This is a genomic window from Curtobacterium sp. 'Ferrero' (genome assembly GCF_002412165.1).
In the GTDB taxonomy this organism is placed as follows: Bacteria; Actinomycetota; Actinomycetes; order Actinomycetales; family Microbacteriaceae; genus Curtobacterium.
The window spans coordinates 1-57,671 of record NZ_NXIA01000015.1 but is presented as its reverse complement, the minus strand read 5'-3'; the positions used below and the strand labels follow the sequence as shown (position 1 = coordinate 57,671).

The 57,671-nt window shown below is 72.0% G+C and carries 50 protein-coding genes (1 of these 50 running past the window's edge); 41 read left to right on the top strand and 9 right to left on the bottom strand.

What is annotated here, in order from left to right:
• Positions 1-583, bottom strand: the 5' portion of a protein-coding gene (locus Csp2054_RS13215) for an App1 family protein (protein ID WP_096899830.1). It extends 467 nt beyond the left edge of the window; the window shows 583 of its 1,050 coding nt (coding positions 1-583); it begins with the start codon at positions 581-583; its stop codon lies off the left edge, out of view.
• 164 nt (positions 584-747) lie between these two features.
• Between Csp2054_RS13215 and Csp2054_RS13210 the strand changes: the two genes are divergently transcribed.
• The 13 genes from Csp2054_RS13210 (at position 748) to holA (ending at position 17,930) form a co-directional block, all read left to right on the top strand.
• Positions 748-1,395 carry a TetR/AcrR family transcriptional regulator gene (locus tag Csp2054_RS13210; RefSeq protein WP_217990922.1) on the top strand — a complete coding sequence of 216 codons (648 nt, stop codon included), beginning with the start codon at positions 748-750 and terminating at the stop codon, positions 1,393-1,395.
• A 181-nt stretch (positions 1,396-1,576) separates the two neighbouring features.
• On the top strand, positions 1,577-2,536 hold the full coding sequence (locus Csp2054_RS13205) for an ABC transporter ATP-binding protein (protein ID WP_096899826.1): 960 nt from the start codon (positions 1,577-1,579) through the stop codon (positions 2,534-2,536).
• Positions 2,533-3,249 (top strand): ABC transporter permease, encoded by a 717-nt coding sequence (locus Csp2054_RS13200; protein ID WP_096899824.1) that lies wholly within the window; start codon positions 2,533-2,535, stop codon positions 3,247-3,249. Before Csp2054_RS13205 ends, Csp2054_RS13200 begins: the two co-directional genes overlap by 4 nt.
• Complete coding sequence (locus Csp2054_RS13195; protein ID WP_096899876.1) at positions 3,246-3,974, top strand: ABC transporter permease; 729 nt, start codon at positions 3,246-3,248, stop codon at positions 3,972-3,974. The genes Csp2054_RS13200 and Csp2054_RS13195 overlap by 4 nt, the downstream gene beginning before the upstream one ends.
• On the top strand, positions 3,971-4,891 hold the full coding sequence (locus Csp2054_RS13190) for an ABC transporter substrate-binding protein (protein WP_096899822.1): 921 nt from the start codon (positions 3,971-3,973) through the stop codon (positions 4,889-4,891). Before Csp2054_RS13195 ends, Csp2054_RS13190 begins: the two co-directional genes overlap by 4 nt.
• A 307-nt stretch (positions 4,892-5,198) precedes the next feature.
• On the top strand, positions 5,199-6,611 hold the full coding sequence (locus Csp2054_RS13185) for a cytochrome ubiquinol oxidase subunit I (protein WP_096899820.1): 1,413 nt from the start codon (positions 5,199-5,201) through the stop codon (positions 6,609-6,611).
• A gap of 2 nt (positions 6,612-6,613) precedes the next feature.
• On the top strand, positions 6,614-7,618 hold the full coding sequence (cydB, locus tag Csp2054_RS13180) for a cytochrome d ubiquinol oxidase subunit II (RefSeq protein ID WP_096899818.1): 1,005 nt from the start codon (positions 6,614-6,616) through the stop codon (positions 7,616-7,618).
• 9 nt (positions 7,619-7,627) lie between these two features.
• Complete coding sequence (cydD, locus tag Csp2054_RS13175; RefSeq protein WP_096899817.1) at positions 7,628-9,283, top strand: thiol reductant ABC exporter subunit CydD; 1,656 nt, start codon at positions 7,628-7,630, stop codon at positions 9,281-9,283.
• The gene (gene cydC / locus Csp2054_RS13170; protein WP_096899816.1) at positions 9,280-10,968 is read left to right on the top strand and encodes a thiol reductant ABC exporter subunit CydC; all 1,689 of its coding nucleotides are present in this window, start codon (positions 9,280-9,282) and stop codon (positions 10,966-10,968) included. Before cydD ends, cydC begins: the two co-directional genes overlap by 4 nt.
• 60 nt (positions 10,969-11,028) lie before the next feature.
• On the top strand, positions 11,029-13,584 hold the full coding sequence (gene leuS, locus Csp2054_RS13165) for a leucine--tRNA ligase (protein WP_096899814.1): 2,556 nt from the start codon (positions 11,029-11,031) through the stop codon (positions 13,582-13,584).
• 108 nt (positions 13,585-13,692) lie between these two features.
• Complete coding sequence (locus Csp2054_RS13160) at positions 13,693-14,412, top strand: ComEA family DNA-binding protein (protein WP_096899812.1); 720 nt, start codon at positions 13,693-13,695, stop codon at positions 14,410-14,412.
• Positions 14,399-17,047, top strand: coding sequence for a ComEC/Rec2 family competence protein (locus tag Csp2054_RS13155; RefSeq protein WP_096899809.1), 2,649 nt, complete (start codon positions 14,399-14,401; stop codon positions 17,045-17,047). The genes Csp2054_RS13160 and Csp2054_RS13155 overlap by 14 nt, the downstream gene beginning before the upstream one ends.
• A complete protein-coding gene (gene holA, locus Csp2054_RS18590; RefSeq protein WP_255252747.1) occupies positions 16,947-17,930 on the top strand; it encodes a DNA polymerase III subunit delta in 984 nt (327 codons plus the stop codon). The genes Csp2054_RS13155 and holA overlap by 101 nt, the downstream gene beginning before the upstream one ends.
• Before the next feature lie 173 nt (positions 17,931-18,103).
• Here holA and rpsT read toward each other — a convergent pair whose 3' ends face one another.
• The gene (gene rpsT / locus Csp2054_RS13145; RefSeq protein ID WP_058725860.1) at positions 18,104-18,364 is read right to left on the bottom strand and encodes a 30S ribosomal protein S20; all 261 of its coding nucleotides are present in this window, start codon (positions 18,362-18,364) and stop codon (positions 18,104-18,106) included.
• Positions 18,365-18,632: 268 nt separating this feature from the next.
• Between rpsT and Csp2054_RS13140 the strand changes: the two genes are divergently transcribed.
• From Csp2054_RS13140 to Csp2054_RS13130, 3 genes are all read left to right on the top strand, one after another.
• Positions 18,633-19,799 (top strand): pyridoxal phosphate-dependent aminotransferase, encoded by a 1,167-nt coding sequence (locus Csp2054_RS13140; RefSeq protein WP_096899805.1) that lies wholly within the window; start codon positions 18,633-18,635, stop codon positions 19,797-19,799.
• 215 nt (positions 19,800-20,014) lie between these two features.
• Positions 20,015-21,862 (top strand): translation elongation factor 4, encoded by a 1,848-nt coding sequence (gene lepA, locus Csp2054_RS13135; protein ID WP_096899804.1) that lies wholly within the window; start codon positions 20,015-20,017, stop codon positions 21,860-21,862.
• 42 nt (positions 21,863-21,904) lie between these two features.
• Complete coding sequence (locus Csp2054_RS13130) at positions 21,905-22,552, top strand: DUF1990 family protein (protein ID WP_096899803.1); 648 nt, start codon at positions 21,905-21,907, stop codon at positions 22,550-22,552.
• A 49-nt stretch (positions 22,553-22,601) separates the two neighbouring features.
• Here the strand turns inward: Csp2054_RS13130 and Csp2054_RS13125 are convergent, their stop codons facing one another.
• Entirely contained in the window at positions 22,602-23,285 is a 684-nt protein-coding gene (locus Csp2054_RS13125; protein ID WP_096899802.1) for a response regulator, read from the bottom strand.
• Positions 23,282-24,715, bottom strand: a complete 1,434-nt coding sequence (locus Csp2054_RS13120; protein ID WP_096899800.1) for an ATP-binding protein — start codon at positions 24,713-24,715, stop codon at positions 23,282-23,284. The genes Csp2054_RS13125 and Csp2054_RS13120 overlap by 4 nt, the downstream gene beginning before the upstream one ends.
• A 110-nt stretch (positions 24,716-24,825) precedes the next feature.
• Between Csp2054_RS13120 and Csp2054_RS13115 the strand changes: the two genes are divergently transcribed.
• Positions 24,826-26,289: a cation:dicarboxylate symporter family transporter gene (locus Csp2054_RS13115; protein ID WP_096899798.1), complete on the top strand. Its 1,464-nt coding sequence runs from the start codon at positions 24,826-24,828 to the stop codon at positions 26,287-26,289.
• Between the two features lie 180 nt (positions 26,290-26,469).
• Here Csp2054_RS13115 and Csp2054_RS13110 read toward each other — a convergent pair whose 3' ends face one another.
• Entirely contained in the window at positions 26,470-27,171 is a 702-nt protein-coding gene (locus Csp2054_RS13110) for an HAD family hydrolase (RefSeq protein ID WP_176491701.1), read from the bottom strand.
• Between the two features lie 28 nt (positions 27,172-27,199).
• Between Csp2054_RS13110 and hemW the strand changes: the two genes are divergently transcribed.
• The gene (gene hemW / locus Csp2054_RS13105) at positions 27,200-28,435 is read left to right on the top strand and encodes a radical SAM family heme chaperone HemW (RefSeq protein ID WP_096899794.1); all 1,236 of its coding nucleotides are present in this window, start codon (positions 27,200-27,202) and stop codon (positions 28,433-28,435) included.
• Between the two features lie 23 nt (positions 28,436-28,458).
• Here the strand turns inward: hemW and Csp2054_RS13100 are convergent, their stop codons facing one another.
• The gene (locus Csp2054_RS13100; protein WP_255252743.1) at positions 28,459-28,848 is read right to left on the bottom strand and encodes a DUF4870 domain-containing protein; all 390 of its coding nucleotides are present in this window, start codon (positions 28,846-28,848) and stop codon (positions 28,459-28,461) included.
• Positions 28,849-28,956: 108 nt separating this feature from the next.
• Here Csp2054_RS13100 and hrcA point away from each other — a divergent pair, with 108 nt between their 5' ends.
• The 8 genes from hrcA (at position 28,957) to era (ending at position 36,187) form a co-directional block, all read left to right on the top strand.
• Positions 28,957-29,976, top strand: a complete 1,020-nt coding sequence (gene hrcA / locus Csp2054_RS13095) for a heat-inducible transcriptional repressor HrcA (protein ID WP_096899792.1) — start codon at positions 28,957-28,959, stop codon at positions 29,974-29,976.
• A gap of 114 nt (positions 29,977-30,090) precedes the next feature.
• A complete protein-coding gene (gene dnaJ / locus Csp2054_RS13090; protein ID WP_096899790.1) occupies positions 30,091-31,203 on the top strand; it encodes a molecular chaperone DnaJ in 1,113 nt (370 codons plus the stop codon).
• Positions 31,203-31,943: a 16S rRNA (uracil(1498)-N(3))-methyltransferase gene (locus Csp2054_RS13085; protein ID WP_096899788.1), complete on the top strand. Its 741-nt coding sequence runs from the start codon at positions 31,203-31,205 to the stop codon at positions 31,941-31,943. The genes dnaJ and Csp2054_RS13085 overlap by 1 nt, the downstream gene beginning before the upstream one ends.
• Positions 31,944-31,978: 35 nt before the next feature.
• Positions 31,979-32,332 carry a histidine triad nucleotide-binding protein gene (locus tag Csp2054_RS13080; protein WP_096899872.1) on the top strand — a complete coding sequence of 118 codons (354 nt, stop codon included), beginning with the start codon at positions 31,979-31,981 and terminating at the stop codon, positions 32,330-32,332.
• Positions 32,322-33,446, top strand: coding sequence for a PhoH family protein (locus Csp2054_RS13075; RefSeq protein ID WP_096899786.1), 1,125 nt, complete (start codon positions 32,322-32,324; stop codon positions 33,444-33,446). Before Csp2054_RS13080 ends, Csp2054_RS13075 begins: the two co-directional genes overlap by 11 nt.
• Positions 33,443-33,904 (top strand): rRNA maturation RNase YbeY, encoded by a 462-nt coding sequence (gene ybeY / locus Csp2054_RS13070; protein ID WP_096899784.1) that lies wholly within the window; start codon positions 33,443-33,445, stop codon positions 33,902-33,904. Before Csp2054_RS13075 ends, ybeY begins: the two co-directional genes overlap by 4 nt.
• A 4-nt stretch (positions 33,905-33,908) precedes the next feature.
• Positions 33,909-35,231 (top strand): hemolysin family protein, encoded by a 1,323-nt coding sequence (locus tag Csp2054_RS13065; protein ID WP_096899782.1) that lies wholly within the window; start codon positions 33,909-33,911, stop codon positions 35,229-35,231.
• Positions 35,228-36,187: a GTPase Era gene (era, locus tag Csp2054_RS13060; protein WP_096899780.1), complete on the top strand. Its 960-nt coding sequence runs from the start codon at positions 35,228-35,230 to the stop codon at positions 36,185-36,187. Before Csp2054_RS13065 ends, era begins: the two co-directional genes overlap by 4 nt.
• Before the next feature lie 6 nt (positions 36,188-36,193).
• On the opposite strand, the gene Csp2054_RS13055 is transcribed toward era, so the two are convergent.
• Complete coding sequence (locus Csp2054_RS13055; RefSeq protein ID WP_096899777.1) at positions 36,194-38,212, bottom strand: acyltransferase family protein; 2,019 nt, start codon at positions 38,210-38,212, stop codon at positions 36,194-36,196.
• Positions 38,213-38,292: 80 nt separating this feature from the next.
• Here Csp2054_RS13055 and Csp2054_RS13050 point away from each other — a divergent pair, with 80 nt between their 5' ends.
• The 7 genes from Csp2054_RS13050 (at position 38,293) to Csp2054_RS13020 (ending at position 46,646) form a co-directional block, all read left to right on the top strand.
• Positions 38,293-39,528 (top strand): sensor histidine kinase, encoded by a 1,236-nt coding sequence (locus Csp2054_RS13050; protein WP_176491700.1) that lies wholly within the window; start codon positions 38,293-38,295, stop codon positions 39,526-39,528.
• Positions 39,525-40,211: a response regulator gene (locus Csp2054_RS13045; RefSeq protein ID WP_096899772.1), complete on the top strand. Its 687-nt coding sequence runs from the start codon at positions 39,525-39,527 to the stop codon at positions 40,209-40,211. The genes Csp2054_RS13050 and Csp2054_RS13045 overlap by 4 nt, the downstream gene beginning before the upstream one ends.
• A 158-nt stretch (positions 40,212-40,369) precedes the next feature.
• Positions 40,370-41,122, top strand: coding sequence for an ABC transporter ATP-binding protein (locus Csp2054_RS13040; protein WP_096899771.1), 753 nt, complete (start codon positions 40,370-40,372; stop codon positions 41,120-41,122).
• A complete protein-coding gene (locus tag Csp2054_RS13035; protein WP_096899770.1) occupies positions 41,119-42,522 on the top strand; it encodes an ABC transporter permease in 1,404 nt (467 codons plus the stop codon). Before Csp2054_RS13040 ends, Csp2054_RS13035 begins: the two co-directional genes overlap by 4 nt.
• A gap of 234 nt (positions 42,523-42,756) precedes the next feature.
• Positions 42,757-44,532 (top strand): 2-isopropylmalate synthase, encoded by a 1,776-nt coding sequence (gene leuA / locus Csp2054_RS13030; protein WP_096899768.1) that lies wholly within the window; start codon positions 42,757-42,759, stop codon positions 44,530-44,532.
• A 480-nt stretch (positions 44,533-45,012) separates the two neighbouring features.
• Positions 45,013-45,852 carry a DNA repair protein RecO gene (gene recO / locus Csp2054_RS13025; protein ID WP_096899766.1) on the top strand — a complete coding sequence of 280 codons (840 nt, stop codon included), beginning with the start codon at positions 45,013-45,015 and terminating at the stop codon, positions 45,850-45,852.
• Positions 45,849-46,646, top strand: a complete 798-nt coding sequence (locus Csp2054_RS13020; RefSeq protein ID WP_096899765.1) for an isoprenyl transferase — start codon at positions 45,849-45,851, stop codon at positions 46,644-46,646. Before recO ends, Csp2054_RS13020 begins: the two co-directional genes overlap by 4 nt.
• Before the next feature lie 238 nt (positions 46,647-46,884).
• Here the strand turns inward: Csp2054_RS13020 and Csp2054_RS13015 are convergent, their stop codons facing one another.
• Positions 46,885-47,859 carry a LysR family transcriptional regulator gene (locus Csp2054_RS13015; protein WP_096899763.1) on the bottom strand — a complete coding sequence of 325 codons (975 nt, stop codon included), beginning with the start codon at positions 47,857-47,859 and terminating at the stop codon, positions 46,885-46,887.
• Positions 47,860-47,929: 70 nt separating this feature from the next.
• On the opposite strand from Csp2054_RS13015, the gene Csp2054_RS18585 reads away from it, so the two are divergent.
• From Csp2054_RS18585 to Csp2054_RS18185, 5 genes are all read left to right on the top strand, one after another.
• Positions 47,930-48,424 carry a hypothetical protein gene (locus Csp2054_RS18585; protein ID WP_255252742.1) on the top strand — a complete coding sequence of 165 codons (495 nt, stop codon included), beginning with the start codon at positions 47,930-47,932 and terminating at the stop codon, positions 48,422-48,424.
• Positions 48,337-48,978 carry an aminotransferase class V-fold PLP-dependent enzyme gene (locus Csp2054_RS18580; protein WP_255252741.1) on the top strand — a complete coding sequence of 214 codons (642 nt, stop codon included), beginning with the start codon at positions 48,337-48,339 and terminating at the stop codon, positions 48,976-48,978. Before Csp2054_RS18585 ends, Csp2054_RS18580 begins: the two co-directional genes overlap by 88 nt.
• A 113-nt stretch (positions 48,979-49,091) precedes the next feature.
• Entirely contained in the window at positions 49,092-50,477 is a 1,386-nt protein-coding gene (locus Csp2054_RS13005) for a glycine--tRNA ligase (protein ID WP_096899761.1), read from the top strand.
• 145 nt (positions 50,478-50,622) lie between these two features.
• Positions 50,623-51,357: a DsbA family protein gene (locus Csp2054_RS13000; protein ID WP_096899759.1), complete on the top strand. Its 735-nt coding sequence runs from the start codon at positions 50,623-50,625 to the stop codon at positions 51,355-51,357.
• The gene (locus Csp2054_RS18185) at positions 51,354-51,524 is read left to right on the top strand and encodes a hypothetical protein (RefSeq protein WP_176491699.1); all 171 of its coding nucleotides are present in this window, start codon (positions 51,354-51,356) and stop codon (positions 51,522-51,524) included. The genes Csp2054_RS13000 and Csp2054_RS18185 overlap by 4 nt, the downstream gene beginning before the upstream one ends.
• A 145-nt stretch (positions 51,525-51,669) precedes the next feature.
• Here the strand turns inward: Csp2054_RS18185 and Csp2054_RS12995 are convergent, their stop codons facing one another.
• Positions 51,670-52,152 carry an aminoacyl-tRNA deacylase gene (locus tag Csp2054_RS12995; RefSeq protein ID WP_096899758.1) on the bottom strand — a complete coding sequence of 161 codons (483 nt, stop codon included), beginning with the start codon at positions 52,150-52,152 and terminating at the stop codon, positions 51,670-51,672.
• A gap of 47 nt (positions 52,153-52,199) precedes the next feature.
• Here Csp2054_RS12995 and dusB point away from each other — a divergent pair, with 47 nt between their 5' ends.
• The 3 genes from dusB (at position 52,200) to dnaG (ending at position 56,753) form a co-directional block, all read left to right on the top strand.
• Positions 52,200-53,354, top strand: a complete 1,155-nt coding sequence (gene dusB, locus Csp2054_RS12990; RefSeq protein ID WP_096899757.1) for a tRNA dihydrouridine synthase DusB — start codon at positions 52,200-52,202, stop codon at positions 53,352-53,354.
• Positions 53,351-54,640, top strand: coding sequence for a deoxyguanosinetriphosphate triphosphohydrolase (locus Csp2054_RS12985; RefSeq protein WP_096899755.1), 1,290 nt, complete (start codon positions 53,351-53,353; stop codon positions 54,638-54,640). Before dusB ends, Csp2054_RS12985 begins: the two co-directional genes overlap by 4 nt.
• A gap of 178 nt (positions 54,641-54,818) precedes the next feature.
• Positions 54,819-56,753, top strand: a complete 1,935-nt coding sequence (gene dnaG / locus Csp2054_RS12980; protein WP_096899753.1) for a DNA primase — start codon at positions 54,819-54,821, stop codon at positions 56,751-56,753.
• Positions 56,754-57,671 lie beyond the last annotated feature (918 nt).

The window sequence follows — 57,671 nt, the reverse complement described above, 5'->3', positions numbered from 1 at the left end:
GCTCGTAGAGGACGGACATGCCCGGGACGGGACGCCGCGCGTGTTCGGTCAGCACGAACGAGTTCCAGGCGGCGAGCATCGGGCGCGGCAAGCTCGTCACCATCACGGTGTCGTCGATGTCGGAAAGCAGGCCGAAGCGGGTGTCCGGGTGCACGACGAAGACGTCCGCCTCGGCGTCGCGGGTCCCGCCGGCGGAGAGCTTGATCGTCTGCCAGCCCGGCTCGAGGTCGATCGGCACGATGGCGTCGACCACACCGCCGCGGTCGGACTGCACCACGTGGCTCGAGCCGCCGGCCGTGATGGTGACGGTGGCGTGGTCGACCGCGACGCTCGTGAAGCTCTTCCAGCCCCGGACACCGTAGAAGGACGCGTCGGAGGCGAGCCCCCGCCTGGTGAGCAGGACGCGGCACAGCACGCGGACCCATCCGGGTGCGCCGTAGCCGGTGTAGGGGATGACCGTCGGGACCAGGCCGCGGCGTCGGGCACGCTGTTCGCGGAACTCCTGCACGGCGTCCTCGATCCGGGCGGCACGGTGCAGGATCGGCTCGGCCAGCGACGGCTCGTGCGGCGTCGGGTCGGGCATCGCACCATCATTCCACGATGCGGCGCCCGGCACCCGAGAACGGTCAGGGAGGTTGGGAGAGTCGCAGCGATGTTCCAGACGAAGCATGCAAGAGTTGATCGGTCACCACAACGCGTCGCGCCCCACGCGCGAAGACCGCGTCGATGACGCGAGAAGGAGAACACGTGCTCGTCACCGAGGTATCGAACGCACTGCCGGGGGGATCATCACTGCTCAGGAACGAGCCGGTCCAAGCCCGCAGTTCGGCGCGCCTCGCCGGTCTCCTCGACGCCGCCGCGGCGGTCATCGACGAGATCGGGTTCGAGCGCCTGACGACGGCCATGGTCGCCGAGCGGGCGGGGGCGTCCATCGGCACCGTCTACCGGTACTTCCCGGACCGCATCGCCGTGGTCGAGGCCCTGGCGATCCGGTGCACCCAGCGCCTCGCCTCGCGGTTCGTCGAGGCGCTCGACGCCAGCGGCGCGACCGACTGGCGCGCCGGCTGCGACGCGCTGATCGACATGACCGCCGAGATGTACCGCACCGAGCCGGGCTTCCGGGCGATCGGGTTCGGCGACACCGCGGACGGCGGCACGGGGGACGACGAGGACCGCATGGGCGCCCTCGGGGGAGCGGTCGGCCAGGTCATGCGCGAGCGGTTCGGTCTGCCCGAGTCCGAGGCGATCGACCGTGCGTGGACCGTCCTCGCCGAGTCCGGCCACGCCGTGCTCGCGCGGGCACACGCCGACCGGGACGCCCCCGACACCGCGCTCGTCGAGGCCTACCGGCACATGACCCACACCTACCTGGAGTCCGTCCTCGCCGAGGCCTGACGCCGAGCACCGAACCGATGACGCCCGCGCTCCGAACAGGGAGCGCGGGCGTCGTCGTGCGTCCGGTCGTGGTGCGCCGGCGTTGTCCGGGACGCGTCATCCACCGTCACGACCGAACCCGTGTCGGACCTCGCGGGTACTCTCGTGCGGAGTCGGGCTACCTCCGAACAGAAGGGCACCCATGATCGAGTTCCGGTCGGTACGCAAGACGTACCCGGACGGCACCACCGCGGTCGAGGAATTCGACCTCGTCATCCCCTCACGGACCACGACGGTCTTCGTGGGGTCCAGCGGGTGCGGCAAGACCACGCTCCTCCGGATGATCAACCGCATGGTCGACCCCACGTCCGGGACCGTCTCGATCGACGGCGAGGACGTCGCCTCCACCGATCCGGTGCAGCTCCGTCGGCGCATCGGGTACGTCATGCAGAACGCCGGGCTCCTGCCGCACCGTCGCGTCGCCGACAACATCGCGACCGTGCCGCTCCTGACCGGCGCGCCGAAGGCGAAGGCCCGCGAGCGCGCCCTCGAGCTCATGGACACCGTCGGACTCGACCGCTCCCTGGCGAACCGGTACCCGTCGCAGCTCTCGGGCGGCCAGCAGCAGCGCGTCGGGGTGGCGCGCGGCCTCGCGGTCGACCCGAACATCCTGCTGATGGACGAGCCGTTCGGCGCCGTCGACCCGCTCGTCCGGAACGACCTGCAGGACGAGCTCATCCGGCTGCAGCGCGAGCTCGGCAAGACGGTGGTGTTCGTCACGCACGACATCGACGAGGCGTTCAAGCTCGGCGACCAGGTCGTCATCCTCAAGAAGGGCGGCGAGATCGCGCAGCTCGGCACGCCGGCGGAGATCCTCGCCGAGCCGGCCGACGACTTCGTCGCGAACTTCATCGGTGCCGGGCGTGGGCGCCGTGCGCTCCGGGTCGAGCAGACCCCGACGGGCCCGATCGTCGTCGACGGTGACGGACGCGCTGCGGGCGTGCTGACCGGACCGGTCACCGTCGTGGACGCAGCGGCCGCGGTCCCGCAGGGCTCGGCACCGCAGGGCACAGCAGGACAGCACGCAGCAGGACAGGGTTCTGAGGCCGGGGCGCGTGACACCGCCTCGGGTGCTCCGGCGCAGGGTGGGGGCACCCGGTGACGTGGGTGCTGGCGAACCTGGACACGATCTGGGACGCCACGGTCGCGCACCTCGCGATCGCGATCCCGCCGATCATCGTCGCGTTCCTGCTCTCGATCCCGATCGGGTGGCTGGTCGTCCGCCTGCAGCGCCCGGGTGGGTCGCGCATCGCGGCCGGCGTCGGCAGCAGCATCGTGACGGTCGCGGGTCTGCTCTACGCGATCCCGTCGCTGGCGTTGTTCGTGGCACTGCCGGCCATCATCGGCACCGGTCTGCAGGACCCGATCAACCTCATCATCAGCCTGACGCTCTACGGGCTCGCCCTCATGGTGCGCTCGACCGTGGACGGCCTGACCGCGGTCGACCCCGCCACGACGTCGGCGTCCACCGCGATGGGCTACTCGGGCGTCCAACGGTTCTTCCGGGTCGAGCTGCCGCTCGCGGGCCCCGTGCTCCTCGCCGGCGTGCGCGTCGTCGCCGTGTCGACCATCTCGCTGACGACGGTCGGCGCCGTCCTCGGCATCCAGAGCCTCGGGTCCCTCTTCACCGACGGCCTCGGACGGGGCATCTACGAGGAGATCATCTCCGGCATCGTCATGGTCCTCGTCCTCGCGTTCGCTCTCGACGGGCTCCTGGTGCTCCTCGGTCGGCTCGTGATGCCGTGGACCCGCCGGACCCGGGTGTCCCGGCGGTCCGCCCGCCGGGTGCTGCAGCGCGCGGAGGTGGCGTCGTGATCATCGGACAGGCGTTCGGCTGGGTGTTCGACCCGCAGAACTACACCGGGTACAACGCGATCCCCGGACGCATCGTCGAGCACGTGTGGATCACGCTGCTCGCGGTGCTCATCGCGTCTATCATCGCGGTGCCGGTCGGCTACCTCATCGGGCACACGGGCAAGGCGCGCGGCTTCTCGATCGCGTTGTCCGGCGGGGTCCGGGCGCTGCCGACCCTCGGCGTCCTCTCGCTCTTCGGGCTCCTGCTCGGCATCGGCCTGCAGGCGCCGCTGCTCGCGCTCGTGATCCTGGCGATCCCGTCCGTGCTCGCCGGCGCCTACTCCGGCATCGAGTCCGTCGAGCCCGTCACCGTCGACGCGGCCAAGGCCCAGGGCATGACCGGCTGGCAGGTGCTCTGGAAGGTCGAGATCCCACTCGGGCTCCCGCTCCTGGTCGGCGGCATCCGTGCCGCGGTCCTGCAGGTCGTCGCCACCGCCACGCTCGCCGCGTACGTCGGCGCCGGGGGCCTCGGCGGCTACTTCTTCCTCGGCTTGAAGACCCAGGACTACGCCGAGATGCTCGGCGCGTCCATCCTCGTGATCGCCCTCGCGATCGCGTTCGAGATCGTGTTCGCCGCGGTGCAGCGGGCGGTGGTGCCCAAGGGCGTCTCCGACCGGAGCACCCGGCGTCGCCAGGGGTCGCGCGAGCGGTCCCGCAATCCCATCCCGGAAGGAAATCCATCGTGATCACAGCAAAGATCCGTGCCGGCGTCGCAGCAGCGCTGGCACTGGGCGTCGCGGCAGCCCTGACCGGCTGCGCGTCGAGCAACCCGCTCGACAGCGGCTCCAGCGCCTCCAGCGACTCGAAGACGATCGTCATCGGGTCGCAGCAGTACTACTCGAACGAGATCATCGCCGAGCTGTACGCGCAGGTCCTCGAGAAGGACGGCTTCACGGTGAAGCGCAACTTCAACATCGGCCAGCGGGAGATCTACCTGCCGCAGCTGCAGAAGGGCGCGATCGACGTCATGCCGGAGTACAGCGGCAACCTGCTGCAGTACTACGACAAGAACTCGGACGCGAAGACGTCGTCGGAGATCGACTCGGCGCTCGCGAAGGCGCTGCCGTCCGGCCTCCGCGTGCTCGACGAGGCCCCGGCGACCGACCAGGACAGCTACACCGTGACGAAGCAGTTCTCCGAGGAGAACGACGTCACGAGCCTGTCCGACCTGAAGAACGTCGACAAGACCCTGACGGTCGGCGCGAACTCCGAGTTCCAGACACGGCCGTACGGTCCGAAGGGCCTCAAGTCGGTCTACGGCGTGGACGTCGACTTCAAGGCGATCGAGGACTCCGGCGGCGCGCTCACGGTGAAGGCGCTCAAGGACGGCACGATCCAGCTGGCCGACATCTACACCGCCGACCCGAGCATCAAGGCGAACGACCTCGTCTCGCTGAAGGACCCGGAGAACCTGATCCTGCCGCAGAACGTCATCCCGGTCGTGTCGAAGAAGGTCGACGACAAGGCAGCGGCCGACATCGACAAGGTGAGCAAGGTGCTGACCGAGTCGGCGCTCATCGACCTCAACGCCAAGAGCGTCAACGACAAGGAGAAGGCGTCCACCATCGCGAAGGACTTCCTGACCGAGCAGGGGCTCCTCTAAGCACGGACGCGCACCGTGCGCACGAACCGTATCGCGCGCACGCGCCATTGAACGACAGGTGTCGGGCATCCGCCCGGCACCTGTCGTCGTTTCCGGGGGAGGTCGCCGAGCACCTCCGTTCCGCACGTTCGTGCCGTGCACTTCCCCTGCACATTCGTGCAGAGCGGCCTTCTACAACTTGTCGAGCAGGGTTGCCGGACGGTAGCGTAGAGGTGTCCCAACGGTTGTGACAGCAGAAGTTCCCCCTTCCACAGGAAGCAACTGACGTGCACCAACAGCGCGCGGCGACCCGGCTCGGAAACGCCGCATGAACGACATCCTCGATCCCCTGGTCCTGTCGCGGTGGCAGTTCGGTCTGACGACGATCTACCACTTCCTCTTCGTCCCGCTGACCATCGGCATGGCGGTCGTCGTGGCCGTGTTCCAGACCGCCTGGGTCCGGACGGGCCGGGCGCACTACCTGCAGCTCACCCGGTTCTTCGGTCGTATCTTCCTCATCAACTTCGCGATGGGCGTCGTGACCGGCATCGTGCAGGAGTTCCAGTTCGGCATGAACTGGTCGAACTACTCGCGGTTCGTCGGTGACGTGTTCGGCGCTCCGCTGGCGCTCGAGGGCATCCTCGCGTTCTTCTTCGAGGCGGCGTTCATCGGCCTCTGGATCTTCGGGTGGGACCGCCTGCCGAAGAAGGTCCACCTCGCCACGATCTGGTGCGTGAGCATCGGCACGATGCTGTCGGCCTACTTCATCCTCGCGGCCAACGCGTTCATGCAGCACCCGGTCGGGTTCGCCATCGACGAGGCCAAGGGCCGCGCCGAGCTCACCGACATCTGGGCCGTGCTGACGAACAAGGTCGCACTCGCCGCGTTCCCGCACACCCTGTTCGGCGCGTTCATGGTCGCCGCCTCGGTCATCATCGCGGTCGCCGCGTGGCACCTGGCCCGCAACCAGAACCTCGAGACGATGATGCCGGCGCTGAAGTTCGGCATGTGGACGATGCTCGCGTCCGGTGCGCTGACGGTGCTCACCGGCGACCAGCTCGGCCTGACCATGGTCGACACGCAGCCGATGAAGATGGCCGCGGCCGAGGCGCTCTACAACACCTCGACCGGCAAGGACGCCTCGTTCTCGATCTTCACGCTCGGCACGCCGGACGGGGTGCACGAACTGTTCTCGATCCGCATCCCGTACCTGCTGTCGTTCCTGTCGACGCACACCTTCACCGGCACGGTCGAGGGCATCAACGACCTGCAGGCGCAGTACTCGCAGGTGTACGGCGCAGGCGACTACAAGCCGATCATCTGGGTCACGTACTGGGCGTTCCGCTGGATGATCGCCCTCGGCGTCGGGGCGGTGCTCGTGTCCCTCGTCGGGCTCTGGCTCACCCGCAAGGGCCGCTTCCCGCAGCAGCGCTGGGTGTGGCGCGTGGCGACGTGGGCGATGCCGCTGCCGATGGCCGCGATGATCATGGGCTGGATCTTCACCGAGATGGGCCGCCAGCCGTGGCTCGTGTTCGGGCTGCTCAAGACCGCCGACGGTGTCTCGCCCAACGTGACCGGGCTCGAGGTCCTCATCTCGCTCGTCGTCTTCACGCTCGTCTACGGCGCCCTCGCGGTGGTCGAGTTCCGGCTCATCAAGAAGGTCGCGCAGGAGGGACCCGCCGCTCCCGCGGAGGTCGACGAGGCCACCGGCGAGGTCAAGCACGAAGTGACGGTGTACTAGCCATGGACCTCCCCGTTCTCTGGTTCGCGATCGTCGGACTCTTCTTCGTCGGCTACTTCGTCCTCGACGGGTTCGACTTCGGCGTCGGCATGGCGCTCCCGTTCCTCGGCAAGGACGACACCGACCGCCGCGTGCTCATCAACACGATCGGCCCGGTGTGGGACCTCAACGAGACGTGGGTCATCGTCGCCGGTGCCTGCCTGTTCGCGGCGTTCCCCGAGTGGTACGCCACGATGTTCTCGGGGTTCTACCTCGCGCTGCTGCTCATCCTGGTCGCGCTCATCGCGCGCGGGGTCTCGTTCGAGTACCGCCACCAGAACAAGCACGCCGAGTGGAAGCGCCGCTTCGACCTCATGATCATCGTCGGCAGCGCGGTGCCCGCGTTCCTGTGGGGCGTCGCGTTCGGCAACGTCGTCCGGGGCATCCCGATGGACGCAGGCCACAACTTCACCGGCACGGTGTTCGACCTGCTCAACCCGTTCGCCCTGCTGACCGGGCTCGCCACCCTCCTCGTGTTCTTCACCCACGGCGTCGTGTTCGTCGCGCTGAAGACCGACGGCGAGATCCGGGAGCGGGCGAAGCGGCTCGCCACCCGCGCCGGCGTCCTGACGATCGTCGTGGGTGCGGCGTTCCTGGTGGCGATGGCGTTCGTCCGCGCGACCCCGGCGAGCATCGTGCTCTCGGTGGTGGCGGCGGTCAGCCTCGTCCTCGCCGTGCTCTGCACCGCGTGGGGCCGCGAGGGCCGGTCGTTCGCGCTCATGGCGGTCACGATCGCAGCCGTCGTGCTCGCGATGTTCACCGCGATCTTCCCCGACGTGATGCCGGCCACGAACGACCCGGCGAACAGCCTCACCGTGTACAACGCGGCGAGCGGGGAGTACACGCTCACGGTGATGAGCTGGGTCGCACTGATCTTCGTGCCGCTCGTGCTCGCCTACCAGGCCTGGACCTACTGGGTGTTCCGCAAGCGCGTCTCGCGGGCCCACATCGCCCAGGCCGCGCACTAGGAGACCACCGTGAAGCCGCTCGACCCGCGCCTGCTCCGGCTGTCCCGGAGCGCGCGTGGCTTCATCGTCGCCGCCACCGGCACCGGCGTCCTCCGCACGCTCGCGACCATCGCGATCGCGTGGGGGATCGCCGCCGTGGTGACGCTCGGCGTCGACGGTGTCCGCGACGGTGCCGTCCCCGCCGCCGTGGGGCCGGCCCTCGCGCTCCTCGGCGGCGCGTTCGTGCTCCGCGCCGTCGCCGCCTGGGCGACCGACGACCTGGCGGCGCGGGCCGCGGCGACCGTCAAGAGCGAGCTCCGCGCCACCGTGCTTGCCCGGGCGGCGGAGCGTGGCCCCGGGTGGCTCGTGGAACGGTCGAGCGCCGCGTTCGCCACCACGCTCGGTCCCGGTCTCGACGCGCTCGACGCCTACTTCGGCCGGTACCTGCCGCAGCTGGCGCTGACCGCGGTCGCGACGCCGGCGCTCCTCGTGGCGATCGCGCTCGGCGACCTGACGAGCGGCGTCATCATCCTCTGCGCGCTGCCCGTGATCCCGGTGTTCATGGTGCTCATCGGACTGGCGACGCAGACGCTGCAACGCCGGCAGGCGGACGCACTGGCCCGGCTGGGCGGCGCGTTCACCGAGGCGGTGGAGGGCCTCGCGACGCTCAAGGTCTTCGGGCGCGCACGGCGGCAGGTCGGCCGCATCGGCACGATCACCGACGAGTACCGACGCGGCACCCTCGGCGTCCTGCGGCTGTCGTTCGTCAGCGGCTTCGCGCTCGAGCTCGCGGCGAGCTTGTCCGTCGCCCTCGTCGCCGTCTCGATCGGCGTGCGGCTCGTCGACGGCTCGCTCGGCCTCGGCGCGGCCATGTTCGTGCTCGTCCTCGCTCCGGAGGCGTTCGCCCCGATCCGACAGGTCGGCGCCGACTTCCACGCCGCGCAGGACGGTGTCGAGGCCTCCGCCGCGGTCCTCGACGTGCTCGACGACGACGGTCCGTCCGACCGGTCACCGGCCGTGCACGCCACGCCCGCCGCCGACGCCCTCGAACTCCGCGGCGTCACCGTCCGACGTGCCGACACCGTCATCGGACCGGTCGACCTCCGAGCCGGCCCCGGCACCCTGGTGGTCCTCGCGGGACCGAGCGGGTCCGGCAAGTCCTCGACGATCGCGGCGATCCGCGGCGCGGTCCCGCACGACGGCGAGGTGACCGTGCCCGGCCCGTCCGGCACCACGGCCGCGGAACGGACGGCGTGGGCGGACCAGCGTTCCCGACTCGTCCGCGGAACCGTCGCCGAGAACGTCGCGCTCAGCGCGACCCCCGACCTCGCGGACGTGCGCACCGCCCTCGGCGAGGCGGGGCTGGGACTCGACCCGGGCCTCCCGGTCGGGTCCGGCGGCAGCGGCCTGTCCGGCGGCCAGGCGCAACGCGTCGCACTCGCGCGCGCCCTGTACCGTGCGCGGCGCGCGCACACACCGCTCGTGCTGCTCGACGAACCGACCTCCGCGCTCGACGCCGAGGCCGAGGCCCACGTCGTCGCGACCCTCCGTCGCCTCGCCGACGCCGGGCACGTCGTGGTCGTCGCCAGCCACCGACCCGCGGTCGTCGCGGCCGCCGACCTCCGCGTCGACGTCGCCGCGTCGGGTGCGGTCGCCGTCACCGGCCGGGACGGGGTGCGCGCATGAGCCGGGAGGCGCGGCACGCCCCCGTCATGCGGCTCGCCATGCCGAGCGGGGCCGGTTGGGCGAAGGCGGTGGCGGCCGGGACGGCGAGTGCGGTCTGCGCCGTCGCGCTCCTCGCCGCCAGCGGCTACCTGATCACCCGGGCGGCGGAGCACCCGCCGATCCTGTACCTGACGCTCGTGATGGTGGGCGTCCGGGCGTTCGCGCTCGGGCGGGCGGCGCTACGGTACGTCGACCGGCTCGCCGGGCACGACGCGTCGTTCCGGCAGCTCGCGACGGTCCGGACGGAGATGTACCGGCGGCTGTCCTCCGTCGCGCCGGCCGGGCTCGGTGCCACCGGACGCGGGGACCTGCTCACGCGGCTGGTCACCGACACGGACCGGCTGCAGGACCTGCCGATCCGGGTCGTCGGGCCGCTCGTGTCCGCGGGCGTCACCGCACTGCTGTCGGTCGTCGCGGTGGCGATCGTGTCCGTGCCCGCGGCGCTCGTGCTGCTCGCGGCGCTCCTCGTCGCCGCGCTGGTCGGCACGGTCGTGACGCGCGCCGTGGCCGCGCGCTCGGACGCCGAGACCGCCGCCGAGCGCGGCCGGGTCGCCGACCTGGTGCTCGACACCGTCCGGACGCTCGACGTCTTCGCGGCCTACGGCGCCCTCGACGAGCGCCTCGCGCAGATCGCCGTACTCGACCGTCGGGTGACCGCTGCCGTGCGGCGGCGCGGGGCCGTGGAGTCGCTCGTCGGCGCCGTCGTCGGGCTGCTCGGCGGGGGCGCGGTCGTGGGCATCCTCGCGGTCGGGGCACCCGCCGTCGTGACGGGGGCGCTCGACGGGCCGCTCTGGGCCCTGGCGGTCTTCGTGCCGCTCGCCCTGTTCGAGGTCGTCGGCGCCGTCCCCCTCGCGGTCCTGACCCTCCGGCGGGTCCGTGCGGCGGCGGAGCGCGTCGAACGGGTGGTCCCGGTCTCGGTGCCGGCGGGTATCGTGCCCGAGCCCGACAGGCCGGCCGACCCCGCCGCGCTCGTCGTCGACGGGCCGGTGACGGTGTCCCTGCGGGACTGCTCCGTCCGGTGGCCCGGCGCGACCGAGGACGCCGTGGACCGGGTGTCGCTCGACCTGCGCCCCGGCGAGGTCGTCGTCCTGCGCGGACCGAGCGGCTCCGGCAAGACCACCCTCGTCGACGCGCTCGTCCGGTTCGTCGACCACCGCGGGTCGTACACGATCGACGGGGTCGAGGCCCGGTCGATGCACCCCGACGCGGTGCGGGCACGGATCGGGCTCATCGAGCAGGACCCGTTCGTGTTCGACCAGTCGGTGCGGCAGAACCTGCTCTTCGCCCGCGACACCGCGACCGACGACGACCTGCTGGCCGTGCTCGACCGCGTCGGACTCGGCTCGTGGGTCGGAGCGCGCGGCGGACTCGACGCCGGCGTGGGGGAGCGGGGCGCGCTGGTGTCCGGCGGGCAGGCGCACCGGCTCGCGCTCGCCCGGGCGCTGCTGCACGCGTTCCCGGTCCTGGTGCTCGACGAGCCGACCGCCGACATCGACCCGGACCTCGGCGAGACGCTGCTGCGCGACCTCGTCGGCGCCGCACGGCAGGACGGGCGCACCGTCGTGGTGGTGTCGCACGTCCCGGTGCCCGACGACCTCGTCGACCGGACGCTCGTGATGCGGGACGGACGCCTGGCGACCGCCTGACGGACGCGGGCCGCACGGGCGCGCCGGACCGGGCCTCCAGGCCTTGTACCCTTGGGGATCGTGACCACCGAGCAGTACGCCGACGACCCGAACGCCTACGACTTCCGTCGTCTCCAGGAGAAGTGGCAGCCGCGCTGGGAGGAGCTCGGCCTCTTCACGACCGACCTCGACGACTCGCGGCCCCGGAAGTACATCCTCGAGATGTTCCCGTACCCGTCCGGCGACCTGCACATGGGGCACGCCGAGAACTGGGCACTCGGCGACTTCGTGGCGCGCTACTGGCGGCAGCAGGGCTTCAACGTGCTGCACCCGATCGGCTGGGACTCGTTCGGTCTGCCGGCGGAGAACGCGGCCATCAAGCGCGGCGTCGACCCGAAGGAGTGGACGTACGCCAACATCGAGCAGCAGAAGGCCTCGTTCAAGCGGTACGCGCCGTCCTTCGACTGGACGACCGAGATCCACACCTCGGACCCCGAGTACTACAAGTGGAACCAGTGGCTGTTCCTCAAGATGTACGAGAAGGGCCTGGCGTACCGGAAGGACAGCTGGGTCAACTGGGACCCGGTGGACCAGACCGTGCTTGCGAACGAGCAGGTGCTGCCCGACGGCACGTCCGACCGCTCCGGTGCCGTCGTCGTCAAGAAGAAGCTGACGCAGTGGTACTTCAAGATCACGGAGTACGCGGACCGGCTGCTCGACGACCTCAACCAGCTCGAGGGGCGGTGGCCGGCGAAGGTCATCGCGCAGCAGCGCAACTGGATCGGTCGCTCGGTCGGCGCCGACGTCGACTTCGTGATCGAGGGGCGCGACGAGCCCGTCACGGTGTTCACCACGCGTCCGGACACCATCCACGGGGTGACGTTCCTGGTCGTGGCGCCGGACTCGGACCTGGCTGCGTCGCTCGTCGCCGACGGCTCGGTGTCGGCTGACGTCCGTGCCGACTTCGACGCGTACCTGACCGCCACGCAGAAGACCTCCGAGATCGACCGGCAGAACGCCGACCGTCCGAAGACCGGCGTGCCGCTCGGTCGCTCCGCGATCCACCCGCTGACGGGGGAGCGCCTGCCGATCTGGGCCGCCGACTACGTGCTCGCCGACTACGGCCACGGCGCCGTCATGGCGGTCCCCGCGCACGACCAGCGCGACCTCGACTTCGCGCGGGCGTTCGACCTGCCCGTGAAGGTCGTGGTCGACACCAACGCGCCCGTCACGGGTGCGATCCCGGTGATCCCCGAGGGTGCATCGCTCGAGGACCTGCCCGCGCTCGACCCGGTGTCCACCGGGCAGGCGCTGACGGGTCAGGGGCGGATGATCAACTCCGGGCCGCTCGACGGCATGTCGAAGCAGCACGCGATCACCGCTGCCATCGGGCTGCTCGAGGAGCGTGGGACCGGTCGTGCCGCGAAGACCTACCGCCTGCGGGACTGGCTGATCTCGCGGCAGCGCTTCTGGGGCACGCCGATCCCGATCATCCACGGTGCCGACGGCTCGGAGCACCCGGTCCCCGAGGACCAGCTGCCGATCGTCCTGCCCGACACCGAGGGGCTCGACCTCAAGCCGAAGGGCACGTCGCCGCTCGGCGGTGCGACCGACTGGGTGAACGTGCCGAACCCCGTCGACGGCACCCCGGCCACGCGCGACACCGACACGATGGACACCTTCGTCGACTCGTCGTGGTACTTCCTGCGCTTCCTGTCGGCGAACGACGACACCCAGGCGTTCGACCCGGCGATCGCGCGCAAGTGGGCGCCCGTCGACCAGTACATCGGCGGGATCGAGCACGCGATCCTGCACCTGCTGTACGCCCGGTTCGTCACGAAGGTGCTGTTCGACCTCGGCTACCTCGACTTCACCGAGCCGTTCAGCGCGCTGCTGAACCAGGGCATGGTGCTGTCCGGCGGGTCGAAGATGTCGAAGTCGAAGGGCGGCGTCTCCCTCGGCGACGAGCTCGACGCGAACGGTGTCGACGCCATCCGCCTGGTGATGGGCTTCGCGGGTCCGCCGGAGGACGACATCAACTGGGAGGACGTCTCCCCGTCGGCGTCCGCGCGGTTCCTGGCCCGGGCCTACCGGCTCGCGCTCGACGTCACGTCGTCGAAGGACGCCGTGTGGGCCGACGGCGACCGCGCGCTCCGCCAGGTGACGCACCGGTTCCTCGCCGACGCGCCGGGACTGATGGAGTCGTTCAAGTTCAACGTCGTGATCGCGCGGCTCATGGACCTGGTGAACGTCACCCGCAAGGCGATCGACAGCGGGCCCGGCGCGGGCGACCCCGCCGTGCGCGAGGCCGTCGAGACCATCGCGCTCGGCCTCAGCGTCTTCGCGCCGTACACCGGCGAGGAGATGTGGGAGAAGCTCGGCTACGAGGCCACCGTCGCCACGTACGGCTGGCGGAAGGCCGACCCGACGCTGCTCGTGCAGGACACCCTGACGGCGGTCGTGCAGGTGAACGGCAAGGTGCGGGACTCGTTCGAGGTGTCGAAGTCGATCGAGTCCGACGAGCTGGAGTCGCTCGCGCGGTCGTCGGCGAACGTGCAGCGGTACATCGGTGACCGGGAGATCGTGAAGGTGATCGTGCGGGCGCCGAAGCTCGTGAACATCGCGATCAAGGGGTAGTCCCGAGCCGCCGCGGCCGTTCCTGCACAGGGCCGGTCGTGCTGGGTCTGTCCACGGATCGTCGTCGGCGGGCCCGGCTCGACTGCCGGGTTCCGTACGGTTCCCGGCATGTCGACACGCTTCAGCATCTCCCCACGGACGGCGGTCGTCATCGCGGCCGCCGTCGTGGTCGTGGCGTTGGTGGTGGTGCTCCTCGGTGCCCGGTCCGGCGTGCCCGACGGGCCGGGCACGGTGGTCGTCACCGGAGCGCCGACCGCGGACGCCCCCTCCGGTGGCCCGTCCCGCGCGGCGGCGTCGGTGCCGGCTGCGACGTCCGCCACGCCCTCGGGTCCCGCGGCCGTGGTGGTGTACGTGACCGGGGCGGTCCGGCGCGCGGGTGTGCTGTCGTTGCCGGTCGGCAGCCGGGTCGACGCGGCGATCGAGCGGGCCGGGGGAGCGGATCGCGACGCCGACCTGGGTCGGTTGAACCTCGCGAGGGTGCTCGTCGACGGTGAGCGGGTGTGGGTGCCCCGTGTCGGCGAGACCGCGCCGCCCTCCGTGCTCGGTCCGGACACCGGGACGTCCGCCGGCGCGTCCGGCACGGGGTCGTCCGGGGGCGGGGCGTCGGGGACCGGGGGAGACCCCGGTGCGTCGGCGGCCGTGATCGACCTCAACAGCGCCGACGCCACCGCGCTCGACAGCCTGCCCGGGATCGGACCGGCGCTCGCGGAGCGGATCGTCGCGTGGCGGGACGAGCACGGGCCGTTCCGCGCGGTGGAGGACCTGCTCGAGGTCAGCGGCATCGGTGACGCGAAGTTCGCGGAGCTCCGGGACCGTGTCCGCGTCTGACGGAGCGGGCGGAGCGGCCCGGGCGACCCTCGGGGCACGGCTCGCCGACCTGCGCACCGCCGGGCCGGCCGCGATCGGCTGGGTCGTCGTCGCGGTGCTCGTCGGCGTACCGGAGGCGGCGGTCGCCGTCACCGTTGCCGCTGTCGTCGTCGCCGGTCTCGGTGTGCTGCTGCTCACCCGGTCACGGTCCGACGCGGGAACGCTCCGGTGGGGGTCGTCGCGCGCGGGAGTGGTGGCGGCGATCGCATCGGTCTGTGTCATCGCGTCGTTGCTGGTGGCGCTCCTCGGGGTCGCGGTGGTCGTCGGACAGGAGCGCCGGCAGCCAGGGGCGGTCGTCGAGGCGGCCGGGCGGACGGCGTCCGTCGTCGTGACGCTCGACCGCGACCTCGGACCGGGTGACCGGAGCGTCACGGGTCGGCTGACCGAGATCCGTGCCGACCGGGACCTGCGCGTTCCCGTCCGCCTGGTGCCGGACGCCGGTGCCGTGCCCGGACGGATCGCCGCCGGGGCGGTCGTGCGCGCGAGCGCGGTGCTCGAACCGGACGCGGCCGGGTCGCCGTCCGCTGCGGTGCTGTTCGTCCGCGGGCCGTTGGCGGTCGAGCCGCCCGCCGGCTTCGCAGCGGTGACCGACCACGCTCGTCGGGCGTTCGCAGCCGTGACGTCCCGACTGCCGGAGCCGGGCGGAACCCTGCTCCGCGGACTGGCGATCGGTGACCGCAACGGCCTGGACCCGGACACCGAAGCGGCGATGGAGCGGGCTGCGCTGACCCACCTGACCGCGGTGTCCGGAGCGAACTGCGCCGTCGTCATCGGTCTGGTGGTCCTGCTCGGCCGCGCGTGCGGGCTGCCGCGGGTGGCCCGGGTGGTCGTCGCGGTGCCGCTGCTGCTCGCGTTCGTGGCGTTGGTCCGGCCGGACCCGTCGATCGTCCGCGCCTCGGTGATGGCAGTCGTCGTGCTCGTCGTGCACCTCGCGGGACGCCCCGCGCGCGGTGTGCCGCTCATCGCCCTCGCGGTCATCGGGATGCTCGTCGCCGACCCCTGGTACGCCCGCTCGTTCGCGTTCGCGCTGTCCGTCCTCGCGACCACCGGCATCGTGGTCGTCGCCCCGCCGCTCGTCGACCTCCTGGCGCGTCGCCTCTGGACACCGGTCGCGGCAGCGGTCGCCGTCCCGGTCGCTGCTCAGCTCGCGTGCTGGCCCGTGACGATCCCGTTGGCACCGACGGTGCCGACGTACGCGGTGCCGGCGAACCTCGTCACCGAGCCGCTCGCCCCGGTCGTCACCGTGGTCGGGCTCGGCTCGTGCCTGCTCGCGCCGGTGTGGCCGGACGGGGCGTCGGTGCTCGCCGCGGTGGCGTGGGTGCCGGCGACCGCGATCGGCGGCGTCGCGCACGGTGTCGATGCGCTCCCGGCGGCGTCCGCACCCTGGCCCGCCGGAGTCGTCGGTGTGGTCCTCGCGGCGACGGTGTGCGCGGGGGTGGTCGTCGCGGTGTTCGTCCGCGGGCTCCTGCGACTCTGCTCCCTGCTCGCCGCGGCGGTGGTCCTCGTCGTCGGCATCGGGCTCGTGGCGGTCCCGGAGCTCGTCGTGCGGGGGAGCGTCCCCGACGACTGGACGATGGCGGCGTGCGACGTCGGCCAGGGTGACGCCGTCCTGCTGCGCTCGGCGGGGGCGACCGCCCTCGTCGACACCGGCGACGACCCGGTGCTGCTGCGGGCCTGCCTGGTCCTGCTCGAGGTGCGGCAGATCGACCTCCTCGTGCTCACCCACTTCGACCGTGACCACGTCGGCGCCGTCGGCGAGGTCGTCCAGGACGTCGTGCAGGCGATGGTCGGCCCGACCGGGCGGCCAGCGGACGAGCGCACCGTGCGGACGCTGCGGGACGCGGGCGTCGACGTGCGGACACCCACGGCCGGCGCGGGCGGCCGCATCGGCGACCTGGGCTTCGAGGTGCTCTGGCCGGGGCCGGGAGCGGTGCCGGGCAACGCCGCGAGCATCGTGCTCCGCACCACGCCCGGTCCCGGGTGCACGGGGTGCGTCTCCGCGGTGCTGCTCGGCGACCTCGGGGAGGCGGCGCAACGACGACTGCGGACGCACGGCGGTGCCGACGAGCGTGTCGACGTGGTCAAGGTGTCGCACCACGGGTCGGCCGACCAGGACCCGGCCCTCTACCGTGCGCTCGGCGCTCGTGTCGGACTGATCGGGGTCGGAGCGGACAACTCCTACGGCCACCCGACCCGGGCGCTGCTCGACACGCTCCGCGCCGTCGGAACCACGGCGTTCCGGACCGACCTCGACGGCACGATCGTCGTCACGGGCACAGCGGCCGGCCCACGGGTGTGGACCGAGCGCTCGGAGTCGGCGGCGCGTGCGGCGACACCCGAGGCGGCGCGCGAGGCGCCGCGGACGACGGGACCACCAGCCGCGTCGGCCGCGTCGGTGGGCGGCCGTAGGATCGACAGCGCGACCACGTCACCGCCGGTCGCAGCACCGGAAGGACCGCATGCCCGCCAAGAAGCCCGCGCGCGCCACCGCGAAGATCGACCAGGTCCCGTGGTCGGGGATCCGGCCCGCACCGGTCGTGCTCGTCACCGGCCCGGAGCAGTTCCTGGCCGAGCGCGCAGTCGGCGCCCTCCGTGACCTGCTCGTCGGCGAGGACCCGGCGCTCGAGGTGCACGACCTCGAGGCCGACCAGTACGCACCGGGCCTGCTCGCGACCCTGGCGAGTCCGTCATTGTTCGGTGAACCGCGACTCGTGCGGGTGACGAACGTCGAGAAGTGCACGGACGCGTTCATCGCCGAGACGATCGCCTACCTCCAGGCTCCGGCGGACGACGTCACCCTCGTGCTCCGCCACGGGGGCGGCATGCGCGGGAAGAAGCTGCTCGACACCATCCGCAGCGGGGTCGGCGGCGGCGTCGAGGTGCAGTGCGACGAACTGAAGCGGGACACCGACCGCGTCGACTTCGTGAACGCCGAGTTCCGCGCCGCACGCCGCAGGATCGCTCCCTCGGCGGTCCGCACCCTGGTGGCTGCGTTCGCCGACGACCTCGCCGAGCTGGCCGCAGCCTGCCGACAGCTCCTCGCCGACTCGGCGGACGAGATCACCGACAAGGTGGTCGACAAGTACTACGGCGGCCGCGTCGAGACCAACGCCTTCAAGGTGGCCGACATCGCCCTGGCCGGACGGTCCGCTCCGGCGATCGTCGAGCTGCGCCACGCCCTGGCGACCGGCGAGGCACCCGTGCCGATCGTCGCCGCGTTCGCGAGCAAGATCCGGACGATGGCGAAGGTCAGCGCGTTCCGCGGACCCAGCGGTCAGGCCGCCTCCGCCCTCGGCATGGCGCCGTGGCAGGTCCAGCGTGCACAGCGGGACGTCGCCGGATGGAGCGAAGCCGGGCTCGCGAACGCGATCCTCAGCATCGCCGCGGCCGACACCGCGGTGAAGGGCGGTTCTCGTGACGCGCACTACGCGCTCGAGGTGATGGTCCGGACGATCGCGCGGCGGGGCGAGGAGCGCTGACCCGCTGTCGCACGTCTCGGACGACGAAGCACGCGTCGATCGACCGGTGCGTCGTCGAACCGTGGGCGTTTCGACGCCCCGGGCCCGGGCCGGGGCCCGGGCCCGGGCCGGGTCCGCACGAACGACGAAGGCCCCGCACCGGACGGTGCGGGGCCTTCGAGCAAGCGTCCGACTCAGAGAGCCGAGACCTTCTTGGCGATCGCCGACTTGCGGTTCGCCGCCTGGTTCTTGTGGATGACGCCCTTGCTCACGGCCTTGTCGAGCTTCTTCGACGCGAGGGCCAGGGCCGCGACGGCCTTGTCCTTGTCGCCCGAGGCGATCGCCTCGTTGGTGTGGCGGATGTACGTCTTGAGCTCCGAGCGGTACGCCTTGTTCCGCTCAGTGGCCTTGAGGTTGGTCTTGATGCGCTTGATCTGCGACTTGATGTTCGCCATGCGTGGTGCTCCTGTTCGTCTCTACGGGTGGTCGCGACCGCTGGGTAGAGGGGCCCTTGGTCGCATCGCGTTCCACCCGTGGGCGGGGAACGCGGAAGCCAGCCACCAACACTACCAGGAGCCGGGCCAGCGGCCAAAGCAACACGGCCTGGGAACCGGCCGGGACCGCACCGCAACACGGCCTGGGAACCGGCCGGGACCGCACCGCAACACGGCCTGGGAACCGGCCGAAACCGCACCGCAACACGGCATCGCTACGGTGACGACCATGCCATCGCTCGCGCCCCGAATCGAGACCGTCCCCGCCTCCGGCATCCGCAGGGTCTTCGAGCAGGCCGCCCTCCTCCGCGAGGACGGCACCGACGTCACCATGCTCGTCGTCGGCGAACCGGACGTCCCGGTCGCGCCGCACATCGGCGAGGCCGCCCGTCGCGCCTGGACCGAGGACCGCACCGACTACACGCCGAACGGCGGCATCGCGCCGCTCCGGCAGGCGATCCGCGACAAGCTCCTGCGGGAGAACCGCATCGAGGTCGACCTCGAGCAGGTGTGGATGACGATCGGCGCGACCCAGGCGCTCTTCCAGGCGATGACGCTCGTGCTCAGCCCGGGGGACGAGGTCCTCGTGCCCGACCCGGGCTACACGACGTTCACGATGAACGCCCACATCCTCGGCGCGGTCCCGGTGCCGTACCAGCTCAGCCCGCAGCACGGCTTCGAGCCGGACCTCGCCGCGCTCGAGGCGAGCATCACCGACCGCACCCGGGCGATCATCGTGAACTCGCCGTCGAACCCGCTCGGCTCGGTGTTCGGCGAGGAGACCCTCCGTGACCTCCTGGCGATGGCGCAGCGGCACGACCTCTGGGTGATCAGCGACGAGGTCTACGAGTACTTCACCTACGGCACCCGGCACGTGAGCATGGCCGCGCTCGACGACGACGACCGCGTGTTCTCGGTCTTCTCGTTGAGCAAGACGTACGCCATGACCGGCGTCCGCGTCGGCTACCTCGTGACGCCGAGGGGCCTCGGCGCGACGATGCGGACCACGCAGGAGGCGATGATCAGCTGCGTGGCCGAGCCCGACCAGTACGCGGCGCTCGCGGCGATCGTGGGGGACCACTCGGCCGTGCGGGACGCCCGGGAGCACTACCGCACCAACCTCGAGGTCGCGAAGGAGGTGCTCGACGCCTCGGGGATCCGCTACCTCGACCCGCGCGGCGCGTTCTACCTCTGGGTCGACGTGTCGCACGCCACCGACGGGGACGTCGCCGAGTGGGCGCTCGCGCTGCTGCAGCGCGAGCACGTGGCGGTCGCCCCCGGCAGCGCCTTCGGCCGCACGGGCGAGGGCTGGATCCGCGTCTGTCTGGCGGCGACGGCGGACGACCTGCGGCGCGGCCTGGGCGCGCTGCCCGCGCCCGTCAGGGCGACCGTCTGACGGACAGGGCCCACGCCGCCGGTTCCGACCCGACGCGCCAGCGGCGGGTCGGCCGTGCCGGTGGGGCGAGGCGCGGTGCGGGCCCGCCCCGTGCCTCCTGTCCGTCCTGCACAGCGGCCAGGGCGCCGCGGTCCTCCACAGGTCGGCTCGCGGATGCGCGCTGCCCGGACGAGGACGTGGGACAATCGTTCGACCGTCCCGACCCCTGAGGAACCGTGAGCCCACAAGCATCCGCGCCGCTCGAGCCCGCCGCGACCCCGGCCGAGGCGATCCGCAACTTCTGCATCATCGCGCACATCGACCACGGCAAGTCCACGCTGGCCGACCGCATGCTGCAGATCACCGGCATCGTCGAGGAGCGGGCGATGCGCGCGCAGTACCTCGACCGCATGGACATCGAGCGCGAGCGCGGCATCACGATCAAGTCGCAGGCCGTCCGCATGCCGTGGGAGCTCGACGGCAGGACGTTCGCGCTCAACATGATCGACACGCCGGGGCACGTCGACTTCTCGTACGAGGTCTCCCGGTCGCTCGCCGCGTGCGAGGGCGCGATCCTCCTCGTCGACGCCGCGCAGGGGATCGAGGCCCAGACGCTCGCGAACCTGTACCTGGCGCTCGAGAACGACCTCGAGATCATCCCGGTCCTCAACAAGATCGACCTGCCCGCGGCCGAGCCCGAGAAGTACGCGGCCGAGCTCGCGCAGCTCATCGGCGGCTCGCCGGACGACGTCCTCCGCGTCTCCGGCAAGACGGGCGTCGGCGTGCCGGAGCTCCTCGACCGCGTGGTGAACACCGTCCCGGCCCCGGTCGGCAACGTGGACGCCGAGCCCCGCGCGATGATCTTCGACTCGGTGTACGACAGCTACCGCGGCGTCGTGACCTACGTGCGGATGGTGGACGGCACCATCAAGCCGCGCGAGAAGGTCCAGATGATGTCGACGAAGACGACGCACGAGATCCTCGAGATCGGTGTGTCGTCGCCGGAGCCGAAGCCGACGAAGGGCCTCAGCGTCGGCGAGGTCGGCTACCTGATCACCGGTGTGAAGGACGTCCGCCAGTCCAAGGTGGGCGACACGGTCACGAACGCGCAGAAGCCCGCGACCGACGCGCTGCCGGGCTACACCGACCCGAAACCGATGGTCTTCTCGGGTCTGTACCCGATCGACGGCTCCGACTACCCGGACCTCCGCGAAGCGCTCGACAAGCTCAAGCTCTCCGACGCCGCCCTCGTGTACGAGCCCGAGACCTCCGTGGCGCTCGGCTTCGGCTTCCGCTGCGGGTTCCTCGGTCTGCTGCACCTCGAGATCATCACCGAGCGGCTCTCGCGCGAGTTCGGCCTCGACCTCATCACGACCGCGCCGAGCGTGATCTACGACGTCACGACCGAGGACGGTGCCACGGTCGAGGTCACGAACCCGTCCGAGTTCCCGTCCGGCCGCATCGTCGAGGTCCGCGAGCCGATGGTCCGTGCCGCGATCCTCGCGCCGAAGGACTACGTCGGCGCGATCATGGAGCTGTGCCAGTCGCGCCGCGGCTCGCTGCTCGGCATGGAGTACCTCGGCGAGGACCGCGTCGAGCTCCGGTACCAGATCCCGCTCGGCGAGATCGTGTTCGACTTCTTCGACCAGCTGAAGAGCAAGACGCAGGGGTACGCCTCGCTCGACTACGAGCCCTCGGGTGACCAGGCGGCCGACCTCGTCAAGGTCGACATCCTGCTCCAGGGCGACCAGGTCGACGCGTTCAGCGCGATCGTGCACCGGGACAAGGCGTACGCGTACGGCACGATGATGGCCGAACGGCTCCGCAAGCTCATCCCTCGCCAGCAGTTCGAGGTCCCGATCCAGGCCGCGATCGGCGCGCGCATCATCGCCCGCGAGAACATCCGGGCGATGCGCAAGGACGTCCTCGCGAAGTGCTACGGCGGTGACATCACCCGCAAGCGCAAGCTCCTCGAGAAGCAGAAGGAGGGCAAGAAGCGCATGAAGATGGTCGGACGGGTCGAGGTCCCGCAGGAGGCCTTCATCGCGGCACTCTCCGGCGACGTGGAAGAGAAGAAGAAGTAGGCCGGTCCGCCGAGGATCGCGCCCGCAAGTAGGCTGGAGCGCATGAGTTCCCGCGGCTACTACCGGACCGCCCTGACGTACGGAGCCGTGGGCGCGACCCAGGCACCGGACCTCATGACGTACCCGCCGGAGGGGTTCACCCCGTCGGAGTCCCGTGCGCGCATCGGCCACGGCGACGCCCGCTTCGAGACCGCCGTGACCCAGGCGCTGACGTGGCAGATCCAGGAGCGCAGCGGCATCCGGGTGCAGGTGGACGACCAGCCCGACGACGACGAGGTCCGGTACAACCCGGTGACCTTCGACGAGCACGGTGTGCCGATCGCGCCGGCGTCGATCGGGACGCCCAAGGTCGAGAAGTTCGCGGCCGACGGAACGCCCCTGCTGACCGCGGGCACCACCGCGACCCTCACGATGCACGCCTTCGGGCAGACCGTGCACGCGCCCGTGCGGGTGGTGTCGATCATCGACGAACCGGACCGCAAGGGCTTCGCGTACGGCACGCTCGAGGGGCACCCGCTCTCCGGCGAGGAGTCCTTCGTCGTGGAACGCACGACGGACGGTTCGGTGTGGCTGCAGCTCCGTCAGTTCTCGCAGCCGTCGAGCCGCCGGTGGCGCTTCGTCGAGCCGCTGCTCCGCCGGCAGCAGAAGGTGATGGCCGAGAAGTACCTGGCGGCGCTCCGCGGCGACTGACCCGACCGACGGGCGACGAGCCGACCGACGGGCGACGAGCCGAGGCTCCTCAGCTCCGCCAGCGGTACTCCGACACGGGCCGCCCGGGCGTGCCGTACCGCGCCGCCCGCTCGGCCGCGCCCACGCCGACGAGGTGCTCGAGGTACCGGCGGGCGACCACGCGGGACAGCCCGAGCCGCGTCCCCGTCTCCGCGGCCGACAGCCCGTCGGCCGCCCGGAGGGTGCGGGCCACCAGGTCGAGGGTCTCCTGCGACAGCCCCTTGGGCGTCGAGGTCCGGCTGACCGGTCGGAGCGCCCCGAACAGCGCGTCGATCTCGTGCTGGGTCGGCAGGCTCCCGGTGTCCGTCGCCTGCCGGTGGTAGGCACGGTACTGCTCGAGGCGGGCGCGCAGGTCACCGGCGGTGAACGGCTTCACGAGGTAGTGCGCGACGCCGAGTGCGGCCATCCGACGGACCGTGTCGGCGTCGTGGACGGCGGTCACGGCGAACACGTCGACCCGTGCTCCGGTCGCTCGGAGCCCGCGGACCAGGTCGAGCCCCGATCCGTCGGGCAGCGTGACGTCGACGAGGGCGAGGTCGACCCGGGCCATGACGGCCGGGTCGCGGAGCGCGGTGACGGCCTCGCGCGCCGAGGTGCACTCGGCGGTCACCCGGAAGCCCTCGACCCGTTCGACGAGGGTGCGGTGCAGCTCGAGGGTCAGTGGGTCGTCCTCGACGAGCATGACCCCGATCACGGGGTGTCCCCGGCGGGGAGCCGCACCACGAACCGCGTCGGGTCGTGGTGCACGGTCACGGTGCCGCCGGCCTGGTCGACCACGGACCGCACGAGCGCGAGCCCGATGCCCCGGCTCGACGGTGCCGCCGTCACCGCCGGGGCCGCGGTCGTCGGCCTGGCGGTCGGCACCGCGTGCTGCGGGGTCCCGACGGCGCCGCCGTCAGCGGCCGACTTGGTGCTCCACCCGCGCTCGAACACGCGCGATCGGTGCGCCGGGGCGATGCCGGCCCCGCTGTCGGCGACCTCGATCTCGAGGACCCGACCCGCGCCTCCCGACCGGTCCGCACCCGCGCCTCCCGACCGGTCCGAACCCGCATCGCGACCGATCTCGAGGACCCGGCCCGCGCCTCCCGACCGGTCCGCACCCTGCCCGCGCACCGCGACCCGGACCCAGCGCGGAGCGGACCCGTCCGCCGCGGCGTCCAGCGCGTTGTCGACGAGGTTGCCGACCACGGCGACGAGGTCCACGGGCCGGACGTCGGGCGTCGGGACGTCCGGTTCGATCTCGGCCTGCCACCCGATGTGGCGTTCGCCCGCCTGCGAGGCCTTGCCGAGCAGCAGCGCCGCCACCGTCGGGTCACCGCCACGCACGTGGTCGACGAGGTGCTGGGCGTCCCGGGCACCCTCGGTGAGGAGCGTGACCGCCTCGTCACTCCGGTCGAGCTCGATGAGGGTCACCGCCGTGTGGACGCGGTTCGCGTGCTCGTGCTGCTGGGACCGGAGGGCTTCGCCGAGGGTGCGGACCGACTCGACCGACGCCACCGCGTCGCGCACCGCGCCCGGCGGGAGGTCGCCGAGCACGCGGCGGGTCGTGCGGCGCGCCAGGAACGCCGACGCCACGCCGAGCAGGAACACCGCGAGCGCCACGGCGATCGCGAACGGCAGTCGCTCGCCGACCTGCGCGCCGATCCGGTCGACGGTGATGCCCGTCGCGACCCAGCCGACGAGACGGTCGCCGTCGCGGACGGGCACGATGGTCCGCACCGACGGACCGAGCGTGCCGGTGGTGCGCTCCGTCAGGACGCGTGGCGTGTCGGGGACGGTCCCGATGTAGTGACGCCCCACCTCGGCCGGGTCGGGGTGCGTCACCCGCACGCCGTCCGGCGTCATGATCGTCACGAACGCGGCGCCGCTGGTCCGTTCGGCCCGCGTCGCGACGGGTTGCAGCAGCCGGGAGGCACGGCTGCGGTCCTCCTGCAGGGCCGCGACGGTCCGTGGGTCGGCCGCCAACCCCGTGGCGACGGCCCGGGTCACGTCGGTCGCGCCGGACTCCGCCGCGCGGCGCGCGTCGAGGACGAGCAGGACGGCGAGCAGCGCCGTCACGAGGACGACGCCGGCGGTGACGACGAGGAACACCCGCGCTGCCGTGCTGCTGCGGCTCGCCTGCATGGTTCCTCCGGACGTCGGTGTCGTGCGACCAATTCGACCACAAGTCGCGCGCTCCGCGGCACGGACGGGATGCTGACGACCGGACGACGACGTCCCCGAAGGAGGCACCGATGGCTCTCGACCGTTCCGACCGAGCCGGTCTCGCCGACACTCCCCGGCGTCCGGGCTCGGCGCGCCGACGACCGGCACCGCACACCTGGCTCTACCTGTCGGTCATCGCGGCCGTCGTGCTCGGCGCCCTCGTCGGCCTGGCGTTCCCCGCGTTCGCCCAGACCCTCAAGCCGCTCGGCGACGGGTTCGTGGCGCTCATCCACATGATGATCGCGCCCATCATCTTCTGCACGATCGTGGTCGGTGTCGGCTCGATCGCCAAGGCGGCCACGGTCGGCAAGATCGGCGGGCTCGCGCTCGGGTACTTCCTCGTGATGTCCACCGTCGCGCTCGCGATCGGGCTCGTCGTCGGCAACGTCGTCCACCCGGGCGACCACCTCGACATGCGCTCCGCCACGTACCAGGCGGCGGGCGAGGCCACCTCCACGCACGACTTCGTGCTCGGCATCATCCCCACGAGCCTGTTCTCCGCGTTCACCGAGGGCAGCGTGCTGCAGGTGCTGTTCGTCGCCCTGCTCGTCGGGTTCGTGCTGCAGCGCATGGGCCCGTCGGGGGAGCCCGTCATGCGGGTGGTCCGCAAGCTCCAGGAGGTCGTGTTCCGGATCCTCGGCATGGTGCTGTGGGTGGCTCCGGTCGGTGCGTTCGGTGCCATGGCCGCGGTCGTCGGGGCGACCGGTGCCGGAGCGATCGCGAGCCTCGGGCTGCTCATGGTCGCGTTCTACGTCACGTGCGTGCTCTTCATCGTGGTCGTGCTCGGCGCGCTGCTGTGGGCGGTCGCGCGGATCAACGTGCTGAGCCTCATGCGGTACCTCGGCAAGGAGTACCTGCTCATCGTCGGGACCTCGTCGTCGGAGTCGGCGCTGCCGCGGCTCATCGCGAAGATGGAGCACCTGGGGGTCGCGAAGCCCGTCGTCGGCATCACCGTGCCGACCGGGTACTCGTTCAACCTCGACGGCACCGCGATCTACCTGACGATGGCGTCGCTGTTCATCGCGAACGGCATGGGCCAGCCGATGAGCGTGGGGGAGCAGATCGGGCTCCTCGTGTTCATGGTGATCGCCTCGAAGGGCGCCGCGGGCGTGAGCGGTGCAGGCCTGGCGACCCTCGCTGGCGGGCTGCAGGCGTACCGGCCGGACCTGGTGAACGGCGTCGGGGTGATCGTCGGCGTGGACCGCTTCATGTCCGAGGGTCGGGCGCTGACGAACTTCACGGGCAACGCCGTGGCGACGGTGCTCGTCGGGCGCTGGACCCGGCAGTTCGACGCCGAGCGTGCGCGTCGGGTGCTGCGGGGCGAGCTGCCGTTCGACGAGTCGTCGGTGCAGGGGCACGACGTCGCACCGGTGCCGACGGCGTCGTCCGGGGCGGTCCCCGCGGCGGCCAGCGCGGTCCCCGCGGCGGACGGACCGGTCCCCGGCTCGGCTCAGACGTCCGCGGAGCGTGAGCGTCAGGCCGTCTCGAGCTGAGCCCGCCGTCGCGACGTCGGTGTCGCCCGGTCGACCACCCCGGTCGGCCGGGCGCCGTCGTCACCGGGCGGGCGCAGTCGTCACCCGGCGGCCGCCGTCGTCACCGGGCGGGCACCGTCGTCACCGGGCGGGCACCGTCGTCACCGGGCGGGCACCGTCGTCACCGGGCGGGCACCGTCGTCACCGGGTGGGCCGGAGCGCGGGCAGTGCGGCGATCGCCTCCTCGACGAGCTGCACGTCCTGCACCAGGTCCCGCGCCACGGCGACCGCACTCGTCGACCGGAGCGCCTCGACGTCGTAGACGCCGGTCGCGACGGCGAGGAACGGGATGCCGGCGGCGTCCGCGGCCTCGCCGTCCCGGGGGGTGTCGCCGACGATCACGGCCCGTTCGCCCGCGAGCGCGGACGCGGCCCGCCCGGTGACACCCGCGCGGTCGACCTCCTCGTCGCCGAAGAACGAGTGCACCCAGTCGAACGCCTCGAGGTCGAAGCCGGCGCCGCGGAGCTTCACGCGCGCGCGGTGCTCGGAGTTGCCGGTCAGCAGGCCGTTGCGCCACCCGAGGGTCGCGAAGCGCTGGACGAGCTCGCGTGCGCCGGGGGCGGGACGCCGGTGGTCGCCGGCACGGGAGCGCTCGTCGGTGAGGTCCCGGAGGTGCGCCGAGACGGTGGGGATGAGCGCGTCGTCGAAGTCGTGCGCGCGGACGTGCTCGGCGATGAGCCCCGCGTCGGTCCGACCGTGCTGGTGTCCGACCCGCAGCGCGAGGTCGCGACCGACGGCGCGCTCCAGGGCGAGGTGGTACAGGTTCCCCGGTGACGAGGCGTTCATCACGAGGGTGCCGTCGATGTCCCACAGCACCGTGGTGGGGACGGTGTGGTGCTCCATGCCTCCATCATGACCGACAATGGAGTCCATGCCGAGTGCTCTCCCGATCGCCGATCCCGCACCGTCGGACGGCCTGGTAGTCCCGGGCCCCGGCGCGGGCGAGGTCCCGTTCGGCGTCTACGTCCACGTGCCGTTCTGCCGGGTGCGCTGCGGCTACTGCGACTTCAACACCTACACGGCGTCCGAGCTCCGCGGGGTCCGCCGCGACGACTACGCCGGCCACGCGGTGCAGGAGATCCGGTTCGCCGCCGAGGTGCTCGACCGCTCGGGCGTGCCGCGCCGCCCGGTGTCCACCGTGTTCTTCGGCGGCGGGACCCCGACGATGCTGCCCGCGGAGGACCTCGTGATGATCCTCCGTGCGATCGACGACACGTGGGGGATCCTCCCCGGGGCCGAGGTCACGACCGAGGCGAACCCGGACTCGGTCGACGCCGACGCGATCGCGACCCTCCGGCGCGGCGGCTTCACCCGGATGAGCTACGGCATGCAGTCCGCCGTCCCGCACGTCCTGGCCACACTCGACCGCACGCACGACCCCGAGCGCGTCCCCGTCGTGGTGGACCTCGCCAAGCAGCAGGGGCTCGACGTGTCCCTCGACCTCATCTACTCGACGCCGGGTGAGTCCCTCGACGACTGGCGCAGCTCGCTCGACGCCGCGATCGCGTGCGCGCCCGACCACGTGTCGGCGTACTCGCTCATCGTCGAGGAGGGCACCGCGATGGGACGCATGGTCGCGCGCGGCGACCTGCCCGCGCCCGACGACGACCTCGCCGCCGACATGTACGAGCTGGCCGACGACGTCCTCGGCGCCGCCGGGTACTCGTGGTACGAGGTGTCGAACTGGGCACGGACCGGTCCGGACGGCGGCACGGCGGAGCACGCCAGCCGGCACAACCTGTCGTACTGGAAGGGCCACGACTGGTGGGGTGTCGGTCCGGGCGCGCACTCCGCGGTCGCCGGCACCCGCTGGTGGAACGTCAAGCACCCGGCCGCGTACGCGAACCGGGTGCTGGCGGGGGAGTCGCCGGCCGCGGGTCGCGAGACCCTCGACGACGACACCCGGTACGTCGAGCGCGTGCTCCTCGCGGCGCGCGTGCGCGGTGAACTCGCCACCTCGGAGCTCCGCCGGGAGGCCCGTGGCCGGGTCGCGGGGCTCATCGCACGTGGTCTCGTGGACGGTCCGGCCGCGGTGCGGGGCCGGGTCGAGTTGACCCGGCAGGGCCGGCTGCTCGCGGATGCGGTCGTCCGCGAGCTGCTCGACTGAGTCGTCGGCTGGCGGGCGCCCCGCTACTGCTTGATGAACTCGATCGCGAGCGGGTACTTGTAGAAGCGCCCCTGGTTCGCAGCGACGGCGGCCATGATCCCGAACACGACGGACAACACGCCCGTCGCCAGGAGGATGAGCAGCCCGATCCCGAGCCACGAGGTCAGCGTCCCGACGAAGTAGGCGATCGCCATCGTGATGTGGAAGTTGAGCGCGACCCGGGTGTGCTCGCGGACGAACTGGCCGCGGTCGCGCAGGACGAGGTAGGCGACCAGCGGAGCGATGAAGTTGAAGAAGATCCCGCCGATGTGGGTCAGCGTCGCCCAGAGCCGCTGGTCCTCCGGGCTCATCGGCTGCGGGGGCTGGTACTGCGGCGGGTACCCGGGGCCGCCGGGCTGCTGTCCGTAGCTCATGCGGGAAGCGTATCGGCAGGCGTGCGCGGAAGTCTCGGTCCGTCGGGGGTCGGGCGTAGGATCAGCAGTCGAGACATGAGAGTGCCAACGCGAACGGAAGGGGACCAGGTGGTCAGCGAACGCAGCCTCGAAGTCCTCAAGGCGATCGTGCGGGACTACGTCGCGTCGCGCGAGCCCGTCGGTTCCAAGACCATCGTCGACCGCCACGCCTTCGGGGTGAGCGCGGCGACGATCCGCAACGACATGGCCCAGCTCGAGGACGAGCAGCTCATCGTGGCGCCGCACACCTCGTCCGGGCGCGTGCCGACCGACAAGGGCTACCGGGTCTTCGTCGACCACCTCGCGGCGGCCCGACCGCTGTCGAGCGCCCAGCGCCACGCGATCGAGACCTTCCTCGGCGCCTCCGGGGACCTCGACGACGTGCTCGGGCGCACCGTGCGGCTGCTCAGCCAGCTCACCAACCAGGTGGCGCTCGTGCAGTACCCCTCGATGGTCCGGGCCCGCGTGCAGCACGTCGAGCTCGTGCGGCTCGGCGACACCCGGCTCATGGTCGTCCTCATCACGGACACCGCCCGGGTCGAGCAGCGCGTCGTCGAGTCCGACCTCACCCTCGACGAGTCCGCGCTCGGCGAGCTCCGGTCCGTGGTGAACGGGGCGACCGTCGGGCTCCTGCTCCAGGACGTGCCCGGGGCGCTCCGCGCGGTGCCCCAGCAGCTCCGACCCGACGTGCAGCCGCTCGCCGGGGTCGTCGTCGCGACGCTCATCGAGCAGGTGGCGTCGAACCGGCAGGACCGCCTGCTCATGGCCGGCGCGGCGAACCTCGCCAAGAGCGAGCAGGACTTCTCCGGCGGCCTCTTCCCCGTGCTCGAGGCGATCGAGGAACAGGTGACCCTGCTCCGGTTGTTCGGCGAGATGCAGGTCGACGACGTCGCCGTCGCGGCGAGCATCGGCGTCGAGAACGCCGAGTACGGGCTCGACGCGACGAGCATCGTGGCCGGCGGCTACCTGGCGGGCGGCGAGGTCGCACGCCTCGGCGTCCTCGGCCCGACCCGGATGGACTACGGCAGCAACATGGCCGCCGTCCGGGCGGTCGCTCGGTACCTGTCCAAGCTGCTGGGCGAACATTGACCGACCTGCGCCCCGCGCGGCGCGACCCGGGTGCCGGGCCGGCACCGTGCCTCCAGACCGGACCGTGGCGACCGCCGCGGCCGACCGACCGAACCGAAACACACTGAGGGATACGTGGCAGACCACTACGACGTCCTCGGCGTCCAGCCGGACGCCTCCGATGCCGACATCAAGAAGGCCTACCGGCGCCTGGCGCGCGAGCTCCACCCGGACGTGAACCCGAGCCCGGAGGCCGCCGAGCGGTTCAAGGACGTGACGCACGCGTACGACGTGCTGAGCGACCCGGACCAGCGCCGTCGGTACGACGCCGGCCCCCAGGCGGACAGCCCGTTCGGCGGTGGCGCCGGCGGGTTCAGCGACATCTTCGACGCGTTCTTCGGCGGAGGTGGCGGCGGGGGTCGCGGCGCCGGGCCGCGCAGTCGTGCGGAGCGCGGTCAGGACGCCCTGCTCCGCATCGACGTCGACCTGGACGAGGTCGTCTTCGGCACCCACAAGGACGTCGAGGTGGACACCGCCGTGCTCTGCGAGACGTGCAACGGCTCCTGCTGCGCGCCCGGGACGAGCCCGCGCACGTGCGACATCTGCGGGGGCACCGGCCACATCCAGCGCCAGGTCCGGTCCCTCCTCGGCAACGTCGTGACGAGCGCGCCGTGCGGCACCTGCCGCGGCTACGGGACCGTCATCCCGAACCCGTGCCCGACCTGCCAGGGTCAGGGTCGGGTGCGCGCGCGTCGGACCATCCCGGTCGACGTGCCCGCGGGCGTCGACTCCGGGCTGCGGCTGCAGATGCCGGGACAGGGCGAGGTCGGCCCGGCTGGCGGGCCCTCCGGCGACCTGTACCTCGAGATCCGCGTGCGGCACCACGACGTGTTCAGCCGCGACGGCGACGACCTGCTCGCCACGCTCGAGGTCGCCATGACCGACGCGATCCTCGGCACGACGGCCACGATCGACGGACTCGACGGACCGGTCGAGCTCGAGATCCGGCCGGGTGTGCAGAGCGCCGACGTCCTCGTGCTCAAGGACCGCGGCATCACGAAGCTGCGCGGGAACGGCCGCGGCGACCTCCGGGTCGGCGTGCAGGTCGTCACCCCGACCAAGCTGTCGCACAAGGAACGGCAGCTCGTCGAGCAGCTGGCGAAGTCGCACAAGGCCACCAAGCCGCAGCTCGCCCGGTTCCAGCAGGGCATGTTCGGCAAGCTGCGCGACCGGTTCTTCAACTTCTGATGGCCTCGCTGTACCTCGTGGACGCGCTCGACGGCGTCGCCGTCGGGGACCGCGTGACGGTCGACGGTGCGGAGGGTCGGCACGCCGTGTCCGTGGCCCGGGTCCGGGTCGGGGAGACCCTCCGCATCGGCGACGGCCGCGGCACGACGGTCACCGGTCCCGTCGTGGCCACGGAGCGCGACTCGCTCCTGCTCGAGGTCGCCCGGGTCGACGTCGCGCCGCAGCCGACGCCCACGCTCACGCTCGTCCAGGCCCTCGCCAAGGGCGGCCGCGACGAGATGGCGGTCCAGGCCGGCACCGAGATCGGCGTCGACCGCATCGTGCCGTGGTCGGCGGCGCGGAGCGTGTCGCGGTGGGAGGGCGCGAAGGTCGAGAAAGGCCGCGCGCGCTGGGCGGCGATCGCGCACGAGGCCGCGAAGCAGGCGATCCGCGCCCGCGTCCCCGACGTCGACCCGCCGTGCACGACCGCCGAGCTCGCGGCCGCCGTGGGCACGCCCGGCCGCACGGTCCTCGTGCTCGACCCGGTCGGCGACGTCCGCCTGTCCGCCTGGGAGCCGCCGGCCGACGTCGAGGAGATCGTGCTCGTCGTCGGCCCCGAGGGCGGGATCGACGGGGCCGAGTTCGACCGGCTGGTGTCGGCGGGCGCCGTGCGGGTCCGGCTCGGCGACACCGTGCTGCGCACCTCGACGGCCGGACCCGCGGCGCTGGCGGTCCTCCAGACGCGGCTCGGACGCTGGTAGGCCCGGCGTCGGCGGCGCGTTCTACGATGGACGACATGAGCACCAGCACGCCCAGCGTCTTCTCGAAGATCATCGCGCGCGAGATCCCGGCGACCGTCGTCGCCGAGGACGACCGCGTGATCGCGTTCGAGGACATCGCACCGAAGGCCCCCGTCCACGTGCTCGTCGTCCCCAAGACCGAGCAGTACCGCGACGTCACCGAGCTCGCCGCCGGTGACCCGGACCTCCTCGCCCACGTGGTCGCCACCGCGCAGCGCATCGCCGACGAGCGTGCCGGCGGCCAGTTCCGTCTCGTCTTCAACACCGGCGAAGCCGCCGGTCAGACCGTGTTCCACGTGCACGCGCACGTACTCGCAGGTGAACTGCAGGAAGGCACCCTTGCCGGATAACGCACCCATCGAGCCCGAGTCCGTCTCCGAGCTCACCGTCGACGGCATCGCCATGGTGCAGCTGCTCGGCCCCCAGGACCGACTGCTCAAGACCGTCGAACGCCAGTACCCCGGAGTCCGCGTCGTGGTGCGCGGCAACGAGGTCTCCCTCTCCGGACCGGAGCGCGACGTCGCGCGGGCCCGGGCGCTCGTCGACGAGCTCGTGGCCATGGTCAGGCGCGGCCAGGACATCGGCCCCGCCGACATCCCGACGTCCGCGCGCATCCTCGACGACGACCGCAAGCCGTCCGACACGTTCGGCACGCCGATCGTGCAGAGCCGCGGCAAGTCGGTGCGGCCGAAGACCGACGGTCAGCGGGCGTACGTCGACGCCATCGACGAGCACACCATCACGTTCGGCATCGGCCCGGCCGGTACCGGCAAGACCTACCTGGCGATGGCCAAGGCCGTCCAGGCGCTGCAGCGGCGCGAGGTGAGCCGCATCATCCTCACCCGGCCCGCGGTCGAGGCGGGCGAACGGCTCGGGTTCCTGCCCGGCACGCTCACCGACAAGATCGACCCGTACCTGCGGCCGCTCTACGACGCCCTGAACGAGATGATGGACCCCGAGCTCGTGCCGAAGCTGCTGGCTGCGGGCACGGTCGAGGTCGCGCCGCTGGCCTACATGCGCGGTCGGACGCTCAACGACTCCTTCGTGATCCTCGACGAGGCGCAGAACACCACGCCCGAGCAGATGAAGATGTTCCTCACCCGCCTCGGCTTCGGGTCGAAGATGGTCGTGACCGGTGACATCACCCAGGTCGACCTGCCCGGCAACCTGTCCGGTCTGCGGCTCGTCACCCGGATCCTCGACAAGGTCGACGACATCCACTTCGCCCGGCTCGGCAGCGAGGACGTCGTCCGGCACACCCTCGTCGGGCGCATCGTCGACGCCTACACCGCGTACGACGAGGAGCGGCTCGCCGAACAGGCCGGGTACCGTCCCGGCGGTCGTGGCTCGGCGCCCGAGGGCAACCCGGCGGGGGCGAACCGCGCCGAGCGCCGAGGCCGTCCGCCGCAGGACCGTCAGCGCTCCCCGTACCCGCAGAACGACGCCAGAGGAGGCGCCCGGTGAGCATCGAGCTCAACAACGAGTCCGGTGTCGAGGTCGACGAGGCGGCGATCCAGCGGCTCGCGTCGTTCGCGCTCGATGCGTTGCACGTGCACGCCGACGCGGAACTCGCGATCGTGCTCGTCGACGAGGGCGCGATGGAGCAGCTCCACGTCCGGTGGATGGACGAGCCCGGACCGACCGACGTGCTGAGCTTCCCGATGGACGAGCTGCGTCCGGGCACCGAGGACGAGCCGACCCCGGCCGGGCTCCTCGGGGACATCGTGCTGTGCCCGCAGGTGGCCGAGGAGCAGGCGCGGACCGCCGGACACTCGACCACCGACGAGATGCTCCTGCTGACCTGCCACGGCATCCTGCACCTGCTCGGGTTCGACCACGCCGAGCCGGAGGAGAAGGCCGAGATGTTCGGTCTGCAGGGCGAGATCCTCTCCGCGTTCGCCGCCCAGCGCCGAGGGCGGTGACCTGATGCTGCTCGTCGCCGTCCTGCTCGCGGTGGCGTTCGTGCTCGTCGTCGGCGGCGGAGTGCTCGCCGCGTCCGACGCCGCGCTGTCGGTGCTCTCCCGCGCCGACCTGGACGAGATCGCGCGGGGCGCCAAGCGTCGGCGTGCGATCGAGGCGATCGCCGACGACGTCGGCGCCCACGTGAACGCGCTCAACTTCGTCCGGGTGCTCGCCGAGACCGCGGCGGCCGTGCTCGTGACGATCGCGCTCGTCACGGTGTTCGACACGTGGTGGGTCGCGCTCGTCGTCTCCGTCGCCGTGATGACCGCGGTGTCGTTCGTGCTGGTCGGGTCGAGCCCACGGAGCGTCGGCCGTGCCCACGCCGAGCGGCTCATCGCCGTCACCGGAGGGCTGGTCCGTGCCGTCCGGATCGTGCTCGGCCCCCTCGCCGGGCTGCTCGTCGCGATCGGCGACCGGGTGACGCCGGGTCGGGGTGGCAGCGCCTCCACGGTCGCGAGCGAGGAGCAGCTGCTCTCGCTCGTCGACGAGGCGGCGGAGAGCAACGTGCTCGAGGCCGACGACCGCGAACTCATCCACTCGGTGTTCGAGTTCAGCGACACCCTGGTGCGCGAGGTGATGGTCCCGCGCACCGACATGCGCACCGCGGACGCCGACGACACGCTCGCCGCGGCGATGGAGCAGTTCCTGAGCAGCGGTGTCTCGCGCATGCCGGTCACCGGGAAGGACAGCGACGACGTCCTGGGCGTCCTGTACCTGCGCGACGTCGCCCGTGCCCTGTACGAGCGGTCCGGATCGGGAGCCGAACCGGTCACGGGGCTGCTGCGGCCCGCCGAGTTCGTGCCGGAGTCCAAGGCCGCCGACGACACGCTGCGGCACATGCAGGCCGCCAAGAACCACCTCCTGCTCGTCGTCGACGAGTACGGCGGGGTCGCCGGGCTCGTCACGATGGAGGACCTCATCGAGGAGCTCGTCGGCGACATCTCGGACGAGTACGACCGTGCCGTCGTCGACCGGGTCGAGGTCGATCCCGGCCGGTGGCGCGTCTCCGCCCGACTGCCCGTCGACGAACTCGGTGACCTGTTCGGCATCGAGCTCGACGACGAGGACGTCGACACCGTCGGTGGGCTCATCACGAAGGAGCTCGGGCACCTCGCCCACCCCGGCGACCGGGTGACGGTGGACGGCATCGTCCTCGTCGCCGAACGGGTCGAGGGCAAGCGCCGCCACCTCATCACCGTGCTCGCCGAACGCTCCGACGCCCTCGCCGACGTCGAGCGGGCGTTCGACGACTCCGCCGCCACCACGACAGGGACCACCTCCGCATGACCGACACCCCGACCACCCCGTCCGCACCGGACCAGCCCCCGTCCGCACCGGACCAGCCCTACCGCGCCGGGTTCGTCTCCTTCGTCGGCCGGCCGAACGTCGGCAAGTCGACCCTCACGAACGCGCTCGTCGGCGAGAAGGTCGCGATCACCTCGTCGAAGCCGCAGACGACCCGCCGGGCGATCCGCGGGGTCGTGCACCGCCCGAACGGTCAGGTCATCATCGTCGACACCCCGGGCGTGCACCGCCCGCGAACCCTGCTCGGCGAGCGACTCAACGACCTCGTGCAGTCCACGCTCGGTGACGTCGACGTGATCGGGTTCTGCGTGCCCGCGAACGAGCCGATCGGTCCGGGTGACCGGTTCATCAACGAGTCGCTCGACCAGTACCCGCGCGCCAAGAAGATCGCCATCGTCACGAAGATCGACCGGGTGCCGAAGGACCGTGTCGGGGAGCAGCTCCTCGCGGTCTCGCAGCTGCGGGAGTGGGACGTCATCATCCCGACGTCCGGCACCAAGGGGCTGCAGCTCGAACCGCTCCTCGACGAGATCACGGCGCTGCTGCCGGAGTCCCCGCAGCTCTACGACGACGCGACCGTGACCGAGGAGACCGACGAGGACCGCATCGCCGAGCTCATCCGCGAGGCCGCGCTCGAGGGCGTCCGCGACGAGTTGCCGCACTCGCTGGCCGTCGTCGTCGAGGACGTGGTCGAGCCCGATGAGGACGACGACCCCGACGGGCCCCTGCGCATCTTCGCCAACCTGTTCGTCGAGCGCGACAGCCAGAAGGCGATCGTGATCGGGCGGGGCGGGGAGCGGCTCAAGGACGTCGGGTCGCGCGCCCGGTCCGAGATCGAGTCGCTGCTCGGCGGCCGGCACGTCTACCTGAACCTCCGGGTGAAGGTCGCGAAGGAGTGGCAGCGGGACCCGAAGCAGCTCGGCCGGCTCGGTTTCTGACCGGGTCTAGCCCGCCAGGCCGCCCTCGGCGTCGATCAGCGCTCCGAGTGCGGGTCCCGATGCCGCGGAGGCGGCGGGGGTCAGGTGCACGGCGTCGATCCGGAGCAGCGCACCGCGGTTCGTCGCCGGGGTCCGGCCGCCGACCGCCACGATCGGACTCGTGTCGACGAGCCGGACTCCGTGCTCGGCGGCGACGCGTTCCGTGGAGGCCATCCGCGCCCGCCAGTCCGCGGACACCGCGCGGACGCAGGCCTGCGGCGACCCGAAGCGGACGTGGCAGCGTGTGGGGTCGGCGCCGGCCGGAGGAGCGGCGAGCTGCACGACGACCGGGGTCAGACGGACGATCCGGTCGATCATCGCGGCGGACGACCGCTCGAACTCCGCAGCCGTCAGCGGGCCCGTCCCGTCGGCGCGCTCGAGCGGGATGCCGTCGAAGCGGGTCCCGACGATCACGGCGTCCGGTCGGAGCTGGGCCACCCGGTCGACCACGTGCTGCTGCAGCGCGGCGCACGGCACACCGGGCTGCGCGTCGGCGGTGATGAACGGGCAACCGTTGCGCGCGAGGACGACGACCCGCCAGTCCGGGTGCTCGGTGTGCAGCCACGTCACGAGCGCCTCGGACCAGGCGCCGGCGATCGAGTCGCCGACCAGGACCGCGGTCTTCGTGGCCGCCGGGTCCCCGAAGGTGCACGAGGCCTCGGAGCGGTCGGTGCCGATGCGGCCGCACTCGCGTGGGGCTCCTGCTGGCACGGGGCCCGGTCGCTCGGCGTCGAGGGCAGCGGGCCAGGTGGTCGCCCGGAGTGCCGTGACGATGTGGAGCTGTGCGTCCCGGACGGCCGGGATGGACGACGCGACAGCGGGGGCGGTCGCCGCGACCCGTTCCTGCGGGACGGCGGCCGACGACACCAGTGCCAGCGCGGTGCAGAGGACGAGCGCGCCGCCGCTGAGTGAGGCGCGACGCGTCCACCAGGACCAGGACCGGAGGGGAACACGACCGAGGAAGGGCTGTTCGACGAACCGGGTGCTGAGGTGGGCGAGCAGGGCCGAGACGGGGAGGACGACCCACACGCCGCCGGGCACGACCGCCTCGACGAACACGAGGACGGGGAAGTGCCAGAGGTAGAGCGAGTAGCTGACGGCACCGAGCCAGTCGGACAGGGGGTTCTCGAGCACGACGGTCCCACCGGACGGCGCGCGTCCGCCGACGAGCACGAGGACGGTCCCCACGACGGCCGGGAGCGCTCCGGGGAAGGGGACCCCGGCGTCCGCGTCGACGACGATGATGCTCCCGACGATCAGGAGGAGACCGAGCACGGTCATCGGCAGGCCGACCTGGGACGACGGTGGCGTCGTGCGGGCTGCCGCCACGGCGACGAGTGCACCGGCTGCCAGCTCCCACGCGCGGGTCGCCGTCGAGAAGTAGGCCGCGTCCCCGGTCCCGAGGAGCGCTGCGACGACGATCGAGGCCGCGGCGACCACAGCGAGGACGACGGTCAGTCCGAGCCGGACCCGGCCGTCCACGCGCGACCGACCACGCCGCGGGCGGAGCAGCCACAGCGTGCCGACGATCAGGAGCGGCCAGAGGACGTAGAACTGCTCCTCGACGGAGAGCGACCAGGTGTGCAGGAAGGGCGATTCCGGTCCGTTGGCCACGAAGTAGTCCGTTCCCTCCCGGATGAACCACCAGTTCGACATCGAGACGAGCGCGGCACCGAGGGGAGCAGCGATGGAGATCGGGTCCGCGGAGGGGAAGGCCACGAGGAAGACGACGGCGGTGGTCGCGGCGACGGTCAGGAAGGCCGGTGCCAGTCGGCGGGCGCGTCGCTTCCAGAACTCGAGCAGGTCGACGCGCCCAGAACGGTCGATGCCGTGCAGGAGCGACCCGGTGATGAGGAACCCGGAGACCACGAAGAACACGTCGACGCCGAGGAACCCCCCGCGCGGCTGGCCGAAGGCGTGCTCCAGGACGACGGCGCCGATCGCGATCGCTCGGAGCCCCTGGATGTCCCGTCGCCTGGTATGCATACGTAAAATATAACATGCGCATACGGCGGATCAACCTCCGGACTGACGAGGGGCTGGACGTGACGCCGTACCGTGGAACGGTGTTCCGTCCCGTCCTGCGCTCGCAGATCGTGTTCGACGTCGTCGTCGCGGTCCTGCTCGGCGTGGTCCTGCTCGTGCTCCAGGCCGGGGGCGGTCCCGACTGGGTCAGCGTCGGCGTCGTGCTGGGGCTGACCGCATCGCTCGCGCTCCGACGGCTGTCGCCGGCGCTCGCGCTCATCGTCGCGTGGGCGGTCGCGGTCCTGCAGATGGCGACCTGGCACTCGCCCGACCCGGCGAACCTCCTCATCGGAGGCGTCATGTACACGACGAGCGCCTACGGCAGCCGCCGGGTCCGGCTCGCCGGCCTGTTCTCGGCGTTGGGCGGCGCGATGCTCGCCGCGGGCTACATCGGACTGCAGGACGTCCAGCAGCAGCAGGCCGCGGACTTCACCCGTCCGCTCGTGCAGAGCGCGCAACTGGTCCTCGGCTCGTTCGCCGGGGTGCTCCTGATCCTGCTGCTGCCCTGGCTCGCCGGACTCGTCCGCCGGACGCGGCGCCTGGCCAGCATGAGCCGCGAGGCCCAGCTCCTCGCCGAGCGCGACGCGGCGCGCGCCGACCGGGCCGTCGCGGTCGAGCAGGAGCGGGTCCGCATCGCGCGCGACATGCACGACATCGTGGCGCACTCGCTGGCGGTCGTCATCGCACAGGCGGACGGGGCCCGGTACGCGCTGAAGGCCGATCCCGCGATCGCCGACCAGGCGCTGTCGACGATCTCCGGGACGGCGCGCCGGGCGCTGGGCGACGTCCGTGAGCTCCTGGGCGCGCTCCGGCACGAGCAGGGCGCGGCCCCGACCCCCGCGATCGACGACGTCGACCGGCTCGTCGCCGAGATGGGCGAACTCGGCCTGGACGTGCGGGTCGCGCGGGAGGGCGACCCGACCGGGCTGCCGACGACGACGCAGCTCGCGGTCTACCGGATCGTCCAGGAGAGCCTGACGAACGCCTACAAGCACGGCCAGACCGGATCGCCCGTCCGCGTCGACCTCGAGTACGGACCCGAGACCGTCGCGGTCCGGGTCGAGAACCGCCGCGACGACGACGGGCGCCGCGGACCGGGGACGGGACACGGCCTGGTCGGGATGCGGGAGCGTGCCACCATGATCGGCGGGACCATGACGGCCGGGCCCCGCGGGGACGACTTCGTCGTGGCCGTCCGCATGCCGACCGTCCCCGCGAGCGGGCAGATGCCCCGCGACCGCATCACCTCGATCCAGCAGGAGCGCACCGCACGATGACCACGACCCCGAACCCCGAGGCGCGCATCCGGGTGGCGCTCGTCGACGACCAGGCCCTGTTCCGCACCGGCATCCGGATGCTCATCGACTCCCAGCCCGACCTGCAGTTCGTCGGCGAGGCAGGCGACGGCGCCGAGGGCGTCGAGCTCGTCCGTCGGGCACGGCCGGACGTCGTGCTCATGGACGTGCGGATGCCGGTGATGGACGGCATCACGGCCACGTCCCACATCGTCGAGCAGGCCGGGACGGACGGCACGAAGGTGCTCGTCCTCACCACGTTCGACTTCGACGAGGCGGCCGCGAAGGCGATCCGAGCGGGCGCGAGCGGCTTCGTGCTCAAGGACGCCGACCCCGAGTTCCTGCTCGCGGCGGTCCGGACGGTGTCCGCGGGGACCGCGGTGTTCGCCGCCTCCGCCACCCGGGAGCTCCTGCGACGGTACGAGGACCCCTCCGCTGCGAGCGAGGCGGCGCCGCCGGCGTTCGCCGAACTGACGCCGCGCGAGCGGGAGATCTTCGACCTGGCGGCGCGGGGCCTCAGCAACAGCGAGATCGCCGCGCACGAGTTCGTCAGCGAGGCGACCGTGAAGACCCACATCTCCCGGGTGCTGACGAAGCTCGAGCTGCGGGACCGGGTGCGTCTCGTCGTGTTCGCGCACGAGCACGGGCTCGTCACGAAGGACTGAGCGCGCGGCACGCGCGCGTGCACGAGCCGTGCGCCGTCCGCAGGACGAGCCCGTCGTCCGGGCGGATGATCCGTCCACAGGGGAACAAGCCGAGCGGACCATCCACAGGAGCCGACGGACCGACGCGCCACGGGCCTCCCGGCCGCCATCGTGGATGCATGACCAGCAGCCACGAACCGATCATCCACCTCGACCACGTGTCCAAGCACCACGGCGACGCCGCGCGCCGCGTGACGGCCCTCGACGACGTGAGCGTCGACATCGGGGCGGGGGAGTTCACGGCCGTGATGGGGCCCTCCGGTTCGGGCAAGTCGACGCTCATGCACGTGGCGGCCGGGCTCGACGCGGTCTCCGCCGGGCGGGTGCGGATCGACGGCGTCGACATCACGGGGCTCGGGGACCGCGACCTCACCGAGCTCCGGCGTCGCCGGCTCGGGTTCGTGTTCCAGTCGTTCAACCTCGTGCCGACCCTCGACGTCCAGGAGAACATCCGGCTGCCGTTCCTCCTCGGCGGACACCGGACGACGCGCGAGGAAGACGCCTGGATCGACCGGCTCGTCGACCTGCTCGGGCTCGGTGACCGCCTCACCCACCGTCCGCACGAGCTCTCGGGGGGCCAGCAGCAGCGGGTGGCGATCGCCCGTGCCCTGGCGTCCAGGCCGGCGGTGGTCGTCGCGGACGAACCCACCGGTGCGCTCGACTCCCGCACCGGCCGAGACGTCCTCCGCATCCTCCGCGGCGCCGTCGACGACTGGGGGCAGAGCGTCGTCATGGTGACGCACGACCCGGTCGCCGCCGCCAACGCGGACCGCATCCTGTTCCTCGCCGACGGGCGCATCGTGGGGGACCGTCCCGCGATGGACGCCGCCGACATCTCCACCACGATGCTCGGGATGGAGGCCGCGGCATGAGCGCCCTGACCTCGCTGCGGGAGTTCCGTCCGACGATCCTCGTCGCCGCACTCGGCACCACGTTCGGCTCGGCGCTCGTCATCGCGCCCGGCATCGTGTCCGAGGCGCTGGCCACCACCGGTCTCGACGACATCGGTGCCGTCCGGGCGATCCTGTCCGTGGTCGGGTGGCTGTTCCTCGGCATCGCCCTGTACGTCGGCGCGATCGTCACGGCGAACACCTGCGCCACCCTCATCGCCGGGCAGACGCGGGTGATCGCGCTGCAGCGGCTCGTCGGGGCGACGGGCGCGACGCTGCGGTCGCGGATCACCCGCGCGGGCCTGCTCGTCGGCGTCGTCGGCGGCCTGCTCGGTGCGGTCGTCGGCACCGGTCTGAGCGCGGTCTTCGTGCTGGTCCTGCGGGAGAACGGGTTCCTGCCGGACACGGCGTACACGCTCGTGCCGTGGGAACTCGTGCTGCCGATCGCGGCAGTGGTCCTCGCCACCTGGGGGGCGTTCGCCGCCGGGTCACGCCGCGTCCTCACCGTCACGCCGCTCGAGGCGCTGTCGTCCAGCGTCGAGCCGAGCCACGACGACGTCCGCTCCGGTCGAGCGCGCGTCGTCTGGTCGGTCGTGCTCGTGGTCCTCGGCGGTGGCCTGATGGCGATCGGGCTCACAGCGAGCGCACTGTCGCCGATGGCGGTGCTGCCCGCCGCGCTCGGCGGCTTCGTGTCCTTCGCCGGCATCGCTCTGGGCGCGACCGTCGTCATGCCGCCGGTGCTCCAGCTGGTCGGGCGGATCGGTGCGAAGGACCCCGTCGTCCTGCTCGCAGGCCGCAACGCGATGCGAGCCCCCGGGCGTTCGTCGCGGGCCACGATCGGGCTGGTGATCGGCGTGACCCTGCTCGTGACGTTCGCGGTGGCGCTCGGCATCATGCAGCACACCCTCGAGACGGTCGTGTCCGGACAGCCGGGCGCGACGCCGGCGATGGTGGCGGCGCAGCGGGACTTCTTCGTCCAGCTGGGCGCGGTGGTGAGCGTCATCGTCGGCTTCTCCGCCGTGATCGCCGCCGTCGGGGTCGTCAACGCGCTCGCGTTGAGCGTCGTGCAGCGCCGGCGGGAGCTCGGGCTGCTCCGGGTCCTCGGGCTGACCGGTGCCCAGGTCCGTCGGATGATCGTGACCGAGGCGGTGCAGATGGTCGTCGCGGCCGTCGTCACCGGACTGGTGCTCGGCACCGTGTACGGGTGGATCGGCGGTCAGACGCTGCTCGGCACGCTCGGCACCGTCGTCACACCCGTGCTGCCGCCGCTGACCCTCGGGATCGTGGTGGTCGGGGCGCTGGTGCTCGCGGTCGTCGCGACGATCGCGCCGGTGCGGCGCGCGATGCGCGTGCCGCCGACGGAGGCGCTCGCGGTCGACTGACGAGGCAGAGCGCCGCCCGTGCGAGCGAGCACCTGTCGGTCGGGAGGCGGGTGGCGGCGCCGCCGCGTGCCTCCAGACCGCTTGCACACGGTTGGTACACCAGTGCTACGGTGGTCCCGATGTACTCGGCACTCCTCCTCCTTCGCTGCCGCGACGAGGCCTGACACAACGGCCCACCTCGTCGCGGAGTCCGTCGTGGCCTGACACACACCTGACGACGAAAGCGACGAATCGATGCAGAACACGCAGCGGCCCTCCGGGATGCCGATCCACAAGTACGTCCCCTTCCACGAACAGATCCGCGTCGACCTGCCGGACCGCACCTGGCCGACGAAGCGCATCGAGCGGGCTCCCCGGTGGTGCGCGGTCGATCTCCGCGACGGCAACCAGGCCCTCATCGACCCGATGGACTCCGAGCGCAAGCGGGCGATGTTCGACCTGCTCGTCCGGATGGGCTACAAGGAGATCGAGGTCGGGTTCCCCAGCGCCTCGCAGACCGACTTCGACTTCGTCCGGTCCCTCATCGACGAGGGCGCCATCCCCGACGACGTCACCATCCAGGTCCTGACGCAGGCGCGCGAACACCTGATCAACCGCACGTACGAGGCGATCGACGGTGCGAAGCAGGCCATCGTCCACCTGTACAACTCGACGTCGATCGTGCAGCGCGAAGTCGTCTTCCGCACCGACGTGCAGGGCGTCGTCGACATCGCGGTGCACGGTGCCGAGCTGTGCAAGGCGGCCGAGGCGAACCTGCAGCACGACACGCAGGTGTTCTACGAGTACTCGCCCGAGTCGTACACGGGCACCGAGCTCGAGGTCGCCGTCCAGATCTGCAACGCCGTGCTCGAGGTGTTCCGCCCGACGCCCGAGCGCAAGGTGATCATCAACCTGCCCGCCACCGTCGAGATGGCGACACCGAACGTGTACGCCGACTCCATCGAGTGGATGTCGCGCAACCTGGCGCACCGCGAGGACGTCATCCTGTCGCTGCACCCCCACAACGACCGCGGCACCGCCGTCGCCGCCGCCGAGCTCGGGTACATGGCCGGGGCCGACCGCATCGAGGGCTGCCTGTTCGGCAACGGGGAGCGCACCGGCAACGTCGACCTCGTCGCGCTCGGCATGAACCTGTTCACCCAGGGCATCGACCCCGAGATCGACTTCAGCGACATCGACCAGGTGAAGCGCACGGTCGAGTACTGCAACCAGCTGCCCGTGCCGGAGCGGCAGCCGTGGGCGGGCGACCTCGTCTACACCGCGTTCAGCGGCTCGCACCAGGACGCCATCAACAAGGGCTTCGACGCCATGCAGGCGAAGGCCGAGGCTGCGGGCAAGACCGTCGACGAGATCACCTGGGCGGTGCCGTACCTGCCCGTCGACCCGAAGGACATCGGCCGCTCGTACGAGGCCGTGATCCGGGTGAACTCGCAGTCCGGCAAGGGTGGCGTGGCGTACCTGCTCAAGACCGACCACGCGCTCGACCTGCCCCGCAAGCTGCAGATCGAGTTCTCCGGCGTCGTGCAGCAGCACACCGACTCCGAGGGCGGCGAGTTCTCGTCGGAGCGCATCTGGGACCTGTTCCGTGACGAGTACCTGCCGGCTGACGACGAGTCGGACAAGTGGGGCCGCTACGAGATCACCAAGACGGCGACCGCCTCGGACTTCGACGGCACCACCTCGCTGTCGGTGGCGATGCGCGTCGACGACGGTGCGGTCACCGCGGAGGCGGTCGGCACCGGCCCGATCGACGCGTTCCTGCGCGTGCTGAAGGACCAGGGCGTCGAGGTCACGCTGTACGACTACTCGGAGCACACGATGAGCGCCTCGGGTGACGCGAAGGCGGCCTCGTACGTCGAGCTCGACGTCGACGGCACGCGGCTGTGGGGCGTCGGGATCGACGCCGACATCGCGACGGCGTCGCTCAAGGCGATCGTGTCCGCGGTGAACCGGGCGGTCCGTGCGGGTGCGGCGTCGGGTGCGTCCTCGCCGGAGCTCGTCACCGCGTAGCGCTCGTCGCGATCACCGCCGGGAGGCGCGGTGCGGGTCCGTCCCGCACCGCGCCTCCCGGCGTTGTGGGTCGGGTGCGCGGGTGTGTGCGTGCGCGCGGGTGCGGGCGTGTGGGCGCGGGCGTGCGGGCGCGTTCGAGCCCATCACCCCTGCAATGGAAAGCCGAATTGCTCGTAGGAGGTCGAAAGTTCCGGTCACCCATGAGCGATTCGGCAAACCATGAGCGGTTCGGCCACCCACGAGCGCAGCCTCGAGTCGGTCGATCGGGGCGCGGGCCACGTGCGCGTTCGAACCCATCGCACCTGCAGTGGAAAGCCGAATCGCTCGTAGGAGGTCGAAAGTTCCGGCCAACCACGAGCGATCCGGCCAACCACGAGCGGTCCGGCCAACCACGAGCGATCCGGCCAACCACGAGCGATCCGGCACGCCCCGCACGACCCTCGGCAGCGCCGTGTCGGACGGGCGGGGGATACTGGGACCATGCCGCTGTACCGGGACGAGTGCGTCGTGCTGCGCACCCACAAGCTCGGGGAAGCAGACCGCATCGTCACCATGCTCAGCCGGCAGCACGGCAAGATCCGCGCCGTGGCGAAGGGCGTCCGCCGCACCGCCTCGAAGTTCGGCAGTCGCCTCGAACCGTTCATGGTCGTCGATGCCCAGTTCTACGAGGGCCGCTCCCTCGACATCGTCACCCAGGCCGAGTCCCTCGGTTCGTACGGCGCGCAGATCGTCGCCGACTACGGCGCCTACACGGCCGCCAGCGCCATGGTCGAGACCGCCGACCGCCTGAGCGAGGCGGACGCCGGACTCCAGCAGTACCTCCTGCTCGTCGGCGCCCTCCGTTCGCTGGCCCGCGGGGAGCACGCCGCGACGGCGACGCTCGACTCCTACCTCCTCCGGGCGATGAGCATCGCCGGTTGGGCGCCGTCGTTCGGCGACTGCGCGGTGACGGGGGAGCCCGGCCCGCACTCGGCGTTCGTCGTGCAGCTCGGCGGGGTCGTCGCCGACCGCGCCGCACCTCCCGGCACCCCGCGACTCGACCCGGTGACCCTCGCGCTGCTCGGTTCGCTCCTCGCCGGGGACTGGACCACCGTCGATGCCGCCGACGAACGGACCCGTTCCCGGGCCTCCGGCGTGGTCGCGGCCTACGCACAGTGGCACCTGGAACGATCGCTCAGGTCGCTACCGCACGTCGACCGCACCGAGCACCCGGCTCCGGTCGCACCGACACCGGGTGGCGTCCCGGCAGCGGTGGCCGCGACCCCGACCCCCGCGGTGCCGACCCCGACCGCCGCCGACGCCGAAGGAACCCCTGCATGAGCCCACGCCGGTACGCCGAGTCCGAACCGCTGCGTCCCGTCGACTGGACCGGGGAGCAGCCGCCGGCGATCCCCGCACAGTTCGTCCCGGAGCACGTGGCGATCGTCATGGACGGCAACGGCCGGTGGGCGAACCAGCGCGGTCTCACCCGGGTCGAGGGGCACAAGGCCGGCGAGGCCTCGCTCCTCGACGTCGTCGCGGGCGCGATCCAGATCGGCGTCAAGCACGTGTCGGCATACGCGTTCTCGACCGAGAACTGGAAACGCTCGCCCGACGAGGTCCGGTTCCTGATGGGCTTCAACCGCGAGGTCATCCACCGCCGCCGCGACCAGCTCCACGCGTGGGGTGTCCGGGTGCGCTGGGCCGGTCGCCGGCCCCGCCTGTGGCGGAGCGTGGTCGACGAACTGCAGGCAGCGGAGCGGATGACCGCAGCGAACGACGTCTGCACCCTCACGATGTGCGTCAACTACGGCGGTCGCAACGAGATCGTGGACGCGGTGCGCAGCATGGCCGAGGACGTCGCCGCCGGCCGGATGAAGCCGAGCCAGGTCACCGAGAAGGCCCTCGCGAAGCGGCTCTACGTGCCCGAGCTGCCCGACGTCGACCTCTTCCTCCGCAGCTCCGGCGAGCAGCGCACGTCCAACTTCATGCTGTGGCAGTCGGCGTACGCCGAGATGGTGTTCCTCGACCGGCTCTGGCCGGACTTCCGTCGCACCGATCTCTGGGGAGCGATCGAGGAGTACGCGCGCCGCGACCGCAGGTACGGTGGCGCGGTGGACGCGCCCACCGCCTGACGGGAGGCCCGTGGCGGCGCCGACCCGCGCCTCCCGTCCGGCCCGTCCCGGTTCGACCCGAGCTGGTCGCACGACGTGTCGCCCCGAGGAGCGGTCGGCGACATTTCCTGCGACCAGCTCGATGCGCGTGCGGCACGTCCTGCGACCAGCTGGGATGCCGCGGCCCTGTCCCCTCGCCCGGAGCGGGAGCTGCGGAGGCCACGATCGAAGCACTTGCGGTCGAGATGTGCTCCCGACGTCAGCCCAGCTGCGTCGCCGCTCCGCGGACCGCGTCGAGGGTGGCCCGGATGCTCGGGACACGGTCCGCCCCGCGGGCGACGACGACCTCGACACGGCGCGCGAGTACGTCGTCGACCCGCTCCACCGCGACCGCCGACGGGATGACGGTGCTCGCGAGTGCCAGCCGGGGGAGCAGCGCCACCCCGAGGCCCGCGGCGACGAGCCCCAGGACCGCGGCCGCGTTGTCCGTCTCGAGCACGATGCGGGGCGTGAACCCGGCCGTCGCACATGAGGCGAGCAGGTGTCCCCGACAGCGCGGGCAACCGCCGATCCACCGTGCGTCGCGGAGCGAGGCGAGGTCCACGACATCGTCCGACGCGCCGACCCTCTCGGCACGCCTGCTGCCCAGGGCGACCGGCTGTCCGACCGCCGCCGACGCACCGGGGTCCGTCGTGCCTCCCGGCCGGACCAGCCTGAGCGGGTCATGGCCCAGCGACCGGGAGACGAGCGTGGGGTCGGGCGCCACCTCGTCGCCCACGTACGTGAAGGTCACGGCGACGTCGACCTCGTCCCGCCGGAGGAGGTCGATCGCCTCGGGAGGCTCCGCCTCGACGTAGGACGTCGTGACGCCGGGAGCGACCCGCGCCATGGTCGCGAGGACCGACGGCACGAGCGTCGACGACGCACTCGGGAACCCGGCGATCCGGACCCGCCCGCGGGCGAGGCCGCCGACGGCCTCGAGGTCCTCGCGGGCCGCGGTCAGCGCCGCCTCGACCGACAGGGCGTGCTCGGCGAGCACCCGTCCGGACGCGGTCAGGGTCGCCCCGCGCCCACCCCGCAGCACGAGGTCGTGCCCGAGTCGCCGTTCGGCGCGGGAGAGGAGCTGGCTCACGGCCGGCTGGCTGTACCCGAGCGAGGTCGCGGCTCGGCTGATCGAGCCCGAGTCGCGGACCGCGCGGAGCACCCGCAGGAGCTGGGGATCGAGGTCGTCCACAACGTCATGTTATGGGTCCGCGAACGAAGCTGCCCTGGTGTGATGGAACGGACTGCGCGAACGTGGCGGCATGGACTCCTTCGTCGACGGCTCCGGCTACCTCGCGGCCTGCACGGCGGGCCTGCCCACGCACGGCACGCTCGCGGCGATGCGCGCCGACCTCGACGCGTGGGGCCGGGCAGCGTCGTCCCCGATCACGTACGGCGCTCTCGTCGAGGAGGGTCGCGCACTCTTCGCCCGCATCGTCGGTGTCGACCCGTCGCGGGTCGCCACGGGCTCGCAGACCTCGGCGATGGTCGCGGTCGCCGCGGCAGCCCTGCCCGACGGCGCCGAGGTGGTCGTCCCCGACGGTGACTTCAGCTCGGTCGTGTTCCCCTTCCACGCGCAGGCGTACCGCGGCGTCCGGTCCGGAGCGTCCCGCTCGCCCGGCTCGCCGACGAGGTGCGTCCCGGCACCGCGATGGTCGCGTGGTCCGCCGTGCAGTCGTCGAGCGGCGCGGTCACCGACCCGGAGCCCGTCGTCGCCGCGGCACGCGCCGTCGGGGCGCTCACCCTGTGCGACCTGACGCAGGCCGCCGGGGTGCTCCCCGTGGACGCGTCGTCGTTCGACGTCACCGTCACGCACGCCTACAAGTGGTTGTGCACGCCGCGTGGGGTCGCCTTCGCGACGTTCTCCGACGAGGCGCTCGAGCGGCTCCGGCCCGTGCAGGCCGGCTGGTACGCGGGCGCCGACGTGTGGTCGTCGTGCTACGGCCCGACCATGCGGCTCGCCGACGACGCCCGTCGGTTCGACGTGTCGCCCGCGTGGCAGGCCTGGCCCGGAGCGGTCGCCGCGCTGCGGCACCTCGCGTCCGTCGACGCGGCATCGGCCTGGAGGCACGCCACCGGTCTCACGGACCGGCTCGCGGACGCGCTCGGGTCGCCGCGGAGCGGTCAGGCCATCACGACGTTCCCGGATACGGACGGTGTGGCGCTGCGGGCGCTGACGGACGCGGGCGTGACCGCGAGCGGGCGCGCCGGGCGGCTCCGCCTGGCCTTCCATCTCTGGAACGACGAGGGCGACGTGACCCGCGTTGCCGACGTGCTCGGGGCGCTCGTCGGCTTCAGACCTGTGGGGTGAGCTCCCTGTCCACAGGCACCGCGCCTCCCGTCCGCCGACGGCCGTGAGGCCGGTACGCTTGCCGGGTACGTTTCCGCACCGGGCACCCAGTCCGGCGAACCCTGGAGCTCCTCTTGGCACAGCCCTCCCGTCTCGACAGCGTCATCGCCCTGGCCAAGGGCCGCGGCTTCGTGTTCCAGTCGGGTGAGATCTACGGCGGATCCCGGTCCGCGTGGGACTACGGGCCCCTCGGCGTCGAGCTCAAGGAGAACATCAAGCGCCAGTGGTGGCAGCGGTTCGTCCGTGGCCGCGGCGACATGGTGGGCCTCGACTCCGCCGTCATCCTGCCGCGCAAGGTGTGGGAGGCCTCTGGCCACGTCGCCACCTTCACCGACCCGCTCGTCGAGTGCCTGCACTGCCACCACCGTTTCCGTGAGGACCACCTGATCGAGGCGTTCGTCGCGAAGAAGGGCCGTCAGCCCGAGGGCGGGATGGCCGAGATCGCTTGCTCGAACTGCGGTACCCGCGGGCAGTGGACCGAGCCGCGCGAGTTCTCCGGCATGCTCAAGACCTACCTCGGCCCGGTCGAGTCCGAAGAGGGGCTGAACTTCCTCCGCCCGGAGACCGCGCAGGGCATCTTCGTCGACTTCGCGCAGGTCGTGACGACGAGCCGCATGAAGCCCCCGTTCGGCATCGGCCAGGTCGGCAAGGCGTTCCGCAACGAGATCACGCCCGGCAACTTCATCTTCCGCACCCGCGAGTTCGAGCAGATGGAGATCGAGTACTTCGTGCCGCCGGCGTCGGCGCAGGAGCACTACGAGCAGTGGATCACGGACTCGGTGGCGTTCTACACCGACCTCGGCATCGACCCCGAGAACCTCCGCCGCTTCGACGTGCCGGACGGCGAGCGGGCGCACTACTCCGACGCGACCGCGGACATCGAGTACCGGTTCGGGTTCCAGGGCTCGGAGTGGGGCGAGCTGATGGGCGTCGCGAACCGCACCGACTTCGACTTGAAGAACCACATCGAGGCGTCCGGCAAGGACCTCAAGTACTTCGACCAGGCGGCGAACGAGAAGTACGTGCCGTACGTGATCGAGCCGTCGTTCGGCCTCACCCGTGCCCTCATGGCGTTCCTCATCGACGCCTACCACGAGGACGAGGCCCCGAACGCGAAGGGCGGCGTCGACAAGCGCACGGTCCTGCGGCTCGACCCGCGCCTGGCCCCGGTCAAGGCCGCGGTGCTGCCGCTGTCCCGCAACGAGCAGCTCTCCCCGGTCGCCCGCGGACTCGCCGACGACCTGCGCCAGTACTGGAACGTCGACTTCGACGACGCCGGCGCGATCGGTCGTCGCTACCGTCGCCACGACGAGATCGGCACGCCGTTCTGCATCACGGTCGACTTCGACACCCTCGACGACAAGGCCGTCACGGTGCGGGAGCGCGACACCATGAGCCAGGAGCGCGTCTCGCTCGACCAGCTGCAGGGCTACCTCGCGGCGCGACTGCTCGGCGCGTAGTACCCGCCGGAACCAGGTTCCGGACTCGGAACCGCGCTTTTCCGCGGTGCTGTGTCCGGAATCTGGCTCCGTGCGGGCCCCGGTGCTCGGTCCGGAGCGCGGTTCCGATCCGGAATAGGCCGGGAGCGCGCGCGTTGGCATCATCATGACTGACTCTGTGAAGGTCGATGTCTGGTCGGACATCGCGTGCCCCTGGTGCTACATCGGCAAGCGGAAGTTCGAGTCCGGCGTGGCCGCCTTCGCCGGCTCGGCGGATGCCCGTCCGGTCGAGGTCGAGTACCACTCGTTCGAGCTCAGCCCCGACACCCCGGTCGACTTCGAGGGCACCGAGGCCGAGTTCCTCTCGCAGCACAAGGGCCTCCCGGTCGCGCAGGCGCAGCAGATGATCGACCAGGTCGCCGGCATCGCCGCCACGGTCGGCCTGCACTACGACTACGACGCCCTGCACCACACCAACACGGTCAAGGCGCACCAGGTGATCCACCTCGCGAAGCAGCACGGCAAGCAGCTCGAGATGGTCGAACGCCTGTTCACCGCCTACTTCGAGCGCGGTGAACACGTCGGGCAGGACGAGTCGCTCGCCGACCTCGCCGCATCGGTCGGGTTGGACCGCGACGAGGTGCTCACCACCCTCCGTGACGACGCGCAGCTCGCCGCGGTCCGCGCCGACCAGGCCCAGGCGCAGGCGTTCGGCATCAACGGCGTCCCGTTCTTCGTCATCGACGGCAAGTACGGCGTCTCCGGTGCACAGGACCCGGCCACCTTCGCGCAGGTGCTCCAGCAGGTCGTGCAGCTCCGCGAGACGACCCCCGCCGAGGTCGCGGAGGCGACGCAGCGCGCCGCGGACGACGCCGAGGCGGATGCGGAGGCGGCCCGATGACGGACGTGCGCGTGGACGGCCAGGCCGGGTCGCGCCTCCAGTCCGACGGCCAGGAGGCGCGACCCGCCCTGCTCACGCTCGTCACGCCCGGCGGTGCGCCGGTCTGCGAGGGCGACTCGTGCTCCTTGCCCGGCGCCGAGGGGGACTGGAGCGAGGTCCCCGACTGACGCGGCCGCGAGCGGCGCTGCCCGCGGGGATCGCTCGGGGCTGCTCGTCCCGGCGGAGGCGCATCGCGCCCCGTGACGAACACTGCGCCCCGACACCGCGGGGCGCGGTGCTCAGCTCGGGGCGCAGTGCTGCGTCCGCGGACCGTCAGCGGACGGGGTCCTCGTCGGTGATGTCGGCGACGGTGGCGCCGTACGCGGTGACGAGGTCGTCCGCGTCGACGAAGGCGCTCGCGCCGTGACGCCCGGCGCCGAGCGCGACCCGTCGGCCGACGATGCGCTCGTCCGCGAACACGGGCAGGTCGCCGGTCGCGCCGATCGGCGTGATCGTGCCGCGCTCGTAGCCCGAGGCCTCGAGCGCGGTCGCGGCGTCGGGCATCGAGAGCTTGTTGACGCCGACGACCGTGCGGAGCTTCTTCCACGCGATGCTGCGGCCGCCGGGGACGAGCGCCAGGAGGAAGCCGCCATCGTGCCGCTTCACGACGAGCGTCTTGACGATGTCGCCCGGGTCGATGCCGAGCAGACCCGCAGCCTGTTCGAGGGAGTCGGCGGCCGGACGTTCGACGACCTCGACCCGCAGGCCACGGGCGGTGGCGTCGGCATCGAAGCGGGCGATCGCGGAGTCCGTCATGTGGACAACGCTACCGGCGCGCACCGACGTGGGAGGATGGGAGCCGTATGACGATCACACAAGCGCCCCCGAAGGGACTGCGCATCGGCCCGATCGAGGTCGAGGCGCCGGTCGTGCTCGCCCCGATGGCGGGCATCACGAACATGGCGTACCGCCGGCTCTGCCGCGAGTACGGCGCCGGCCTGTACGTCTGCGAGATGATCACGTCGCGGGCCCTCGTCGAGCGGACCCCCGTGTCGATGCAGCTCATCCAGCACCACGAGTCCGAGACGCCGCGCTCGATCCAGCTCTACGGCGTCGAGCCGAACACGGTGGCCGAGGCAGCGACCATCCTCGTCGGCGAGGACCGGGCCGACCACATCGACCTCAACTTCGGCTGCCCGGTCCCGAAGGTCACCCGCAAGGGCGGCGGAGCGGCACTGCCGTGGAAGCTCGACCTCTTCAAGGACCTCGTCGAGAAGACCGTCAAGGCCGCCGGCGACGTCCCCGTCACCGTGAAGATGCGCAAGGGCATCGACGCGGACCACCTGACCTACCTCGACGCCGCCCGGATCGCGCGCGACGCCGGGGTCGCAGCCGTGTCCCTGCACGCCCGGACCGCGAACGAGCACTACTCCGGGCACGCCGACTGGTCGGCCATCGCGACGCTCAAGGAGACCATCACCGACATCCCGGTGCTCGGCAACGGCGACATCTGGTCCGCGGCGGACGCAATGCGCATGGTCGACGAGACCGGCTGCGACGGGGTCGTCGTCGGTCGGGGCTGCCTCGGCCGACCGTGGCTGTTCGGCGACCTCGCCGCCGCGTTCCGCGGCGAGGACGTCCGCGCGATGCCGTCCCTCGGCGACGTCACGGTCGCGTTCCGTCGTCACGCCGAGCTGCTCGTCGAGTTCTTCGGCTCCGAGGACCACGGCTGCCGCGACGTCCGCAAGCACGTGGCCTGGTACTTCAAGGGGTACCCGATCGGCAGCGAGGTCCGGTCCGGGCTCGCGATGGCGTCCAGCCTGCAGGAGATCGACGACCTGCTCGGTCAGCTCGACTGGTCCGCGCCGTACCCCGGTGCCGACGTCGAGGGCCCGCGCGGGCGTGCGGGGCACCCCAAGCGGACCGCCCTGCCCGACCGCTGGCTCGAGTCCCGCGACGTCGACGAGGAGTTCCGCAAGGTCCTCGCCGCCGCCGAGCTGCACCACAGCGGCGGATGAGCGCCACCGCCTCCTACGGTCCCGCCGACGCCGAGCGCTGGCTGCCCGAGCAGCACTCGAACCGCCGGTCCGACTTCGCCCGTGACCGCGCCCGGCTGCTGCACTCGAGCGCGCTCCGACGGCTCGCCGCGAAGACGCAGGTGCTCAGCCCCACGACCGGGCTCGACTTCGCCCGCAACCGTCTGACGCACTCGCTCGAGGTCGCGCAGGTCGGCCGGGAGCTCGCCGACTCGCTCGGCCTCGACCCGGACGTCGTCGACACCGCCTGCCTGGCACACGACATCGGACACCCGCCGTTCGGCCACAACGGCGAGACCGCGGTGAACGCCTGGGCGGCCGACATCGGCGGGTTCGAGGGCAACGCGCAGACCCTTCGGCTGCTCACCCGGCTCGAGCCCAAGGTCTACGGCTCCGGGCCGGACGACGACCGCGCCTACGGGCTCAACCTGACGCGGGCATCGCTCGACGCCAGCTGCAAGTACCCGTGGCCGGCGTCGCACGGGGTCTCCGAGGCCTCCTCCGGCCGGACCAAGTTCGGGTTCTACGACGACGACCACGCGGCGTTCGAGTGGCTGCGCGCGGGAGCACCGCGGCGGCAGCGGTGCATCGAGGCGCAGGTCATGGACCTGTCGGACGACATCGCGTACTCGGTGCACGACTTCGAGGACGCCGTGGTGGCGGGATTCATCGACGTCGCCGCGCTCGGTGACCGCGTCGGCGAGAACGACATCGTCACCGCCATGCACGCCTGGGTCGGGGACGACCTCAGCCGCGAGGAACTGCTCGAGGCGTTCGACCGGCTCCGTGCGCTGCCCCTGTGGATGACCTCCTACGACGGCTCCCGGCGGGACCTCGCACGCCTCAAGAACCTGACCTCGCAGCTCATCGGTCGCTTCGCACGGACGGCCACGGCAGCGACGCGGGAGTCCTACGCCTCCGGGTCCCTCGTGCGCTTCGCCGCGTCGGTCGTCACGCCGCCGGAGATCATCGGCGAGATCGCGGTGCTCAAGGGCATCGTCGCGGCGTTCGTCATGACCCACGGCGACCGCCAGCCGGTGTACGAGGAGCAGCGGCGGGTGCTCACCGAACTGCTCGACGCGTTGGCGGCCACCGGCAGTGCCGACCTCGAGCCGGGGTTCGCGGCTGATTGGCGTGCGGCGGACGACGATGCCGGTCGGCTCCGGGCCGTGGTCGACCAGGTGGCGAGCCTGACCGACCAGGGGGCGCTGGCGTGGCACCGGCGGTTGGTCGTGGGGGAGCAGGAGCGGACGCACATCCCGGTGTGATGCCGGCGCGCCTCGGCGTCGCGACCGGTCCGTCGGTCCTGCACCGTGCCTCCCGGCCCGCCGGAACCGCGCCGTGCCTCCCTGCCTGCTGGTCCTGCACCGCGCGTCCCGGTCGCTCGCCGGTCCACAGGCGGACCGACCGCAGCCGATCGTCGGCAGCACGAACTAAGATCGTCGGGTGGTCAGGATCGCGCGGAACGACATCGACGAGGTCCGCTCGCGTGTCAACATCGCCGACGTGGTCGGCGACTACGTGACCCTCAAGCACGCCGGCGTCGGGTCGATGAAGGGCCTGTGCCCGTTCCACGACGAGCGGTCGCCGTCCTTCCACGTCCGGCCGCAGGTCGGCCGGTACCACTGCTTCGGCTGCGGCGAGGACGGCGACGTCTTCAGCTTCATCATGGCGCAGGACCACACCACCTTCGCCGAGGCCGTCGAGCGGATGGCGGCGAAGATCGGGTACACGCTCCACTACGAGGAGGGTGAGGGGCCCCGCACCGACTACAACACGCGTGCGCGGCTCATCGCGGCGAACGAGGCCGCGCTCGAGTTCTTCACCGGACAGCTCACGACCGCCGCTGCCGACCCGGCCCGACGCTTCCTGGGGGAGCGCGGCTTCGACCCCGGCGCGGCGCAGCACTTCGGCGTCGGCTTCGCACCGAAGTCGTACGACGCGCTCAAGGACCACCTCCGCGGACGCGGCTTCACGCTCGAGGAGCTCACGAGCGCCGGACTCGTCAGCCAGGGCGACCGCTCGCCGTACGACCGGTTCCGGGGGCGGCTCATGTGGCCGATCCGCGACGTCACCGGCGCCACGATCGGGTTCGGCGCGCGTCGCCTGCTCGACGACGACAAGGGTCCGAAGTACCTCAACACCCCCGAGACGCCGATCTACCACAAGAGCCAGGTGCTCTACGGGATCGACCTCGCCCGCCGGGAGATCGCGAAGCAGAAGCAGGTCGTGATCGTCGAGGGCTACACCGACGTGATGGCGTGCCACCTCGCCGGGGTCACCACCGCGGTCGCGACGTGCGGCACCTCGTTCGGCGTCGACCACATCAAGGTCCTCCGACCGATGCTCGGCGACGTCAGCGGTGCCGACCCGAACGCGAACGGTGAGGTCGTCTTCACCTTCGACCCGGACGAGGCCGGGCAGCGGGCCGCCTCCCGCGCGTTCGCCGAGGAGCAGCGGTTCGCCGCGCAGACCTTCGTCGCCGTCGCCCCCGGAGGGCTCGACCCGTGCGACCTCAGGCTCGCCCGCGGGGACGACGCGATCCGCCGCCTCGTCACGAACAAGCGGCCGATGTTCGAGTTCATGATCCGACGGACCCTCGACGGGCACGACCTCGAGACCGTCGAAGGTCGCGTCGGCGCGCTCCGCGCCGCAGCACCGGTGCTCGCCACCATCCGCGACCGCTCGCTGACCCAGGGCTACGTCCGCGAGCTCGCCGGTTGGCTCGGCCTCGAGATCCCGGAGGTCCGTCGGGCCGTCGAGAGCGCACGGCAGCGCGCCCGTTCCGGGCACGACGACCGGACGGGAGGCCCGGTGCCGGTCGCGCAGATCGGTCCGGGTGGGGAGGTGCTCGCCCCCGCCGACGAGCCCGTGGCCGGGCTCCGCTCCCTGCCGAACGACCCCATCACGCGGATGGAGCGCGACGCGGTCATGGCGATGGTCCAGCAGCCCGGGCACGTCGGGGCACCGCTGCTCGGGCTCGCGGCCGCGGCGACGTTCTCCGCTCCGATGCTCGCCGTGGTGCGGGATGCGGTCGTGGCGAACGTCGATGCGATCGGCGTCGGGGACTGGCTCGACCGGCTGCTCACCGACGTGCCGATGCCGTTGCGGGGGCTCGTGCAGGAGCTCGCGCTCTCGCCGATCCCGGCCCGCACCGACGAGGACCTCGCGCTCTACTGCCGGAGCATCGTCGTCGCCCTGGTCGAGCGCGACCTGCTCGCCCGGAAGGCCTCGTTGCTCGGACAGCTCCAGCGCGCCGACCCGCACGAGCAGGCCGACCGTCGTGCCGAGATCCAGCGGCAGCTCGTCGACATCGATGCGCAGCGGATGCGGCTGCGGGCGGACGCCGAGGCCGCTGCGGCTGCGGCCGGGCAGCGCTGAGCGGAGACACCTCCGGTCGGCCCCCGCGGGTCTGAGGAACGCGGGTTCCCCTGCGGGCGATCGGCCGAACGGGCGGAAGTGGTGCGCCGAGCGGGCTGCGTTGCGGTGGTGCGTCGTGCCTCCCGGCCGTGCCCTTGATCGCAGGAAGTGTCGGCCGCCCGGACTCCAGGCGGCGTGTCGTGCGACCGGCTCGGACCCCGTGCGGCGTGTTGTGCGACCAACAGCCGCGCGCCGAGCGGGCGGAACTCGCTGCCCGTAGGACGCAGGGCGCGTCGGTGGCGGGCGCGGCGTGCGGGAACCAGACTCGGACGGGTAGGTAGCCGGCGCGCGGTTCACCGAGCGGGCGGAACCTGCCGGATCCGGACGTCGCACGGGACCGATTCCGCCCGTTCGCGGTGTTGCGGGGGTGCGCCGTGCCTCCACGCCGGGTCCGCGCCGTCGCAGGTCGTCTCGACAAGACGCGGACACCGGGCAATTCGCTGCTCGGGCGGAACGTGGCGTTCGCGGGGCGTGAGCGGGCCGAAAGTCGCTTGTTGCGCCGGACAGCGCGCCGAGCGGGCGGAATGCGCCGGACACGGGTGTCGGACGTGTCCGATTCCGCCCGCTCGTCGAGTCGCGGGGGTGCGCCGTGCCTCCAGATCAGGCCAGCTTCGGTCGCGAGGGTGTGTCGGCTGGCGCGGGCACCGGGTGACATGCCGAGCGGGCGGAATGCGCCGTACACCGGTGTCGGATGCGTCCGATTCCGCCCGTTCGCGGTGTTGCGGGGGTGCGTCGCGCCTCCGGGTCAGGCCAGCACTGGCCGGGAAAGTCCTCGGGGGAGACGCCGGACCGAGTAGTGCGCCGAGCGGGTGGAACGTGCCGGACGCGGAGGTCCGGCGGGTCCGATTCCGCCCGTTCGGGGGGGGGGGGGGGGGGGGG

Excerpts from the sequence above, each read along its gene's own strand:
- Csp2054_RS13205 (WP_096899826.1), top strand. The coding sequence starts at position 1,577 with ATGATCGAGTTCCGGTCGGTACGCAAGACGTACCCGGACGGCACCACC.
- Csp2054_RS13185 (WP_096899820.1), top strand. The coding sequence starts at position 5,199 with ATGAACGACATCCTCGATCCCCTGGTCCTGTCGCGGTGGCAGTTCGGT.
- cydB (WP_096899818.1), top strand. The coding sequence starts at position 6,614 with ATGGACCTCCCCGTTCTCTGGTTCGCGATCGTCGGACTCTTCTTCGTC.
- cydC (WP_096899816.1), top strand. The coding sequence starts at position 9,280 with ATGAGCCGGGAGGCGCGGCACGCCCCCGTCATGCGGCTCGCCATGCCG.
- Csp2054_RS13160 (WP_096899812.1), top strand. The coding sequence starts at position 13,693 with ATGTCGACACGCTTCAGCATCTCCCCACGGACGGCGGTCGTCATCGCG.
- rpsT (WP_058725860.1), bottom strand. The coding sequence starts at position 18,364 with ATGGCGAACATCAAGTCGCAGATCAAGCGCATCAAGACCAACCTCAAG.
- Csp2054_RS13140 (WP_096899805.1), top strand. The coding sequence starts at position 18,633 with ATGCCATCGCTCGCGCCCCGAATCGAGACCGTCCCCGCCTCCGGCATC.
- Csp2054_RS13130 (WP_096899803.1), top strand. The coding sequence starts at position 21,905 with ATGAGTTCCCGCGGCTACTACCGGACCGCCCTGACGTACGGAGCCGTG.
- Csp2054_RS13120 (WP_096899800.1), bottom strand. The coding sequence starts at position 24,715 with ATGCAGGCGAGCCGCAGCAGCACGGCAGCGCGGGTGTTCCTCGTCGTC.
- Csp2054_RS13115 (WP_096899798.1), top strand. The coding sequence starts at position 24,826 with ATGGCTCTCGACCGTTCCGACCGAGCCGGTCTCGCCGACACTCCCCGG.
- Csp2054_RS13110 (WP_176491701.1), bottom strand. The coding sequence starts at position 27,171 with ATGGAGCACCACACCGTCCCCACCACGGTGCTGTGGGACATCGACGGC.
- hemW (WP_096899794.1), top strand. The coding sequence starts at position 27,200 with ATGCCGAGTGCTCTCCCGATCGCCGATCCCGCACCGTCGGACGGCCTG.
- Csp2054_RS13100 (WP_255252743.1), bottom strand. The coding sequence starts at position 28,848 with ATGAGCTACGGACAGCAGCCCGGCGGCCCCGGGTACCCGCCGCAGTAC.
- Csp2054_RS13085 (WP_096899788.1), top strand. The coding sequence starts at position 31,203 with ATGGCCTCGCTGTACCTCGTGGACGCGCTCGACGGCGTCGCCGTCGGG.
- Csp2054_RS13080 (WP_096899872.1), top strand. The coding sequence starts at position 31,979 with ATGAGCACCAGCACGCCCAGCGTCTTCTCGAAGATCATCGCGCGCGAG.
- Csp2054_RS13065 (WP_096899782.1), top strand. The coding sequence starts at position 33,909 with ATGCTGCTCGTCGCCGTCCTGCTCGCGGTGGCGTTCGTGCTCGTCGTC.
- era (WP_096899780.1), top strand. The coding sequence starts at position 35,228 with ATGACCGACACCCCGACCACCCCGTCCGCACCGGACCAGCCCCCGTCC.
- Csp2054_RS13055 (WP_096899777.1), bottom strand. The coding sequence starts at position 38,212 with ATGCATACCAGGCGACGGGACATCCAGGGGCTCCGAGCGATCGCGATC.
- Csp2054_RS13045 (WP_096899772.1), top strand. The coding sequence starts at position 39,525 with ATGACCACGACCCCGAACCCCGAGGCGCGCATCCGGGTGGCGCTCGTC.
- Csp2054_RS13040 (WP_096899771.1), top strand. The coding sequence starts at position 40,370 with ATGACCAGCAGCCACGAACCGATCATCCACCTCGACCACGTGTCCAAG.
- Csp2054_RS13035 (WP_096899770.1), top strand. The coding sequence starts at position 41,119 with ATGAGCGCCCTGACCTCGCTGCGGGAGTTCCGTCCGACGATCCTCGTC.
- leuA (WP_096899768.1), top strand. The coding sequence starts at position 42,757 with ATGCAGAACACGCAGCGGCCCTCCGGGATGCCGATCCACAAGTACGTC.
- recO (WP_096899766.1), top strand. The coding sequence starts at position 45,013 with ATGCCGCTGTACCGGGACGAGTGCGTCGTGCTGCGCACCCACAAGCTC.
- Csp2054_RS13020 (WP_096899765.1), top strand. The coding sequence starts at position 45,849 with ATGAGCCCACGCCGGTACGCCGAGTCCGAACCGCTGCGTCCCGTCGAC.
- Csp2054_RS18585 (WP_255252742.1), top strand. The coding sequence starts at position 47,930 with ATGGACTCCTTCGTCGACGGCTCCGGCTACCTCGCGGCCTGCACGGCG.
- Csp2054_RS13000 (WP_096899759.1), top strand. The coding sequence starts at position 50,623 with ATGACTGACTCTGTGAAGGTCGATGTCTGGTCGGACATCGCGTGCCCC.
- Csp2054_RS18185 (WP_176491699.1), top strand. The coding sequence starts at position 51,354 with ATGACGGACGTGCGCGTGGACGGCCAGGCCGGGTCGCGCCTCCAGTCC.
- Csp2054_RS12995 (WP_096899758.1), bottom strand. The coding sequence starts at position 52,152 with ATGACGGACTCCGCGATCGCCCGCTTCGATGCCGACGCCACCGCCCGT.
- dusB (WP_096899757.1), top strand. The coding sequence starts at position 52,200 with ATGACGATCACACAAGCGCCCCCGAAGGGACTGCGCATCGGCCCGATC.
- Csp2054_RS12985 (WP_096899755.1), top strand. The coding sequence starts at position 53,351 with ATGAGCGCCACCGCCTCCTACGGTCCCGCCGACGCCGAGCGCTGGCTG.